Raw genomic sequence first — 57,671 nt, 5'->3', positions numbered from 1 at the left:
CAGTGATCTTGTTGCACTGCGTATAAGTGCAACACTGATATAAAGTAGAACAAATATGAAACTATGGACGCAAACGATTGGCAGAAATTGACTTCTGACGCGGATATATCTCTAAATTCGACTAAAGTATAAAAAATCCCCATTAATAACTTAATTATCAATGGGGATAGGGAAGTGTTTTATAAGCTAACTACTAATAATTAAGCTATTTTAATCAGTTTTGATACTAACTTTTCGATACCTGAAGCCGCTTGAGAGATATTCTCTGCCAACATGTAAGCAGGGGTTGAAAGTATGAGGTGTTTTTCATCAAAAACGATGTCTTCGACAGGGCACGTGGTGTGTTCACCGCCCATTTGATTAAATGCTATTGAGACTGCCTCATCGTTGCCTACCGTTCCTTTCACGCCTTGCTCATAAATCATCGGAATAATGACAGGAGAAATACACAGATAGCCAGCTGGTTTTTTCGCATTAGCAAACGCGCGACAAGCTTGAGCTACGTGTGTGTTAATGGAGCACTCCGCACCCGAAACAGCGAAGTCGGTTAAGTTTTTCGCGGCACCAAACCCACCTGGAAGCAGTAGGGCATCGTATTCATCGACGTTAAGTTTGGCGACATCGTCAATATTTCCGCGTGCAATACGAGCTGATTCGATCAATACGTTACGTGTTTCATCCATTTCGTCACCAGTTAGGTGATTGATGACGTGGAGTTGGTCAATGTTAGGTGCAAAGCAGTGCCAAGTTGCACCTGCCTTCTCGATGGCGTAGAGCGCCAACACTGCTTCGTGGATCTCAGAACCGTCGTAAACGCCTGAACCACTTAAAATGACTGCGACTTTTTTCATGTTTGGATTCCTTTACTCTGAACGTTCCTTAGATTGCTCTTCGCTATCTAGACCATGCGTTTCCGAATGTGTTTTAACGTTTTCACTCTCGTTGTCATCTTCATCATAGTAGCGCACAACAAAGGGTGTAAGCATAACACTAGAGGGCAGAAAATGTTTCATATCGACTCCAACGGCTTAATAGAATGATTTTTATACTGATTTTTATAAAACAGTACGTTGAACCTGATCATTTTTGAGTTAAGCTGACGTTTCCTTTGGCATTCGTGAGTGGTAGGTCACATGAAATCAGTGCAATTTCGTTTCACACTTTATGGTTGTATCGCGATTCTCTCTTGGAGTTGTCTGCTTGGCATCGCGAGGTTGGTTACGGAGAGTTTAGGTCCTGTAGGCGGGGCAGCCATGTTGTACTCTCTTAGCTCTGTTTTCCTTCTTATCGTGGTCGGTATTCCAAAGTTGTCTTACTTTTCTCCCAAGTATCTTGCGCTTGGTGGTGCGATGTTCGTCTGTTATGAAATATTTCTCGCTCTATCTTTGGGATATTCCAACTCGCGCGCGCAGGCAATTGAGGTGTCGATTGTCAATTACCTTTGGCCCGCACTGACGGTTTTATTTGCGGTCCTTGGCAGCAATAAAAAAACAAACTGGTTGCTTTATCCCGCAGTTACGCTGGCGTTTGTTGGGGTTGCTTGGACTGTGAGCGGTGAGAATGGCTTATCCATAACTCAGATCATGTCCAATGTTAGTAGTAACCCTCTGGTGTATTTTATGGCTTTCGCTGGCGCGGTTATATGGGCTTTTTATTGCAACTTAACCCAAAGGCAGCAATCTAAACATAATGCGATTACCCTGTTTTTTATTGCAACAGCTGTTTCGCTTTGGGTCAAATACGCGTTTACGGATGAGCCACCAATGACATTCAGTTGGGAAGCGATGGGGTACTTAGTGGCCTCTGCGGCTTTAATGGCTGGTGGTTATGGTTTATGGAATATCGCGATCGTTGGCGGCAATATGGTTTTTCTCGCCACCTTGTCTTACTTCACACCCATTTTTTCCGCTTTATTTTCTTCCATTATTCTTGGCGTAACTCTGAGCCATAGCTTTTGGCAGGGCGTTGTGATGGTAACGGTGGGCTCGCTGATGTGTTGGTTAGTCACCAAAGAGAAGCGCGAAGCGGCTGGGTAAGTTACCAACGAGATCAGAGAATTTAAGTGAGCAACGAACAGATCTCCCTTGCGAGCTGTATTCGAATACGAAGCAACTAAATCGAAAAAATTAAAAAAGCTCCCGAGATTGGGAGCTTTTTATTGAGTTTTAACGGCTCTTTGGTGGCACTCTAATAAGCGACGTTCAAGTGTAGTTGAAGCTTGAATCTGTGCTTCGACAGTCGCTTGATAAGCTGCTTACGAGTGTGCTCTAGTGTATCAAGCTCCAATGTGTCGTCATCAATATGTACGTCCACATTTACTCGTAGCTCTTGGCCCACCTTCGTTACGCCAGCCAGTTTCAATTGATGCTCAGTCACTTTTTCAATCTCAAGAACATCTTTGCCAACGCTCTGACACAGCTCTTTGCTTGGTGTCATCATTAGTAGTTCACGTAAGGCACCTACTAGCATATCGAACGGTACTTTGAGGAAGTAAAAGCCCATTAAAACCATCATCATGGGATCGGCATATACCGCATACTCAGAGAATGGCGTTAGTGAAACAGCCCAAGCCGAGATAAATCCTACGGTCACCGCCACACTTAGCAGAGTATCCATTTGCCACTGTTTTTTCTCCGCTTCAATCAAGCCTGATGAGAAGCGGCGGCTGCGTTTCGCCATAAACCACCAAGCGTAACCACAGCCGATAACATTCACGATGCCGAATAAGGTCGCAATAGAAGCATCGACCTCGCGACCTCCAGACATCAATGCTGATATCGCAGAGTAGAGAGAGAAGCTTACAACCACTAAAATGACGGCTGCTTTTATCGCAATAACGATTGGTTCTAAGACCGCTTTTCCAAATGGGAATACAGATTTTGAAGGCTTGTTAATATAGTAAGAAGCGGCCAGTGACAATAAAGTTAACAGTAAGCTGACCAAAGAGTAAACACCGTCAAAAACGATGACAATTGAGCCTACAAGCAAGCCAAGTACCATACCACCAGCAGCGAACCCAGATGCCAAAAGGGCTGAAATGGTTAGAATACGGTTTTCGTTTTTGCTTGTCCTGTCACACATAAAAGATGCCTTTGAATTTTAATACCTTACTATTCTTCGCTCATAAGGTAATTTAGGCAACCACAAAGTGACCAGTAACTAATCTAAAAAAATGCGTTTTTATTTATGTTCTTACAAAACAACGACTTACTGTTGTTTTTTGGTGTCAGTAAAATTGACGCTCACTGATAAAATGTTTAGAAGTCAAATAAATACTCGCTCAATTTATCTGCTAACCACGTCATTGCAGGATGCTCAGCATGGCCGTTAGGTGAAAACATACAGTAGTCTTCTTGCGTCAATCCGTATGTGTGTTTGATAACGGCGAGCTTCTGCTGACGAAGGTAATGGCGGATTAATGGTTCTGGAAGCACGCCCCAAGCGTCTTCTTCTAAGATGGTGTTCAGCATGTAGTCAAAACTCGAAAAACCAATATATCGAGTCGAGAAAGGTTGCAGTTCAGGGTTGTCTTTCTCATTTAGGTACACCATTAGTGCTTGCATTTGACTACGTAGATCTTCGTCTGAGACACGGCGCATCTTACTTAGGCGGTGTTCTACACTGCATACTGACATCATACGTATCTTGCCTAACGGGTTGTATACGATACGAGGATCGTCTACTCGCTCATAATCAACGCCGAAAGCAAAATCTACTTGGTGGGTACTGACCAAGTTGGCTAAGTCGCCACTGGATGCCAAGATTAAGTTGAAGGTTGTTGAAGGAAAGCGGTTATTCAATGTATGAGATAATTCTTGCCAGAGATCATCAGGTAAGGAGTCGTCACGTGCTACCCAAACTTCCGCGTTAAACCCTTCCGAGATTTGAGCGCAGGTCTTTCTGACCCGTTGTGCGATGATAAGTAGGTGTTCGCAATCTTTGTAAATGGCTTTCCCAGCTTCAGAGAGGGTGAGCTGGTTGCCAGTTCGGTTAAACAATTCAACGTCGAGATCTTTCTCTAATGCCTTAATCGACATACTGAGTTTGGTGCGATTGCAGTCGAGTTGCCTTGCCGCTTCAGAAACAGAACCACACTCAGCGATGGTGCAGAAGGCTTCTACTTGAGTTAAGTTCATGATTTGACACAACCAATAAATGAATTCAAATAATTTGGGTATTATGCAGATGCGCTCCCAAAGCCATGAAAGATTATCGAAAAAAACGCGAATCCGCCAGATAAGTCTATGGTCTTTTAACGGTTTTGCGGTAATCTATGTGGGTTACAAAAAGTGAACATGGAGGCCACGATGGCACAAGATTGGGACGGCTTAGCAAAAAACTGGGAATCAAATCCAGCAACAGAGCAATTTGCGCAGTCGGTGTTTGAGCAGTTACAACAGCTAACTCAGCTTGATGGCATTAAAGTACTAGATTTTGGATGCGGAACAGGGCAGTTAAGTCAACGATTGTCACCGATGGTTAAAGACATCGTAGCATTAGACGCATCGGAAGCCATGATTGAGGAACTCGATAAAAAAGAGCTCGTCAACGTAGAACCTGTGGTAGATGCACTATCTCGCGGCTTGGTTGCTCAGCACCCTGCGTTTCGTGGACAGTTCGACTTGGTGGTTGCATCATCAGTTTTAGCGTTCGTGGAAGACTTAGACGCGTCATTAACGATCTCGCATTCTCTACTTAACCACGGCGGCTATTTTGTTCATTTTGATTGGATTGCAGAATGTGAACAAGACGGTTTTACCCTTGCGAAGTCTGAGCGTGCACTGAAAGAAGCGGGTTTTACTGAAGTTGAATCGCGACACGTTTTTGACATTACATCTGATGGTAAAACAATGTCGGTATTAATGGGGCTTGGTCGTCGCTAATACCGCTGAATAAAGAACAAAAATTGACAAAAGCGAGCTAACAAGCTCGCTTTTTTCTTATCTGCTGAGGGTATGTGTAACTTCACTTGCTCTAAACAAGTCGTCATGGTGCAGGCAAGGACATACTCGAACAACTAAGTCTTCGGAGGTTATTTTGAGACGACTATCCTGCGTATCTCCTCCAGCACTTCAGGGTTGGCTATTGCGCCTAAATTTTCGACGTTTCGGTTGTTAACAACTTGCTTAACGGCTAACTCGACCAGCTTTCCTGAGCGTGTCTTAGGTATATCGCTTATTGCGTAAATCGCACTAGGTACATGCCTTGGAGAACATGCAGACTTTAGCTGTGCTTTGATGGAAGCGATCATCTCGTCATTGAGCTCTTCCCCTTTGACTAATTGGACAAACAGCCATATTTGTTCGTTGCGATCGACTTCTTTTCCTACTGCGATCGAATCTAGAATACCGTCTATACAGTTCACTTGCTGATAGATTTCGGCCGTGCCGATTCTTACGCCACCGGGATTCAACGTGGTATCACTTCGACCATAAAACACGTATCCCCCAACGCTGGTCTGTTCAACATCATCGCCGTGGTGCCAAATATTGTCGAATTTATCCCAATAAGCGCGATGATATCTCTCACCGGTGTCGTTCCAAAAGCCAGTAGGGAAGTTGGGTAATGGATTGGCACAAACCAACTCACCGCGCTCTCCCATTACGCTATTACCTTGTGGGTTAAAGACTCGGACATCAACCCCTAACCCTGCTGATTGGCACTCTCCCCGATAAACGGGAGAAATAGGGTTGCCCAGAACAAAGCAGCCACAAATGTCTGTTCCGCCAGAAATCGAGGCGAGGTGTACATCTTCTTTAATGTGCTGATAGACATAATCAAACTGTTCTGGATACAGAACAGAGCCCGTTGAGCAAATGGTTTTCAGACTTGGAAATGCATCACTATTCTGCGGAGAAAAAGATGCTTTTTCCAGCGCCTCTAGGTATTTTGCTGAGGTTCCAAACAGCGTCACTTCGGCTCGTTCTGCGAGGTCCCAGAGCACATCATGAGTGGGGTAAACAGGGCTACCATCAAAAATCACCAAACATGCACCGCTCGCGAGTGAAGAAACGTGCCAGTTCCACATCATCCAACCGCAGGTCGTGTAATAAAACACTCGGTCGTTCGGTTGGATATCGCAATGCAGTTGATGCTCTTTCAAGTGATTAAGCACCGTTCCGCCGACGGAATGAACGATGCATTTCGGTTTGCCTGTTGTGCCTGAAGAATAAAGCACAAATAGCGGATCGTTAAAATTCACACGAGTAAAAGTCAACGCTTCGGGGGTGTATTGATTCAGGACATTTTGCCAATCTTGGGTGCAGACATCGCATTCAAAAATGTGTGGTTTAAGGTAGCTAATTTGGCAAACTTGTTTAAGACCATCAAGATGATCCGCAATATGCTGGTTTTTCTCAGACATATCGAAAGTTTTGCCATTGAATGTATAGCCATCACAAGTAAACAGGATTTTGGGTTTCACTTGACCAAAGCGCTCCAAAACGCTTTCGACGCCAAAATCAGGTGAGGTGGAAGTCCAGGTCGCCCCTAAACTGGTGGTTGCTAGCATAGCTATCACCGTTTGAGGTAGGTGAGGTAAATAACCAGCGACGACATCACCTTGCTTAATTCCACATTCTTTCAACCATTGCTGCACACTCGAAACTTCTTCGCACAATTGTTTCCATGTGTAGGTCTGTTTTTCTTCACGTTCATTTTCAAACCAAATCGCGAGATCATCGGGTTGGTGACACGCGTAGGTTAGCAAATTTTCGGCGTAGTTAATTTGCGCGTTTGGGAACCATTTTATATCCCTATTTTCGACGGGTTGCTGCCAGCGACTTTCTGCTCGCTCTTTTATGGTCTCTCCCTGAGTGCCAATGACGTCGCAGAATAGCCAAACTTCCTGCCAAAATTTTTCTACATGATCGAGTGACCATTGATGCAGATCAGCGAAACTTTCAAGGGTATTTCCTTGTCGATTAATGTGTTCAATAAACTGTGTAATGTTGGCTTCTTCGATACGACTTTCGCTCGGTTGCCATACTTTGCTGCTCTCGCGCATAGGTCCCTCTATAACAAAGTGATAACAGGTTTTAGTTTGAGAGGAATACACGATAAAGTCAAACAAGCCAGATATTATATCGTGTCATAAAAATCATGCAGTTACGATGAGTTGTAAACAATATGTTACATCGGGATGATGCTGAGAAAATCGCGCAGGGATTGGAAGCTCTTAAGACTACAGATAGGCTTAATGTAAAGGATTTGTTAATGGAGATGAGCCATGACCCAGTATCGTTCTAAACCCGTAAACCAGGAAGGCAGGGTTGAATGGAGCCGTGAAGAAGACGCCATTTGGCGAGATTTGGTAACACGACAAATGGGTGTGATCCAAAACAGAGCTTGTGAGGCTTATTTACACGGTTTGACGCTGCTTGATTTACCTCAAGACCGCGTTCCTCAGTTACCAGAAATTAATCGTGTCTTGATGGAGACAACAGGTTGGCAAGTGGAGCCCGTTCCCGCGCTTATTGATTTCGACCGATTTTTTAATCTACTCGGTAATAAGCGCTTTCCAGTCGCCACATTCTTGCGTACAAGAGATGAGTTCGATTACTTACAGGAGCCAGATTTCTTCCACGAAATATTTGGTCATTGCGCGATGTTAACCAACCCAGACTTTGCTGCATTTACCGAGCATTATGGTCAACTAGGGCAAGCCGCTACCCCAAAACAAAGAGCCTATCTCGCTCGCCTCTACTGGTTTACCGTAGAGTTTGGCTTGGTGAAAGAAGGGGACAAAACCAAAATTTACGGTGGTGGTATTCTTTCATCTCCTGGCGAAACCCTCTACGCATTAGAGAGTGATGTAGCAATTCGCGACCCATTTGAATTACAAACAGTGCTGAGAACGCCTTATCGTATCGACATCATGCAACCGAAGTACTACGTGATTGATGACTTTTCTCAGCTTTTTAAAATCAGTCAGTTAAATTTATTGAAACAAGCCGATCTAGCGATTGAAGCTGGACTGCTTCCTCCACTTTTTGAACCAAAGGAACCTGCTCATGTTGAATGAACAAAAATGCGAAGCTTGTAGTATCGATGCCATTGCACTAAGCAAAGAAGAACAACAATCTCTGCTGCTGCAATTGTCTGATTGGCAGATCATTGAAAGAGAAGACATACCTCAACTAGAAAAGGTGTATAAATTTAAGAACTTCAAACAAGCATGGGCTTTCAGTAACAAAATCGCGGAACTGGCAGAAGATGAGTTCCACCATCCCTCTATTTTGTTGGAATGGGGTAAGGTTACCGTAACGTGGTGGAGTCACTCTATCAAAGGTCTGCATAAAAACGATTTTATCTGCGCATCAAAGTGTGACTCGCTAGCATCGGCAGAGTAGGACATTACCTCATACAAAAAACGCCCGGCTTATGTCGGGCGTTTTGGTTCTAAATGACTTTTACATTACTTTATAGATTGATTCGGAAGACGGATGTCGTGCCCGATACCTCATTGCCAACGACGATAAAATGACCACCGTTACGGGTAAAGTAATTAATGGACTCTGGACCTAAATCGCCTGCTTTTGGATTGTATGTGTCATTCATGCATTCGCCATCTTCGACTTCTGTACATACTGGCTGATTGTAATCACGGCGGCTTACGTAATGCATAAACTGCGCTTGTTTCGGGTCTGTGATGTCATAAATCATGATACCGCCTTGACGCTCCAAGCCGATAAACGCGTAATGACGACCGTTAATTTGTGCTACTTCAATCGCCTCTGGCTCAATACCTTTATCATCACTTCGGTCATCGCCACTATTATTGTTATCGTTGGTGCTGTTGAAGTTCTTGCCTTCATTCAGCAGCGCGATAGTCGCGAAATCGTCACCACTATCGAAGACCAACTTGCCGTTTTCATCCCAAATCGAAAATGAACGCGCGCCAAATGATTGAACATTCTCTTGTGCAGAAAGCGTTTGTTCCGGCTTAATCACTTTTAAACGCGCGAGTTGTTGTTGTCTTTTAGTGCCTCTGCCAATGGGTGTTCTGCTGCCACTTTCAGCTTCTTACCGCGCACTTCATCAATATGGCTTAAACAGGTTCCTTGCTCAGATGTATATTCATCTGTACCGAGGTAATCGTCTTCATCCCACATGAAGCCAGCTTTGTCGCACAGTTCTTGAGTGGTTTTGAATCCGTACTCACGCCCGTCGCCTTCATTTGCCGATACGATGTAAGTACTCCCATTCACTGAGTAGCTGTCGATAGTGTCAGGCATAAATAAGCCAACCAGTTGTGGGTAGCTTTTCAAGTTCCCAAGGATTTTGTCTTTGTTGGATGCATCGAGTTTAGCGCCCGACCAAGACTTCTCACCCAAGCCAACAATTCGCTCTACTGATTTGCTCTCTGGATTGACGATTGCCATGGCGTTATTTTCTTGTAGCGCGACATAGATTTTGCCGTTATCTGCAAAAGTGAGGTATTCCGGCTCTAGATCTTGTGCGATGGTGGCGTTTGCCCCCGAAATACGCACATTCTTTGGAAGCTCTGCTTTTCGTGAATCATCAAATTCGTTAAAGCCAATTTGTGACACTTCTGCTTGAGTAACACCAAGGCTCAGATCGATCAAAGTGATACTACCTTCAGGGTCAATGCTGTAATCGCTGTTTGGTTCTCCTTCATTAGCGGTTGCGATGTATCGGCCATCTTTCGAGAAGTCAACCATGTCTGGCAATGCGCCTGTTGGAAACGTCATGACTAATGACAAATCGTCGGAGCGGTACAAGCCAACAATACCATTCGCTTGTTTATTACTGTTTTCAATCGCAACAGCTACCAAACCATTGAATACAGCGACACTGTTTGCTGCGCCAATTTCAATGCCCGCTGCTTCGCCAGCGCTGTTGAGATCAATGAATGCGCTTTGCGTTGGTACGCCGTTGTCATCCATAGAAAGTACATCGATACGTTTTGCTTGAGCATTCACCACATAGAGCTTATCTGTACAGGCGTCATAACTCACGATTTCAGCTGCCGATGTATCGAATGGAGCATCAGCAACGGATGTCCCGATAAACGTTAACCCTTGAATTGAAGTTTCCCCAGTAACGGGCGCAGTGGTAGGTTTGCATTGTGTAGCGAATGAAGCCACGGTATCTTCGGGTTGTGATGAACACGCGATGGCAAGTGATGACAATGCGAGTGCACCGATTGCCTTTAAAGGGGTGATCATGATATCTCCTTATCAATCCGATAGGTTGTCAATCAGCATGGGTTTTATGCTGCTGTCCATTTCCGCAACTGGAATGATAGAGCGCTGAATGACGTGTGATTTGGTAAGGCTCTGAATATATGTATGATTGATGACTCTTATATTGGCTTTTTATGAAACTAATGTGTCATCAATATGATGAAGTAGGGATAGAGGAATAATGGAATTAAAATCGTTTTTAGATTTATTGGCAGCGTCACCAGAGCAGGTCGAATTTGAAGCAACGATGGCGGTGATCGAAGATAACTATACGTTTGAGCCAACCGCTTTTGTAAATGGTGAGACACAAAACAATGCAGGCGAGAACAACGGTTCGTGTAAGATCTTCGCTTTCGGTTTGCTAAACAACCTAGACAAAGAAGCGACGCTAGCCTGCTTTGGCCGTTTTTATCGTGAAGATGTATTGCAGTATCCAGAGAACAGCGATCACCAGAATATTCGTAATTTTATGGTGACAGGGTGGGAAGGCATTAAGTTTGAAGCGTCCGCTTTAACCGCTAAATAAACACCAGTCAGAAAACGATGATCAGTAAGCCAGTCGTATTACGCGACTGGCTTTTTTTCTAGACATTTTCGGCACAAACACAGCTGGTTGGCGCTTGGCTTGGGTAAATCACGGGTTTCTATAGTAAAGCACCAGCATGTCTCTTTGCCTGCGGCGATATCACAATGGGCTTGAGTCCCGCACTCAGGACAACTGTGCGTTGAATCTTCTCCTGCGATTTGTTCGATAATCGCATCTCGTTGGAGATCGGTTTTGTCTTTCCATTGGATGATTTCATCCATCGTTCGGTGACAACCAGAGCATATTCCGGCGTTATTTTTACATGCAGCTCGACAAGGTGACTTCATTGCTTTCTCGTTCTCATTTTTTATGCCGCGTACTCTAGCATAAAGCGAGTCAAGGCCGCCAAAAATAAACGTGACTGCGATTTGCTGGTGAGGAGGGAGAACCAGTGTTACCCTTGGACGAGTTACCTTAACTCTCTGTCACTTATGTTAGAAAAAGAAAACCTCATTAAACTCGCTAGAATGCAAATGCCATTTGGGAAATATGCAGGGCGAGTGTTAATCGACCTGCCTGAAGAATACTTACTGTGGTTTGATAAAAAGGGCTGGCCAAGCGGCGAGCTAGGGGATTTGCTCAAGCTATGTTTAGCGCTCAAAATTGAAGGCTTAGATAGTGTCGTGAAGCCTTTGAAGCGTATGTAACTAGCCACAGAAACTCCCACTCTTAATGAAAAGACTTATTATGAATTTTGATATCGATGCACTGAAACATCACCAATTGGTCGAAGATGGTAAACTAGAGGGATGTTACATTCATCAGCCAGCTCAAGGTAGCCAACACAATGACAAAGCTGTTTTGGCAGAGCGCCAAGCGTTGGAAAAGTTGGGATATAAGGTAATACAGCTTAAAGCTAAAGGCGGGACAACAACGTTTGCCGAGGCGATGCAAAAGCTTGCGAAGGAAACTGGTCACCTGCCTAAGGAGTAAGTGAGTGTAACCTGCCACAGCCTTACAAGTTCTCCCACCAGACTATTTTTTCATTCAAAAGAGCCAGACCGTTAGGCTAACTCTTTATGCCCCAAAAAAGAACTGGAATAAATACTCTACAAAATTTGGTTCGTACGTTTTACCCTGCGAAAAGTTATCCGATTGAATGTAACTCAACACTATTGAGCCTTCATTGTGCTTGTTTGATTAGTCAAACTGCCTATTTAATTGGTTAAATCATCATGCAATCTTGTTGGGGATGATAAATCACTGAAAATATTGTTATTATCCTTTTTATTTATCAGTAAAACCGACTCCCATGAGATATGAATCCTCTCCTGTAGCCCCAGAAGAAAGACAAGAAACCACTAGAGAACGAGCAGCACGTCAACGCTGAGAACGTCAGGAAGAGCTGAGATCTACCGCGAGAGATGAGAAACGATGGGCTGAAAATAGAGAGCGCGTTCTTGCTGAACGCAAAGCGGTCCAACAAGCTTACGACCTAACAGAAAAAGAATGGAACGATGATTTACAAAAGCAAGCTAAAGAATATCAGTGGGACACCTCTCAACAAGAGAACGTGAGTATTGCGGTACTGACTGTTGAAGAAGGTAACGAGTATTTAGACTTGCTCATCAAAGACTCGCATGGACAACTTTCGAACGGCAAGGACTACACTGGCGTAGGCATGGGGCTTAAAGGCGCTTATGAGGTCGCTAAAGAGCTTGGCGGTTGGGGGCAACCGCTAAAGCTGTCAATATCAATGGTGTAATGAATATTGTGGTTGAGAACTACAAGCCTAAATATTTAGACCTAGGTATCCGTTGGCAAGAAGCAACACCACAAATGCTTAAAATTGGTCATGCTCTAAATACTGTTCAAGGCAATGTCAGTTTCTTGAAAGGCAACATCTATGTTGAACTTGTGTTTAGTGGTGCGGTTAATGCGGTTGACTACATTCTACATGATGAAAAAACGCTAGGTGAAGTGGTCGGCCAATTTACAGCGGATATATCTAAGGGCATTGCCGCAGGAGTTATCGCTCAAGGAATAACTATTCTGGGAGTCGCAACATTAAGTACGGTACTTGTTGTGCCAACCGCTCTAACACTTGGTATTTTCGCTGTTACTGCGTTTATTGTAGGAAAGGAAATATCTAAACTAGATGACCAATTTAAATTTACGGAACCGATGAAGAATCAAGTAGAGAAAACTATTAATGATTTCTAATGAAAAATTTAACCGAAGACTAAAGATAAAGCGTTGGCTTAAAGTGATGGCTAGTTGGCCTCTTATGGTTTTTATGGTGTGGTTGAGCTACAGCTCAATTAATGAGTTAATTAGCATTAACAACTCAATCGGTATCATTCCTAAAGTAAAACTAGCAGGTTTAGTGAACAATGTTGCTTCTTTTGTAGGCCTTCTAATATTTGGTTTTATAGCGATCATTCCCATAGCTATGCTACACAGGTCAACAGAACTATTACTAAAAGTACCATTTTCGACAAAAACAGGGCTATATTCTATAGCGATAATAGTATTAAGTTCTATTGCCTCTGCCATATGGTTAGATAACAACACGAGAGAAAAAATAAAGCAATATGACTATATTGAATGTACTTCTGAACAAGAACTTACATTAAAATCCTCAAGTCGGACGTATGTTTTAGACCCTAGTTCGTGCGATTAAATCATCTTTCAAGCTCTTGGCACAAGCACCCTGCTAGCGTATGTACATGTCATGCGCTAGCTCTCAATACTTGAAGTTATCCATTAGTTGCTAATATTCTATTTGTCGTAACGCATTTTTGTCCAATTATAAGCTATAGGGTTTTCTCAAGCTGTATTTTGCTTTACAGGAGTCAGAGTGCCTGGCTCCTTTTCCCTTTGCTTGTCGCGAACGCTACCATCTTGGTCGTAGAGTATTGGTTATCGAAACCATTAACTCATGTTAGTGAAAGGAAATTCCTGAACTCTATAGTGCTTCTTTCACCAATCTTCTGTTTGGGCCATTATCTCTAACATCCAGACGCGAAATAGCATAAGATACACGGCCTTTACTAGCACTGAGCCACTCATCGTAATGACAGATAAAACACAGCAAGCGACATTTGCCGATCTTGGCCTGATTCCAACATTAGTCGAGCGACTAGAAGCGTTGGAATACAGCCAACCGACGCCCATTCAATCCCGTTCTATTCCTGATATCCTTGAAGGGAAAGATATTATTGGTGGTGCCAATACGGGGTCTGGTAAAACCGCTGCTTTTTCGCTGCCAATCTTGCAAAAAATTGTTCAGCAAGACGAATCAAACAATCGCCGTGGCAACTTCGTTTCCCACCTGATTTTAGTACCAACTCGTGAGTTGGCATCACAGGTGGCATATAACGTCAAATCTTACTCATACCATCTCAGAGATAAGATCAAAACGGTTGCCGTATTTGGTGGTGTATCGGTGAACCCACAAATGCTGGCGCTTCGTGGTGGCTGTGACATTATTGTTGCAACGCCGGGTCGATTACTTGATCTGGTATCCAGTAACGCGATTAAGTTGGACCAAGTAAAAACGCTTGTTCTTGACGAAGCCGACCGAATGTTGAGCCTCGGATTTACCGAAGAACTCAATAAGATTCTTGCGTTACTACCAGAGAAGAAACAGACGCTGTTATTTTCTGCTACTTTCCCTGATAAAGTCACGACGCTGGCTCAGCAGTTGCTCCGCGACCCTGTTGATGTTCAGTTGCAGAGCGCAGAAGCCAGCACTTTGGTGCAGCGCGTGTTTAGTGTAAATAAAGGTGAGAAGACGGCGGTACTCGCGCACTTAATCAAACAGCATCAGTGGCGACAGACTTTGATTTTTGTGAATGCTAAGAATGCCTGTAACCATTTAGCTCAATAGCTGTCAAAACGCGGTATTACCGCTGAAGTTTTCCATGGTGATAAAGGGCAGGGCGCTCGTACTCGTGTCCTTGACGGTTTTAAGTCTGGCGAGATTCAAGTTCTTATTGCCACTGATATCGCAGCACGCGGCCTTGATATTGAAAAACTTCCAGTGGTGATTAACTTCGATCTTCCGCGTAGCCCTGCTGATTATATGCATCGAATCGGTCGTAGTGGTCGTGCTGGTGAAGTAGGTTTAGGATTATCTCTTATCGATTACGACGACTACCACCATTTCAAAGTGATAGAAAAGAAAAATAAGTTCCAACTTGAACGCGAGCAGGTAGTCGGTTTTGAAGTGGAAGACGATCAGAGTGAAGCCTACTTTTTACCAATGAAGCCGCGAGCGAAGCCGGCAGGTACGGGTAAAAAGAAGAAAAAGCGTAATCAATAGAAAACGTAAACTACATGTGAGTTTACTTACGGGAGTTGTTAGAGAAAAGGAATGCTCACTAGCTTGAGTCTTCGCTTCTAGCCATTCCTTTAAAGAACAATAGAGCCCTGCTGGAGCTACCAGTAGGGCTCTATTGCTTTTCAAGATAGTGTTATTGGCGACGAGCAGGGCGTCCGCGAGGTGAACGCTTTTTAAATGCAGACGCTGCTTTGGCTTGTGACTTAAGAATAGAGTCAACGGTTAGCGGCATTGGCTCTTTAGGTTCAAGGCCATGAGGGAAGGTACGAGCTCTTGGTGGTAAGTTGTATTCTTCTTCGCTCGCGCGTGGCATGCGCTTAAAGCGATAAAGGTAAAAGTTTTCTAATTTTTCTCTCGCCCATTCGGTTTTCTTTAAATACTTCACGCTACTTGCAATCGAAGGCTTAGTGTTAAAGCAATTAAAACGCATTGCTGTATCTAGAATGTCCCAGCCGTAAAAATCCACTAACTCTTGCAACATAGTCTCTAGCTTTAATCCGTGCAGTGGATTGTTCTGTTGCAGCTCGATTCTCTCTTCGTCAGTCATCATTTTTAAGGGCCTTACTCATTAAAGGGCGGAGTTTAACAAAGTATACAATGTAGAGATATCTATAGTTACTTTGCGATGGATGCGAGCACAGTGCTCTCTACCTTGAAAGTATAAATCGGAATTGGCCGCTCTACTTGGCTCTCTGCTCAAAAATGACTCTTAAAAGTTCAAGCGTCCCAGCTCGATGTTAAATTATTGTGTAATAAGTGAGATTTTTGTTGTTCTTTTACTAATGTCTAATATTCCTACCCATAGCAACACATGCTTAATAAGCTCAAAATCAAAATTGGTTCATGCCGCTTTCTTAGTATGGCCTAGAAGTTTGATGTGGGTGTTGTCTCGTATTGGTCGAAGGCCTGTCTACCAAGCGAAACTCTAGTTGACGTAGTTCAACGTTGAAACATAAAAGGATGACTCAATGTCTGACAAAAGTAAGACTTTTTACAGGGATGTGCGCAAAAAACCGCATGAATTTGAAAGCCGAGAAGACTTTCTAAATCATGATTTAACCGTCATGAGTTTCCGTCGCTGGGGAATTCATTTGCCTTCACGTGATTACAGTATTGAAATCGAAGACTGGGTACCGGCATTAGCAGCAACCATTGGTAAAGTGGTTATGGTCACTGCCATGGTTTCCGCTTTTGCTGCTCAGTTTGGTTTATCTCCGGAATTCATCGCAGAAAACGTGCGTTACGAATTACTTATCGCTGGAGCCCTGTTCGTCATACTGTTTTCTGCCATCCTAAACCCGAATGCAAACTTAGCGGGAACCCATGGCCCAATGATACCGCTGATTCCTATGATTGCAGCTGCAGGAGGGCACCCTCTCGCGCTAGGTTTGATGGTGTGTGTTTTTGGGTTAATTCTCGCCTTAACCAAAGGTGGCTCTAAACTCATGACTCTTACTGGTATCGGGGTTCGAGGAGGGTTGTTGATCTACCTTGGTGCCGTTGGGTTGCTCGGGCAAATTAATAAGACGGAAGCGTGGGCTGCAAGTACGGACCAAGGTTACATTTCGTTTGTGGTCATAGGCCTAACCGTTATGGTTTACGCTTACTTAGCCAAGATCAATAAACGTTGGCTCGCTATCCCATTGTGCTCTGCACTCGCGGGTATTGTTGCTTATTTGATGGGCGCTGAGTTTGCTTTTACCACAGAACCGGGCCTACCTAATTTCAGTCCATTCTACTGGTGGGGGGAAGATACAGGCTGGCAGCTAGGCTGGCCAACCCTAGAGCACTTTATTGCCGTGACTCCATTTGCTCTACTGGCAGTCGCTATGTGGTCCCCTGATTATCTCGGCCATCGTGTGTTTCAAGAACTTAACTACCCAAAAGAAGCGAAAGGTGTACTCATGGATGTCGACGACACGATGGTCGGAGCATCTGTTCGTCAGGGGGTTGGTTCACTCTTAGGGGGCGGAAACCTAGCTTCTTCTTGGGGAACGTACATGATTCCTGCCGCAATTGCCAAGCGTCCTATTCCAGGTGGCGCTCTGTTGACGGGTTTCATGTGTATTGCGGCGGCGGTAATTGGCTACCCAATGGATCTAGCAATGTGGGAACCTGTTCTGCGCGTTGCTTTGATTGTGGGTGTATTCTTACCACTCCTTGAAGCGGGTATGCAGATGATCCATAAGCATAAAGATTCACTCAGTGCAGGTATCTGTATTTTTGCCTGTGCATTCGTTAATCCAGTCTTCGGTTGGGCAATCACGATGCTGTTGGATAACCTCGGGCTTATCGGCGACCATGAGCGTGCTAACGAACTATCGCGCAAAGATAAATATCTGATTCCTGGCACTGCGTTTATCGTATGTGCAGGCTCCCTTGCTATTGTTGGTCAGCTTCCAGGCATTCCAGCTCTTATCGGTTAATCGAATTATGCTCTAAAGGTATAGTGAGAGCAGTGAGTAAAGGGACTTGCTTCTTAAAATAGTAGACAAAAACAAAAAGCTACCTAGTACCAGGTAGCTTTTTGCATGTAGGGTTAGGCTACGGAGTTAGGCTATATGAGTGATTCAATGCCGTATTTTGCGCCGTAGTGTTCAACGACAAAATCAATGTCTTTGTCACCACGGCCTGATAAGTTGATCAAAATCGAGCCGGTTTCTCCTTGCTGTGCGAGTTTAATTGCGTAAGCGACAGCGTGTGAGGATTCAATAGCAGGGATTATTCCCTCTTCACGAGACAGCTCAAAGAAGGCATCAATCGCTTCGTCATCACTGATTGAGCCGTAATTGACACGGCCAATGTCTTTTAAGTAACTATGCTGAGGCCCAACCGATGGGTAATCCAAGCCACTTGCTACAGAGTACACTTCCTGAGGTTCGCCTTGCGCATCTTTAAGCATGTAAGACTTAAATCCGTGCATGATACCTGGCTCACCGAGTGTGAGTGTTGCAGCATGCTCGCCAACCTTTTGCAAAGAGCGGCCCGCAGGTTCAACGCCGTGAATGGCGACTTGTTCATCCTCTAAGAAAGCAGTAAATAGCCCCATCGCGTTAGAACCACCTCCAACGCATGCGACGAGATTATTGGGTAACTTGCCGGTCATTTCTTTGAATTGAACTCGTGCTTCGTTACCGATAATTGATTGGAAATCTCGTACCATTTTAGGGAATGGGTGAGGGCCAACGACAGAGCCTATCGCATAAAGTTGTGTATCAGGATCTTTCAGATAAGCTTCGAATGCAGAATCTACCGCTTCTTTGAGGGTTTTGCGCCCATGAGTGGCAGGAATGACATTAGCACCAAGGATTCTCATGCGGACGACATTCGGATGTTCTTTGGCGATATCAACTTCACCCATGTAAATGTCGCATTTCAAGCCAACCAATGCCGCGGCTGTAGCAAGCGCAACACCGTGTTGCCCTGCGCCAGTTTCTGCAATTAGTTTCTTCTTACCCATCTTTTTAGCGAGAATGGCTTCCCCTAAGCAGTGGTTAATTTTATGTGCGCCTGTATGGTTTAAGTCTTCGCGCTTTAGGTAGATGTCTGCTCCGTATTTTTTAGACAAGTTTTCCGCATGGAAGATTGGGCTAGGTCGTCCAACAAAGTGCTTATACAGGCGAGCGAGTTCCGCTTTAAATTCAGGATCTTTGCTGCATTCCTCATAAGCTGCGTTGATGTCATGCATGATTTGTTCAAGCTCAGGTGGAACAAAGCTACCACCGTATTCACCAAAGTATCCTTCTTCGTTGGGCATAGTGAGATCAAACGAGTTTTTCATTATTTACATCCTAGTTAACGAAAGTATTGATACTTTTATACCCAAAATTTAGAAGTGGTTGTGTGATCAGTTGCTTAAATCAGAGTTCGCGATCTAGTGCACTAGTTAAAAAGTACAACTTGTGTAGGGGATAATAGTTGTGATGTAGAATCAGGTGGTTTGAATAGATGCAAAAAAGCCTCGAGAGATCCTAGGCTGTCATAAGAACCTCTCGAGGCAAACAGAATGCTGGAAATACACTCTGCGATGGTGTCTGGAAACAAAAATTAGATTCGTTTCCTTTGTCAGATATTAGGGTTTTAGAATGAGTCGATGTCAGCGAAATGTCACAAGTTAATTGCGGTATTAAAAGCTTATTTTTTATTTTTGATTAATGGATTAGAAAGTAACCTAAAACAGGCTAACCTACCGCGTGTTCCGCGTCTTTTAAGTTGGACATGATCTTTCTTTGTCTCGAATCGGCGTCTTTAACCAACACGTGCACTTTAGCTCCTAAAGTAAACGTGGCGCTCTGGCTGGAAATTTTTTGTTTGACTGCATCAAATTCGAACTCACCATTTTGGAAACTTGATAAAGGAATGAGACCTTCGGTTCGGTTCCTCTAACTCAACAAATACCCCGAAGTGTGTGACTCCACACGCTGTCCCTATGAAGTGTTGTCCGATAAATGGCTTCATGTAATGACATTTCAGTGCTGACTCAACCTCTCAGCTAGGGATTATGTGCTCGTAGTTATTAGAATTTATTGATTGAGCAGATATATTTAATTTCATTTTTTCTCTTATATTCGCCAATCGCTTTTATTTTATAAACTTTATTTTTATGAGCAAAGCATGAGGCGAAGTGATTCAGATATGAATGAGATTAATTTAATTCCAAACTGGAATTGCAAGGTAGGTTGTGTGATTACCTAAAGATGTATACCAAAGTGACTTTATTGAAAGTAATTAATGATGGTGTGGGAGAGGTAAGTGATTTGGGTATATAAACTTAGATAGAGAATAGTAAGGGCAGTAATAAGTGGAAGGGGATTGTGGCACCAACAACATTGATGCCACACAAAGAATTACAGAGCAGTTACTTCAGCTGCTTGTAAACCTTTGTTACCTTGTTCAACAACGAACGATACTTTTTGGCCTTCAGTAAGAGTTTTGAAGCCTTCAGAAACAATAGAACGGAAGTGAACGAATACGTCATCACCGCCATTGTCTTGAGAAATAAAACCAAAACCTTTAGTTTCGTTGAACCATTTTACTGAACCAGTTAATTTATTAGACATAGATACCTCTATATTTGATTGTTTTAAATATTGAATTTTTAGCTAATATCAAGTGCTACTATATGATTTTAGAGATAACTATTTTGTCGCAGGAACGTAAACGAGGAATTCGATGTGGAACTGAGAGAAACTTTGATCTTTAATTACATTAATAGCTCTTTCCGTAAGAGCTGATGTGCAGTATACCGACAAAATTAATAAAGGCTAGCCTTTTCTTTTTTATTTTTTGAGTAAACCAAGCGCATTGCTTTCAAAGCATACGCTTGGTGTATAAGACGGCGTGATGTTATAGGTGGCGTCGAGCGCTTAGTGTTTTCTGGTTGGGCCGTTACGAACGATGTCTTTACCATTGTCATATACGTGCTGCGAAACCCAGCGACCGAGGAGCAATTGGTGCTTTTCTCCTAATACGGCAACAAATGGACGACCATCGGTATTAGAGGTGGCTAGCGCAACGCCAGTGACACCTTCAAGGCCAAGAGCGCCGCTTTCTACTAAATGCAGAAATGCCTCTAACTCTTCAATCGTTTCGATTACATGGTTATCAATATTCATTGTATTCAATCTCTTCGAATTGCATTGCGGTCGCGTACTCTACCTAAGTTAAGCGTGGAAACCAAGCTTCTACGTGCGTCATGTAATGAGAGAACCTTGCCCTGCCACTAATCATCAATAAGTTAGTCTCGATAGTCCGGAACTTGCCTAGATTCAATGAGGCAGAAAACACTCTCTGGTTAGACATGAGTCACATAATGTTGTCTGGTTTATCTCATCAATACTTTTGCTATTGGATGGGGTAAAGGGGAGTGCAATAATTTGTAAAACTCTTTTCCTAAAGGCTGTTATGAAGAAAGTCCTGATTACCGGTTTTGAACCTTTTGGTGGTGACGCCATTAACCCCGCCTTAGAAGCGGTCAAGCAATTAGAGGCTGCGGCCATAAAAGGCGGTGTGATAGTTACTTGCCCAGTCCCCGTAGTTCGATATGACTCGGTGAAAGTCGTTATTGAAGCAATAGAAGCGCACCAGCCAGACTGTGTGATTACTGTAGGGCAAGCGGCCGGGCGTAGCGCGATAACCCCAGAGCGTGTCGCAATTAATGTCGATGATTTTCGTATTCCAGATAACGCTGGTCATCAGCCGATTGATGAACCCGTGGTGGCCGATGGTCCTGATGCTTACTTCTCGACGCTGCCGATAAAGCGTGTTGTTCAAACGCTGCAAAAGCAGGGGATACCTAGCCAGATTTCCAACAGTGCCGGAACATTTGTATGTAACCACCTTTTTTATGGCATCCAACATTATCTAAAAGACAAACCTATTCGTCATGGGTTTGTTCATATCCCATTATTGCCAGAACAAGCAGTAGATGGCAGTCAGCCTTCTATGTCTTTGGACATGATAGTCGAAGGGCTAAGGCTGGTGGCGCAAGTTTGTATTGCCAATGATAGCGATATCCTGGTAAGCGGTGGAACGATTTGCTAGTAAGTGTTTTAAAATCCAGTAAGTGTCTGAAAGATAATAATAAGCTCGTCGTTTGATGTTGTAGTAAATGTTAGCTTTGTCAAATTTCACAAGTAGCGAAAGGAGTAGCATTGAATAGTCAGGTTGGATGTTGTTCAAACTGGCATTCCTCTAGTACAGGAGGTGTTAGGGGCTAACTTTACGAAAGGCGAGTTATTATGAAAAGCAACAAAAGTAAGTCAATCGCACTTATCTCTGTCGTTGTTTTCGCGTTGGCTATTGCTGCGCTTAAATTCGAAAACACGCTCGGAGTTCTTCCCATCGTAGTCGCTATTATCGCGTTTTTTACTTGCGTTATTTATACCGGTAGGTACTTGTCCGATATGAAGCGTTCAGAGTTGATAAGTCAGCCCAAACAAGCTCGAAAAATGTGTGCCAACGCATCACGCAATGATCTTGATGAGTGCGATAAAAAGCGTTGAAGCGAGTCACATTCTCCGTATACTTTGCTGGAGCATTAATGCACTAACGTGTCGGAGATAAGCATGTCAAATCGAGTACCAACCAACATACTGACCGGATTTTTGGGTGTCGGTAAAACGACCACGATTTTAAATCTACTGAAGAACAAACCGGAAAAAGAAAACTGGGCGGTTTTGGTCAATGAATTTGGTGAGATTGGCATCGACGGTGCATTGATGACCGACCAAGGCGCGTTGATTAAAGAAGTGCCGGGTGGTTGTATGTGCTGTACTGCGGGTGTGCCGATGTCGGTAGGTATCACCGCATTATTGCGTCAAAAACCGGACCGTTTATTGATTGAGCCGACAGGCCTTGGTCATCCAAAACAGGTTATCGCGACGCTTACCTCACAGCAGTATGAACCTTACGTTGATCTTAAAGCGACGATTGCCTTGGTTGATCCGCGTAACTTAAGTGATGAAAAGTATCTTTCTAACCAAAACTTCGTGGACCAGTTAGACAGTGCAGATGTGGTTATTGGTAGTAAGGTTGACCTATGTTCCAGCCACGACCTTGATGTGTTTAATGACTGGGTGACGGACCAATCCCCTTCAAAAGTATTCAGTAAGCTTATTCATGATGGTGAGTTACCGATAGAAGTCTTGGATATCGAGCGGGTTTACGGCAGCGCTTCTTCCCATATCGAGTCACATCATCATGACCACGCTCATCAAGAGCCTCAATTCCAGTTGGCGCCTGGTGAAGCCTTTGTGCGCAAAGAGAACAAAGGGCAGGGTTATTTTAGTTGTGGGTGGTTGTTTGGGGCAGAGTATAAGTTTGATTTTGAAAAGCTTTTCTCTATGCTTTCGGACTTGACCGCAGAGCGTGTTAAAGCGGTGGTCAATACGGATCAAGGTTGTTACGCGTTTAATGTTGCCAACCGAGTCGTGTCGGTGAATGAAATCAGCTTAGAAGGCTTTGAATCACGATTAGAAGTGATAGATTCTCAGCTGTTGCCATGGGATGAGCTTGAGCGAATTCTCCTTCAGTTATCTGGCATCAAGCGTTAAATCGAACAAAGGTTAAACGAAAACGGTGAACCACTAATATATCTGTGCTCACCGTTTTTTCTTTTGTAGGATTTCAATGAGAAAAGTGAGATAAATCACTCAAATTCGGGTATAGTGCACGGCTAAATTTTTAAAGCTATTTTTAGTGGTTTGTTTAAGGAATACGCTCAATGTCATTTTCATCTCAAGGTTTTGCGCCAGAAGTGGTTAAAGCACTGGCAGAATGCGGTTATGAAAAGTTAACGCCAATTCAACAGAAGGCGATTCCAATGGCTCGCAAAGGCCATGATATTTTCGCTACAGCACAAACAGGTACTGGTAAAACGGCTGCGTTTTCTCTGCCTATGATTCAGCAGTTCCTAGACAGTAACCGTAGCGCTTCTCGTAAGACTGCTCGCGCACTTATCTTGGCTCCAACTCGCGAGCTTGCTGAACAAATTGCTGACAACATCAAAGCTTACACGAAGTACACGAACCTGTCGGTGGCTGCGATTTTCGGTGGCCGTAAAATGTCTTCTCAAGTAACGGCATTAGAAAACGGTGTAGATATCCTAGTGGCTACACCCGGTCGATTGGAAGAGCACATTGAACAAGGTAATGTCTCGGTCGCACATTTAGAGTTTTTAGTGTTTGATGAAGCAGACCGTATCTTGGACATGGGCTTTATTCACTCAGTACGTAAGATCATGCTAGATGTGGATACTGATCCGCAAATTATGATGTTTTCAGCAACGACTTCGAGCCAACTAAATCTGTTAGCAAAAGATATCCTACGTAAGCCTAAGCGTATTGAAGTTGAGCGAGCGAATACGACAGCACAGACAGTTGCTCACGTGTTATATCCAGTTGATCAAGAGCGAAAAACGGAACTGCTTTCGGAGCTGATTGGTCGTAAGAACTGGAAACAAGTGTTGGTATTTGTGAACTACAAAGAGACCGCAAACGACGTTGTAAAAGAGCTGAAACTTGATGGTATCAAAGCGGTGGTTTGTCATGGTGACCGTGCTCAAAGTGCTCGTCGTCGTGCGTTAGAAGAGTTCAAGTCCGGTAAAGCACGTGTCATGGTGGCTACCGATGTCGCTGCTCGAGGTCTAGATATTGAAGATTTACCTCACGTTGTGAACTATGACATGCCTTTCCTAGCGGAAGATTACGTTCACCGAATTGGTCGTACAGGCCGTGCAGGTAAACAAGGTCATGCCGTTTCATTTGTAAATCGAGATGAAGAGCTCACGGTTGTTCAGGTTGAAAATCTAATCCAGCAACGCATTCGCCGTATTGAGCTTGCAGGCTATGAACCAAAACAGCGTGAATCTTACATTGAAAAGCTGCACTCAAAACCAGCGTTTAAGAATCGTCAAGGTCGTCGTAATAACCCGAACCAGTCGGCAACAGACCAAGGGTCGGCAGAGCGTCGTCTTGCTATGGTGAAGCGCCTGAAAGCGCGTCGTGGCGCAAAGTAAATTACACAGTCTGTGTGAAAAGAGCCCCTCAATTGAGGGGCTTTTTTTGTTTTGTCGTTTCGCGTTAATTTAGGCCAAGCATATTTGGCTCACCACGATAAATAATGCGATCGTTTCCTCGGTGAATACCAAACGTAACAATGACGGGTGGGTTTTCCTCTTCACTTGTAGAGCTATCCCAGTCGTATTTCAGCCAAGGGATGCGATTACCTGAGCCGTCTAAATCCAGGTGGAATTGTATTTGCTCGCGTGCTGAGTCAATTTGGCTTGCAACGATATCGGTCATTCTGCCAATACTCATCGTTCCAACGCCAGAAAGCAGGGCGTTGTTTGCTGGCGCATGAGACCAAATTGGCGTGCTGAAGTAATATTCACCACTCGCCGTTGTTGAGTTGTCATCGAAGTTAGTCGTAAATCGACCGTTTTGCCAAGTTTCTACAGCAAGTGGCACTTTGATCACCATGCCTTGGTTGCCACCTACATCTTGAAAGTTCAAACGACCGAATCGAATGTCTGGTTGTTTTGTGAGCACTTCGCTATCGTCGAAGAAGTTTACCTCATCAACGGCTTTTACTGAGACTAAACCTATTTGGCTGATATCACTATTAGTCTCGGTATTGAATGGACCATCAGGATATTGCTTATCTGTCGTGTTCTTTTTCCAGCATGGGCTATTGTTACAAGTCGCATTGGTCGAGGGCTTCTCTATAACAAACGTTCCAACACTCGCGCTACCCAGTAGTTTCCAGTCTACCTTCTTAGGCTTAGGCGGCAAAAACCGATCGGAGTATGAGCTTAGCTCGCCTAAATCGAAATGTTGTTGAAGGTTAGACGAAAAGTGGACGTAATTCTTCACGTTTTCCTTATTCGCATTGAGTGCGACAACATCGTAAGTGACTTTCTCAAAAGGTTGATTCATGTAAGCAAAAGTTTGGCCATGTGGGTAGTGCCATTCTTGGTCTTGCACTTGAAAATATTTTGGGTAAAAACGACCAACGTAACGATAGCCTTCGTTCACAGTCATACCTAGATATTTACTTTCTAGGTTTGCTTTTACTCTCAAGCTCCCGACTTCTTCCCAATATAATCCATTAAAGACGAATTGATCATTCTTGGCTGAATTATGCGCCTGAGCCAGTGAGTCACTACTTTTTAGCAATTTTGAGGTTTGGTTCGCTGTCTCTGATGGCGTATGTTGCTCACTCGACAAGACAACCGATGCTGCTGGAGCGTCATCAAGCGTAAAATTACGGGTGATAGAAGCATCACAATAGCGTGCTGATTCAACAGATCCACTTGCAGAGCCGTCAGGTTGCCAAATGATTGGTTTCACCGTTAGAGAGAAAAGTTCTCCGGCAGCAAGAAACCCTTCTCCTTGTTCAGAGGTGCCAGAAGGCAAAGCACGTTGGTTGTCACAAATAGCGAGTGTCCATGGTCGCGAGTGCACATTAAATGTCCCTTTCACTTCCACTTTGCCTTCTTCTGGACATTCTTCAAATCCCTCACATTCAAAATGATCGGACAATGTCACTTCAAATATGCCGGACTCGTTCGTGACAAGACCATGTTCAGACAAGCCGTCTTTAAATTCCGCTGAATAGCTAAAGTTTCCTTCACTTCCTCCTAATGGTTGAACCAATGGATGAAAAACCTTAGGCGTACCATTGTAGTTGCTTGCCACTACAGGTTCGCCGGTGGAGGCACAAGCAAGCAATCGCGTATGCACGTTTTCTGGTTTACCTGCAATAACGCGTATTTCATTTAAAGTGGCGCTTTTCGTCTTTGAGTAGGCCTCAAACATAAATGGCGTAAACATAAAGCTAACCGTTTGATGCTTGCTGGTGTCTTCTGCCATAGTGAAAGTCAGCGTGTAGTTAGTACCTAACGCGATGGTATCAATATCGTTCGGGACCACTCGAACAACGAGCTCACCATTGTCGTCAGACATAAATTGGTTTGCTTTTAATGTCTGCTGACCTTTGATCACCTCTAAAGTGAACAAGTCAGGGTGTGATAGGGCTGCACTGACTTCTGCGCTTACAACTTCTCCATTATTGGTTGTCATTGCTGTAAATTGCGGAAGATCGTCGCCGCACATCAGTGCCATGTCGTCCGATGGTGTGACGCTGAGGTCGAAGGCGTTCTCTGATGGAGGCGTAATTTTACATTCAGGGATATAAGAAGGAATAGGGCAAGTTGTTGGTGTTTGATTTGCGTAACTACAATTGGGTTCATCAATGCCGCAATAGTGGTTGAAATTTGAACTTGATTCTAGGGTGGCTGTCACACTACCACAAATAGAAGTATTGGAGTTATTAATTGAAAAATGCATTGCCGAAATAGCTTGCTTATTCGCATATATTTTGGTCGTGCCAAAACCTGTATCTACAGTATGTCCCTGAGATGTCAAAGAACCAAAAACTGTCGTATTATTAAGATTTATCCCCGATAGAGCATTAATGTTGCCCACAACTATTGGTGTATTAGAAAGCGACGATTCCAGTTGATTAATTTCTACTTTTGTTCCTTTTGATTTGATATCACCGCAGAACATACCAGATTCGATGTACACGTCACTTTGAGCAATGATGTTGCCATTAAGGACGTTGTGCTCTCCGTGAAACTCGACAGAACGGCCATTTCCACCAACACCATTGGTTTCTATATCTCCTTCGATTTCACTATCAGTTATTTTTATAGAACCTAAAGCAGAGACATTACCTAGTACGTAGCTATTACCATTAATTTTTAACCAAGTTCCTTTAGCTTTGATGTTTATAGGGCTTTCCTTTGAGCCTATGACATTCTGCCCACGGAGTGTTATGGAACCATGAGCGGTTAAAGACGATGAGCTTTGACTACTATTTATAATTTGATCGCCTTTCGGGAGAACAATATTTGTAGTGCAATCGTAAGTAGAACCCGTTACATGAATGGTTCCGTTTTTACAAAAGGCAACATTAGTGTTTGACTTGATATCTGCTAAGTCATAAGTGGTGGCGTGTGAGGTTAGCGGTAAAAAAAGAACCGCAGTGAAAATACTGCAAAGACGCATCATCAAATGTCCTAATGAGTGGAACAAGATGGCATCAAGCGAGCGTGAGCAAATGCTCACTGAAATTGGAATAGCTGCGGTAATTTTTTGTTTTGAAGCCGCTTAGTTATTGAACTTTGGTTATTTTTTATTTCGTATGTCATACCAAAGTTTAGCGGCCTTATTACAACGTAAGTGTCAGGTTAGTTCAAGAGGCAAGTGTGATGTGTGTCGATTTATATGTGTAACTATTTGTTAGTTAAGGATAATAAGTAAGCATGTTGGTTCAGAATCAGGAAGGAAGCGATCCTGATTCTGAATGTTTATAACGCTATGCAGCGTGAACGATGAGTGGAGCCATCTGATATAACTCTTCTAGTATGGCTTTCGTTTGTCTCGAATAGACCAGGCAATCTCGATCGCCAACGAGCTGAATTGCCCTCACTTTACCTGCAACCAGACATTGCCTAATCGTGCGTAGAACCATTTGGATATCAATTTCTGACGCGCCATCAAGGCTGTTTTTGGTTTTTAGAGATCCAAGGTCGATGCTAATGATTATTTGGTCGCAGTGGTCTAGGTAATTGCCGATCTGTTGCTTAACGTTATTGCGATGACGAAAAGAAAACTCTTTCTCGGTCACCCAATCACAACCTTGATCTTCCGCGTATTCCCACGTTTCCTGCTTCGTCTCTTGCTCACTGACGCCAGCAAAAAACAATCGTACGTTTTGATAGCGAGAAAGAGCAAAATGGAATGCAGAGCCTAAGCGTGGCTCAAGTGTCGGCTTCAAGTTCATGTTATGCCCGATATTTACGACACCCACTTCGTCTCGATAGGATACGACCACAGGTAACATTGACAAGATTGCCTCGGTACAGTTGGTCACTAAAACGGGAATAGAATGACGAGAAAGCGAAAGACTTAACGCTTCCTGAAACTCGCCATTTTCCAGCTTGTCGTGGTTGAAGTGACCAAAGTTTTCAGCGGTTTCATGATCATGTTGTTGGTAAAGCCAATCACTAGCATTTTCCAAACTTTGATCAGCTAATTCAAACGCACCCTTCGACATAGGAGGTAAATACTCGCACACTGTCATAAAAGAAAAAGGGTAATGTTGCGGCTGTTTCACTGTGTGATGGAGTTTATAGCGTTTGAAAAAGCTTAACATGATGAATTACCTTTCTGGTGGTAGTGCCCTTGCCGCTTGCAGTACATGTAAAATAATGCGCTGCTTATCCTTTTCGACTCGGTGGGCCGGAGCCATCACCGAGACTGCGCCAATCAGTTTGCTTCCTTTCATTACCGGTGCGCTTATACCTGAAACACCAGGGTCAATCTCAGAAGTACTGACGGCATATCCGTGTTTACGGATGGTTGTGAGCTCTTTTTCCCACTCGTCGCGTCGGTGATCTTGATTAAAATATCTCAAGATTTTCTCGCATCGACTTTGAGGCATAAAAGCGAGCATCACTTTAGATGAGGCACCGCGCAGCAGAGGTTGACTTTGACCCTGGACGAAGCTGCAACGCAGCGCCTGCATACTTTCTTTCTGTCTGACACAAAGCGCACGATAACCAGCTGGTACCATATAAGCGGCCATTTCCCCGGTTTGTTGTACCAACCTAGCCAGTATGGTTTCGACCATGTCGAGCCCATGTTGCGCGGTCTCATAGCTGTGCATGAGTAATAATGCCGCTGGACCAACGACAAATGTCTTGTCGTGAACGCTTTCTTCGATCAAGTTCCACTCTTTAAGCAGTTTTAAGTGTCGGTAAAGGCTGCTTAAAGGAACGTTCAATTGCTCGCTTAGCGCTTTCGCAGAAACTGGGAACGGACTAACTGCAACTTGCATTAACAACTGCAGTGATTTTTCGTTTACCTGGTTAGCATTAGCTTTGTTTGTCGTCATGAGAGTGTTGTAACGTGTTGTAGGAGTTACGACAAATATAATTCTTAATTACTGAGAAAAGAAAAATAATTTTAATGGGTAATTCTTACATGATGAGAAACAGACCGGTAAAGACTTTCGCAAGTACCGATAGACATAACATGGTGTCGAATTAAAGTCTCAGGTTTGAGGCGCTTGATACTAAATTGGAACAGGAGTGAATAAGACATTGTTTAGTTTGCGGTATTACTCAGCGTTTCGCATACTGAGTTAATCCAAACAAATAATGTTAAAAAACGTGAGTTGCTAGCGGGTATCGGAATCGAGGTACCATCTCAGTAAATCGGTTTTATAAAAGGTTACTTTTATATGCTGAATAAGGCGATTTTTAAAAAAGCCATCATTTTTCTTCTGCCTATTCCCTTGGTTATTGGAGAGGTTTTGTATTTAGCTCGTGAAAGCGTGCAAAACAATCTCAATCATTTATTAGAAAAAAATGTGCAAATTGCAGATGAAATTTTATTCCAAATAGAGACAGAAAACCGCACGGCGTTGCTACACCCTTCACGATGTGAAGAGCTCCAGCAAAGCTTAATGTTTGAACGAGATATTGAAGAAATGCTCATTGTGAAAGAGGGAGTCATTACTTGTTCTTCGAAATTGGGAAGTATCTCTAAACCGTTAGCTGAGCACATCACCTTTCCTAAGGGACAAACGCTAGCGTTTGGTAGTGTTGATAGCTTGTACGATCAGTTCTTGCTTGTGGTAACGGAGGGAGAGCGGGGTTATCAAGCCGTAACGATTATCGATCATGACTACTTTAATGCGACAATAGGGTTTAACAACGATTTACGCCTAAAACGCTCTGCGCTGTTTATCCATGATCAAGTTTCACCTGAAGGAGCATTAAGAGCGGGAAGTAATCCTATCGGTATCAAATCGTCGCAAATGTTTGAGTATGAAGCTTTGAGCGAAGCCAGCGATCTTTTCGTCAAACAGAGAACACTTTCCTATTTTTTGTACTCAATTCCAATTATTTTCGTTATCTACCTTTGCTTGTATGCGTTGAATAAGTTTATTGATCCCCATCGCAATTTGATACTGGATCTTAAAAGAGCGATAAAAAGAGGAGAGTTGACCCTGTATTACCAACCGCAAGTTAACGTTGATACCGGCCAGTTATTCGGGTTTGAAGCGCTTGTGCGATGGGAGCATCAAAGTAAGGGGTTCATTTCTCCGGATGAGTTTGTCCCTGCGGCAGAGCAAAGTGGATTGGTTTTTTTACTTACTGATTTCGTTCTGGATAAAGCGGCAGAGGACTTCAGTAAATTAGGCTTTGATCAGCCTGTCCACCTTGGTATTAACGTGCCGCCTGGTTATTTAGTCGGACCAAACGCGATCAGAAAAATTCAATTGCTCGACAGACAGTTGAGCCGAAACAAAGTCTCATTAGGGGTAGAGATAACGGAGCGTCAGCTCATTGATTCAGAGGCGAGAAAATGCATTGCAGCGCTGCGAGTGCATGGTATTGATGTGCTGATCGATGATTTTGGAACTGGCCAAACCTCGTTAGCATTTCTACAGCACATGCGCATAGATTACTTAAAAATCGATAAGTGCTTTGTCGAAACTATTGGTATTCCTAGCCTTAGTGCTTCTGTCTTAAAAGCGATGGTTCACTTCGCGGAAGAATTACAAGTACAATTGATCGCTGAAGGCGTGGAAACCATAGCGCAAGCTGAACACTTAAAGAAGATGGGAGTGAGATATCATCAGGGATACCTGTACTCCAAACCATTACCTTATGAGCAGCTTGCGCAGCGAAGTCATTATGATTGGTAGACGTTAGCTCTATAACACTGAGCATTTTCATCAAACACAAACTCTAACTCATTTTTGATGCTATCTAAGCGGTCTTCTTGGTAGTGAGACACATACAATAGTTGGCTTAAATTCTCTCTAGCGATGAGCTCAAGTGTGTTCTTAACTAACCGTCTACCCAAAAAATCTAACCCTTGATACGGCTCGTCCAAAATCAATAATGTGGGTTGTTTCACGATGGCTCTTGCAATCAGTAATAGTCGCTGCTGACCGTACTCTAATTGCTTGAATGAGGTTTTTTTGTACTGGCTCATATGTAAGATATCGAGCCACTCGTTTGCAATATTCATCTCTTTGCGAGTTGGCTGGTTATACAACCCAATCGAATCGTAAAATCCTGACAAAATGACTTCTAATGCGCTGCAATTGACTCGATATTGGAGGTGTAGCGCTGAAGACACCATACCGATATGCTGCTTAATTTCCCAGATTGTCTCGCCAGTACCACGCTTTTTACCAAAAATATCAATGTCATTGCTGTAGCATTGCGGATGATCGCCAAAGATCAATCCAAGTAAGGTACTCTTTCCACAACCATTTGGACCTTTGACCTGCCAATGTTGGCCCTTGTCTATGCGCCAGTTCAAGCCAGTAAAAATCTTCTTATCGGTGTATTCAACAGCCCCATTCTTTAGTTCAAATATTGGGTTGTTGAATGGTGTCGAGTGCTGATGCTGACGTATCAAGCTCATCATTTCTTCACTCTGTTGCTTTGACTGAGATTTAATTTGTCCAATGATTGGATGATTATCCCAACTGGACTTATCCATTGTACTATCAAGCTTTCCTGCACTGAAAAGCGCGATGCTATTGATCCACTCAGGCATGTCAGATTCGCGAGAGAAGGTTATGAGTAGTTGCACATTTTGAGAAAGCGAGTGTAAATAGCGAGCGAGAGCAGCTCGGTGCGCAATATCTAAGCCAGTAAATGGATTATCGAGTAATACTAAGTCAGGTTGTGTGGCTAAAGCTCGGGCGAGCATTACTCTTCTGGTTTCTCCGGTAGATAGAACACGGAAGCCACTATCTCTAAGATGACTTAGGTCGAGATCATTAACTAGCTGTTCAGCTAAGTTAGTGTCTTGGCTCTGTTCTAGGATTAATGAATAAACAGTGCTTCCTTGGTCGATACGATCAAGAAAATCCGTATCATCTTTTTCTAATTCTCTTTCCAGTAATCGCTGTTGCTCTGATAACGAGACTTGCGCAACGGACAGCCCATTTAGCTCAATTTCCCCACTATTTGGTGACATTTCATCACAAATAAGGTCTCCAAGCAGAGAGCCAATATCTCCATCTGCGCTGAATATCCCCCAAGACTGCTGAGTGTTAATTTTCCAATCGTCAATAAACAAGTGTGTCGTGTTTCTCTTAGCTGCAAGCTGACGAAAGTGAATAGTCATTGTGTTTGTCTTCCTTGTTTTCGCTTTAGTGGATTACTTATAACAATTTACGAACTCAGTACGGAAGCGCTTTTGTGTATTAATTTTGAACAGTGCTCAGTCTTGTGCATATTAACGAAGCCTTGTATTAGAGGATAAAAATGCGACTAGAGTCATTAAGTAACAAGTAAACTTGTCAATAATTTTGTTTTATTTTTGAATCAACCTATCATTATGCGTGTATATGTTATGCTGATAAATTCATATTTGCCGTTTGTTAATTAATCAATGTAAGGACACATGTTTATGAGTGAAACGGAATACGATTACCCCTCGAGTTACAGCCTAGTTTCCATTACCGATACCTCCAGTTACATCAAATATGCCAGTGAAAACTTTAATGAAGTAGCGGGGTTTGATGAAGGGGAGCTTATCGGTAAACCCCACAATGTTGTGCGTCATCCAGATATGCCAAAACAGGCTTTTAAAGATTTATGGACTCACCTGAAAACTGGCAAACACTGGATGGGAATGGTCAAAAATCGACGTAAAAACGGTGGCTATTATTGGGTTGACGCGTTTGCTTCTCCTATAAAATCTAATGGTGAAGTTGTGGAATACCAATCAGTGAGATTTAAACCTGAGCGTATACACATCCAGCGAGCGGAAAAAGCGTATTCGAAGCTTCGAAATAATCGTAAGCCGTGGAAAATGTATCTTCCTCGTACACGTTTGTGGATGAGATCGGCCTTCTTCCTTTTAATTTCAAACCTTCTTGGCTTACTCATTCTACAAATGAATCAATCACCAGTGATAGCGTTTGGCGTTGTTGCGTTACTTTCCGTTTTCTCTATTTATGTATTAACCAGACCAGTTGAGAAGCTCGCTAAAGAGGCTAGGCAAGACTTCAACAATCCACTCATGGAATATATTTATTGCGGAAGAATCAACGATCTGGCTGAGATTGAGCTGGGTATGAAGATGCGTAAGCAATTTGCAAATGCGCTATTGGGGCGCGTTGGCGTGTCTGTAAAAGACTCTTGCGAAGAAACGCGCGCAAGTGCTAACAGTGCTGCGACAAATAGCCAGCAAGTGACGGAGAACTTAAGCGCACAGAAAGTGGAGATTGACTCGGTCGCAACAGCGGTCAACGAGATGCAAGCCTCTTCATCTGAGATATCAAATAATGCTCAAGCGACCGCCGAGGCTACGTTAGAAGCGCAAAATACGATGATAGACAGCCGTAGCGTTATCGATAATGTTAACCAATCGGTTTTAGAGTTGGTGGGTGAGCTCGGCGAAATATCTAAAGTGGTCATACGTTTGAACCAACAAACCGAGCAAATTGGAACCGTTGTTGAAGTCATCAATGGTATTGCCGAACAAACTAATTTATTAGCGTTGAACGCTGCAATTGAAGCCGCGAGGGCAGGCGAACAAGGCAGAGGATTTGCCGTTGTAGCAGATGAAGTGAGAACCTTAGCTAAAAGAACTCAGGAATCGACAACAGAGATTAAATCGGCCATTGAAGGGATTCAAAATGGGAGCAAATCAGCGGTTTCTGCGTTAGAGAAAGGTAACGAAATGTCGACCGGAACGGTAACATTGTTAGGTACTGCTTTGGATAGCATTCAACAATTGGAATCCCTTGTTCAGGACGTCGTCGAACGAAACCAACAAATTGCGGTCGCGATAGAAGAGCAGGTTTATGTAACGGATGAAATAAATGAAAACATCCAGTCGCTTAATTTAAAGTACAGTGAATCGTATGAACTGATGACTGAAACGAATCATATGAACACCAAAGTGCAAAATTGCACCAATGACCTGTCTGAAATGATTAAGAAGTTTGCTTAAACTTTAGAAAATCGGAGTTAAAAGCCCGCTAAACATTAGCGGGCTTTTAACTGGAATATAGTGAAGTGCCGGATTCGTTTACGAGAGAGGATTTCTAAATCTCGTTTTTGTAAGAGCTAAAACGACGAGAGCTCGCAATAAATGCGAGCTCTCTAAATAAGTGGCGGAGAGATAGGGATTTGAACCCTATCGCTTGCTAAAAATCTTTCGCAAACCCTTGTATATAAAAGAGTTTTCGACAACTAGTCATACAAATCAATTACAAGTGTCTAAGTCAGTTGACTTAAGATCAAGACTACAGATAACTTATAGAAAGTCAATGTGGTAATATTCTATTTTCTGAGTAATACACATAAATGGACAAAAGTTTGTCAGTGCTTTCCCTAAATTAGCATTTAGCGGATAATCTGAGGTATTGTAAATACCTCTTATCTATTGGCCAAATCAACTCATCCACTACAGTTTGAGTTAATCCGTCATGTGGCGGAGATCTTATACGTCGTACTGTTTCTTAGCTATGAAGACTTCCGACGAAACTGTTTTTGGATGATAACCCTGTCCCTTAGGTTGCACGATAAACTGCAATGAGTCCGACAAAGCTACAGGATTCTCTTCATAATCGTCACCAATGTACATTTGGTCTGAGAAAGGGGATATTGCATAAGCAAGATGTTCGACAAGTGTATCTCGATTAGAGAACTCACTTTCTTCTAAATTGATCATCTGCGCAATGATTGCACTATCGATGAAAGTGCCACTTAGCCAGTTAGATGTCGAAGCATAACCTGCACACCAACGTAAATTATTGGCAGCGGTGAAGACTTCGATTAACTCAGTATTCCCCCCGACGAAACATGAACCGAACATAACCCCTGTTATGTTGTACTGTTTTGATTTCATGCCAATAGCGAAAAGAATATCCTCTAACTTCATATTACCTATTTTCTTCTTGTACCCATGAGCTGCAATATAGACAATAGTGTTAGAAAACCTGACTTTACAAAGACATTCTAAGGCATATTCAAAGCTCTTTTTGTCATAAAAATCAGCATGGTAAACTTCTGTATCCCCTGCTAATTTTGCAACACCTTCAATAAAAGGCACAACACTTGAACGGTTAGAGTCACTATCATCCAATTCCCATGGACTTTCCAGCACCAGTATTCCCCGATTGGCACTATGTCTTGCCATCTTTAGTTCCTTTTAAAAAATTTTGGTATTCATTAAAGTTAAATTTGTAGCCATCATCTGAGCAAATCGTAAGGTAAGCTCAAAGCTTGAAAAATAGGCTTTGAGCTTCTTAGCTATTCGCAGCGTCAATATTGAAGATTTTTTTCCTAATTATCAATATTATAACACCAAAATCGCTAGGTAGGCCGTTCACTTTTAAGTTATTAACCAGATTGCCATACAGTGTCATTTCCCAAGTGATGATTGACCGAATTACGATCATGACGACTGGACGCAAGGGGGGAGTTTAGGACCTCATATGGAGTTATCGAGTTCACACACACGAAATGTGATAATATTGACATTATCAACAATACCATAACTTCAGATCGGCCCCTGCGAATTGCTAATAAAGAGAAAGCAATTCGTGATCTAAAAAAAGTTGGAAGAAACACACTGAATTGTGACGAATCAGGATTAAGCAGATACGGGCACTCCCAAAAACTGCACAAATCATTTCTGGAGAGACGGTAAACAGTCCTTTGTAATTGTCGGGGTGACATATAATCACTCAGTCTGTCTTAGAACATAACCATCATATCAAGCACCAAATTACACCAAGAATATTACCGACCGTCTATATCTTTACAGGTTACGGTAATCAATACCTTCACTTGTTCCAAAGCACTATCAAGGCAATATTGAGTTGAAAAAACATGGTTATCTATCAACGACTCTATCTGCTTTGAGAGCCCTAAAAGTTTACGAAGAATTTTATCGAGGGTTAATGCATTGGTTTGCCAATCACTCTGGATACGGCTATTGGCTATTAATAAATCTATCCTTAAAAGATAAATTTGAAGCTCTAAGAGAATGTTCTGCTCTCCAACCTTTTTCGATATTAACTTCGCATCTTCTAGGCATTTGTGAAGATTACTGGTATTGATCACGATAGGTATTTGAGGGGTTAACAACACAAACCTCCTTGGAGGATGAGTGGCTACTATCGAGTAACCACACACCTGCGCCAGTCTTATTTAGATTTGAAAACTAGTCCATTTCTAGCCAGTTCGAAGTCTAGATACTCCCAAAAAGTGAAGTTCGTTAAGCAGATTTCATCATTCTGTCCGATACCTAGAAGAGATTTATCACCTGTTTCTTCATACTCTTCTTCAACTTCATCTGTTGCTTCCCTTAAAGCCTCTTCCACAAGCTTTTCCTGAATATCTTCGTCCGACCAACCTAAGAACTTTGCAGTTAGGTTTGATCTAAGTGGATAGTAATCGTAAATCTCTCCCAGTTGCGGCTCATATCCCTGCTGTATTGCTTTGATGCTTTGCTCCAGCCCATACAGGTAACTAGCCTCATCCCACTTAAATAGTTGATCTTCATCCACCGCAAATACAAGCCAATAATCAGGGTTAATGGCTACCTGCCAGCCTAGATAATTAAACTCTCTGATAATGGAAAAGCGGTCATCATGAGATAAAGGTATGCCCGTTATCTTCTGGATGAGACCTTCACGAACTTTGAACCTATTTTGACCTGCTTCAGCATCTGAACAGTGTTTTTTAGAACACAAAAGAATCAGCTTCGCCACATGCTCATAATTGATATGATTATTTTTAACTCTTCTTTTAATAGGCATAGTTAGTTTCATCCTGTTGTTTAACTAATAAAGTAGTATGTGCTAACAACTAGCTAAACTCGCTTATACCTAAAACTAAGAAAGAAATCTCACGATTTTGCCCGATACTCAAGTCATCAAGCCAGTAAGTAACTCTTTTGTGACGTTTACAGAATGACCTGCTCCCTTGTGGTCTTGACCAAAAACGTATTGATTCACCAAGAGTTTGAGGACTTCCATCGTCACCATTGGCAAAAGGGATATTCAAATCAAATGGAAAAAGAGCATTATGAAAGCCAGTGATAATGTCTTGTTTAGAGTTCAACTTACCCTCGTTAATATACCCTTCAGTGAACTCTTTGATTATTGCAGTTTCTAGTAGTACTGCCCACCGATGTAAAGTATTTGTATGTTCTCTTCCATGTCTAGGTGATTTAACGCATACCCCAAGGAGTTATTATCGTAATATTCACATGAATAAATATTACGCTGTAATTTCTTAGCATTTTTGTTCACATACTGCTTTATCCCTGTAAAAAACGGAGTCCACTCGCTTGATCTCTGTTGTTTTTGAAAGAAAACCAAGGCGCTTCGGCTACTAGTAACGCGACATCTCTTTTCAATTTAAATACCTCTTAATCAAAATTTCTGGTGGCTTATTTACTCTTACTTGTCATTGTTAACCTCGTTAGTGGATTGGGGTGACGATGAAATCCTATAAGTTGGTATTACCTGCATCTATGGCTAGTCACATTACCTATTCTAGGGAAAACTGTGAGTTTTCTCTGATACTGAGTAAATAATTTAATCCGAAATGGGGCAAATTTGAGTTGCGCTGCCCTACTAGTGCTTGTGCACTGTGAAGGGGCTGGACAAAACGGGTTTGATGATTTGCTAAGTTAGCATTTGGAGCATTAACTGTGTCCAATTGCAAAATAGTATTCAACGTGACTAGATTATAAAAACTGGGATGCATCACGTTCCAAATTGGCATTTATTGATTATTTCTCCAATACAGACTTGATTGCGACCATTTTCTTTTGCTGTATACAAAGCCTTGTCAGCTAGTTTGAAAACCTCATCAGCACTATTAGCTTGAGATAAACTTGAACAGCCAATTGATACCGAAATGTGTGTGTGTGAAGTTACTTCCAAGATAGGACTTAAATTTTTTTCACATACTTTCTTTCTAAGCTTCTCCGCTATCTGGGCAGCTTCATGTAGTTCGCACTGCAATAACACTACAACAAACTCCTCACCACCGTAGCGATATACAGAATCTGTATTACGTATATTAGCCTTTAAGGTCTGAGCAACCGTTTTAAGCACGTTATCACCAACTAAATGCCCATATGTGTCATTAAATGTCTTAAAATGATCGACATCTATCAATAAAACTGAAATTTCCTTTTTTTGTTCTGGACGTTTGTTTACGAGAAGGCTCATATCTTTATCTAAGGCCATTCTATTATTTACACTCGTTAGCCTGTCCGTAATGGCGCTGACAGAAAGCTCTTCTTCTAATGTTCTCCGTTGCTTGTCATACCGCTCATATGACACCGCACTTACTAACATAATGAGAATGAAACAAAAACATACTGAAACGACATATAGAGCAATCGCCTTTTCTTGTTCTTGTATATGAGTGATGGTGTACCCACCAACTAAGAACATCCCCCCACCTACAATCAATTGCCAACGAACAATACGGGCACCAAAAGTAGGAGCAAGCAATGCGTGTACAATGCCTTTGTTAGACTCTAAGCATATGGTTGAAATACTCAGCACCATTCCTAATACAGTCGTTGTTGGTGACATTTGGCCATGAAAATTATCAACGTTATAAAGGTATCCGACCGCCGATAGTAGTGGTAAAAAAATGGAGAAAATTGCTATCACTTGTGTGAGGTAGCAAAACCGTTTCTTTAACATGAAAACCAATGCAATGAAGATGGAGCTAAGCATATATGTGGTGTTACTACCCATTTTCATGGGTGAAGGCACGTTTAGTAAGTGGGAAAAAGTATTATTCAGGCTAAGTACTTCATCGATAATGTTATTTCCCGTCAACTCTTGCTGAAGGCGTGTAACCAAACAAACACCAGCAAATACTAATAGAAATCCAGCCCATTTAGTCAATGTTCTTATTAAAATACCAGTAAGTGATAACACTAGGAGTATTATAGTGGTCAAGGGATGAGTCGCGGGGCCATTGGCGACAGGACGATAAATCCATTCCACCTCAAGAAAGTAAGAAAGGATAAGTAGAGAACAAAACAGCAATACACAACCGTACCCAATAATACTGAGCTTCAACGCTTTGCTAATTAGATTCTGTTTTTTGGACTGCATGTTTAGTCGCTCGTTGAATGAAAGCTGTATTTTAAGTAACTTAGTCCCGAATTCAACTGCGAAGTGCGACACTCGCTAATATCAAGCAGCCAATACCATTTCTTTAAATACAATTGCTGGCTGCTTGAAGTCTAAACATTTTCTCGGTCGATAATTTATCCGCAATAGAGCGAATTCAATATCGCTGTGGCTTTGTTGCTTAATTCGGTGAGAAGATATGGTAGCCCCATGCTGATCACTTCTTAAACAACATACCGAGTTTCAGGCATACCAAACCCTGTAAGCTTGTTCAGCGCTTTGATCATAGCGTAAGTCTCGCCAACCTGAGCATTGTAATTTCTTAGACTTAATTTCCCACCTAGCAACTGTTTTACTCGGTACATTGCGGTCTCTGACAGAGAGCGCTTATGATAGCCATACCTCTTTTTCCACTTCTTGTTGGAGCCGTAAAGCTTCTGGCAACCTACCGCTAAGTTACGAGGATGCCCTTGTTCCCAGAAGGCTGCTCCTTCTCTTGGCGGGATGAGCGGAACCGCTCGCTTGATCCGTATGGCATCATGGCAATTCCTTGTGTCATAAGTGCCATCGCCTGATATCTCAATGATTTTACGACGTGTCTGCTTGAGTAAGTTGGGGAGCACTGATCCGCACCAGCAGTTTTGGACACCGAGTTAAGTGAGTACAATCACTAACGAGGTGAAGCATGACAAGCAAGAAAAAACGTATTATCCATTCTCCTGAATTTAAAGCAGAAGCACTGAAGCTAGCAGATAAAGTGGGAGTCGCTGCGGCAGCGAGGCAACTCTCGTTACACGAATCTCAGATCTACGGTTGGCGTAAGGCCGCGAAGAAAGACACCAGTACCAGTCAGCGGGAAAAAGATCTAGCCGCTGAAGTCGCCAAGCTTAAAAGGCAATTGGCTGAGCAAGCTGAAGAGCTAGATATAGTAAAAAAGGCCGCCACCTACTTCGTATATGGAATCCACGGGTTTTACAAGATAAAAATGTGCAATGGATAAGATGCGGTCGTATATTCGGTTTCTTATTGAAGGAGCTACCTTCTAACCTTTGATGTGTACGCACCTACTGTCCTTGTCGCGAAAGAAGCTTTTAAAAGCATTGCGAAGTAGTCAGGGTCTCAGTAGGCTGGTCTAACCATTGAACATCATTATTTGTAATCTGTTAATTCATATAGCTAAATAGATAATGGCTTTGGCTGATAAGCCGTTTCATAGTGGAGCATTGCCCAAGCTGTCCTGACCGTCTTGTTTGCCAAAGCGATACAGGCTCTTTTGAACCCAACCCTATCGACCAACTTGATAAGCCATGCCTGCTTCTGGTTTTTTGGCGATTCGGGCAATCGGTAAATATATGCCATGGCACCAAGGTATAGCATTGAACGGAGATCTTTGACACCGCCAAATTTATCTATGCCCAGCATTGTTACTTTACCGCCTGAACTGTATTGTTTCGGTGTTAGCCCAACAAACGCTGAAGCTTGCCGTCCATTGGTAAATTGCGTTCCGTTACCTAAAGTAGCGTAGAGCATGGAAGCTGTTGTTTCACCGACACCTTCCAGTGCCATGAGTCTTTTGCAAGGTTCTATCTGATGAGTTGTCGAGTTCATGGATTTCTGGAGCTTGCTCAGTTCATCTTTCAGGTTAAGGTATTGCTGCCATAGCATCGACAAGGTTGTGACCAAGCTTGCTGGCAAAACATCACTTTCATAGAGTGTTGAAGTGACCAATTCAGCCAGCCCTTTAGTACCTTTGGCTTTGACGATACCGTACTCGTTAATAATGCCTCGGATGTGCAGCCCCAATGACACTATGGTTTTTGATAGAAACTGACGATTTGCTTCAAGAGACATCAAGGTTTGTTGCTCCATTGATTTGGGCTTGCTGTATTTTATTCCTATCTGGAGCGCCGCATTAGCGATGGCAAGAGCATCATTGGCATCAGTTTTATGGCCATCAACATATGCCTTTACCTTTTTCGGATTGATTATCCGTACTTCGTGTCCGAAAGACTCAGCGTATCTGCCCCAGTAGTGGCAACTAGCGCAGCCTTCTAGAGCAACAAGAGATGGCTTGGATTTAGCGAGTAACTACTTAAGTTTCTGCCTGCTTACTGCTTTGTTACTGAGCAGTTCTCCTTGGCGGCTAATATGGCAAACCTGTAACACGTTTTTTGCTAAATCTATACCGATGACGTTCGTTCTTAGCATGATGACACCTCGTTTTCATGTTCCTGCCTATGCTTAAGTTTTGCAGAGAATGAGTGGATTCCATACATCGCGAAAAATCTAAAGTAGATTGCTACGAATTTATGCTCGAACACCTGCTGTGCTTCAATGTTGTCCGTATGGCTAAGGTGTTCGGGGTATCTCGAAGTGGGTTTTATTACTGGATTAAGCACCGCCACAAGGCTATCCAGCGCGAGGCAAGTCGCCAAGAGCTTGATATCAAGGTCAAGGAGGCGTTTGACAGCAGCAAAGGCCGAGATGGTGCGAGGCGCATTCAAAAAGAACTGGCTGAGAACGGTAATAGTCATAATGTTAAAACCATTGCAGCCAGCATGAAGCGTCAGGATTTGACTCCGAAAGCCGCACGCAAGTTTAAGTGTACAACAGACAGCAAGCATAAATGCCTGTTGCTCCGAACCTGCTGGCTCAGGACTTCAACGCAGCGGCTCCGAATCAAAAGTGGGCGGGTGACATCACCTACGTTGCCACAAGCGAAGGTTGGCTGTACTTGGCGGTAATTATTGATCTTTACTCAAGACAAGTAGTCGGCTGGTCTATGGATACCAGAATGACTGCTACGCTGGTCTGCGATGCGCTATCAATGGCCTTGTTCCGTCGCGGATTCCCTGAGCAAGTTATCGTTCACAGTGATCGAGGTAGCCAGTATTGCTCAAAAGACTATCGAGACCTCATGACCGCTTATAATCTAAAGCAAAGTATGAGTAGAAAAGGAAACTGCTGGGACAACGCTTGTGTTGAGAGCTTCTTCCATTCAATGAAAGTTGAAGCGATCCAATATGAGCCGATCATGACGCGAGACGAGATGCGCCAAGCGATCTTCGAATACATAGAGGTTGATTATAATCGGACGAGAAGGCACAGTGCTCTCGGGTATCTAAGCCCAGTTAACTTTGAACAACAAAATGTCGCTTAATGGAGTGTCCAGTCTGGCTGGAGCAGATCAGGCTTTATTGTATTGCTTCCAGTTAGTTGTTTTGTAACGAGGTTTAGGCATGAGGCTACGACGATTGATGGGTATAGCCGATCAGATCGTAGATTTTTGATTTAGTTCCACCGATTTAAGCAACAAAGCCGTATCCCTTTTCAAATGTCTAGTAGTCTTTTATTAACAATCAACTTATTATAGCCATCTTTTATTAAAAATTAACTTATTATAGTCAATTCAGTAAATCCTTGACCAATGAAGTAGAAAATGATGATCACACTCAAGAGGAAGAAAGTATGCTAGGACTGTTTGTTGGCCAAATTGTTTTATTCTCACTTTTTCCACTATATTGCACGCGCCTAGATACTGGTATACGCCGAACCTCTTTTTATATTTGCATCTCTCTTTACCTGTTGATCGGCGGCTTTTTCGGCAACGTCTATTCCCTACCTATAACTGAAACCATAAATATTTCTGGGGGCAACCTTTGCTATGGCGCATTAATGATGACATCAATATTATGTGTATTGGTGGAGCGTGATGTTTTTATTCTACGTAACCTCATCCGATTGGTGATTTTTGTCGATCTATTTAAGGTCTTGTTTGCAGGATTAGCGGAATATACGCTAAAACAAGATGTCATAAACCCGCACAGTATTCCTGCGGAATTTTTCCACATATCTACGTCGTTTATTATCTTAGGTGGCGTATTGATTATTACGGAACTGGCTTTGCTTTTCTTTTTGTTTGAGAAACTCAAAAACTTGAAGTTACCAATGTTTGCTTCCGCGTTAGTTTATCTTTTAGGGTTTATCTGCATGTTAGTCGCAGACGGGATCGCTTTTCCATTGATAGCCTTTGGTGTAAGTGAGCCAGTCGTAAATATCGTGATCGGTGGGCTTTCAGGTAAAGTGCTGATGGCCTCAGCCTTTAGCGTACCACTCGCATTGTACATATTGGTTAAGCGTCGTGAATTTACCCAATATCTTCAAGGTGAACCTTTGGATTGGAAACTGATGTTTCGTTCGCGTCGTGATTTGATGAAGGAAATAGAGGACAAAGAGTATGGCTTAAAGCAGGCTGAAACCGTGTTTGAACACAGCAATGATGGATTAGCGGTAATCGATGATCAGGGAATCGTTCTTCGCTGTAATTCTGCTTTTGCTCAATTCACCGGTAAATCCGTTCAATCGATAACCTCAACATCGAAAACGTTAACATCGCTTCTTAATTTAGAACCGTCATTTATGATGTCGTTAGATGAATCATCGAGTGAGCAAAAAGCCGAGATTGAATTTCAAGGACATCACGGATTGTTAACAGTTACAAATGTTGAAAAGATAAAGGGTCGCAGTGCGTTAAAGATCGTCTCGCTTACTAATATCGATGATCTCATCGTAGCACAAGACCAGCTTCATTATTTGGCAAATCATGATATCTTGACAGGGCTACCAAATCGCCGAGTATTGGATGATACACTCAGTCATGAAGATCTTATACACAGCGCACTCATCATATTTGATGTGGACCATTTTAAAGACATCAATGATAGTTACGGCCATGCCAGTGGTGACGCTTTGCTTAACAAAATCGCACAAATGCTTCCTAAGGCGAGTGGTGAACAGTTTGGTCAGGATGGCTATGTTGTGGCACGCACTGGAGGCGATGAGTTTGCTTTATTAATTAAGAGTGCTGATTTATCTGCGTGTGAAGCGCTGTGTCAGAAAGTACAGAAATTGATGACGCGTCCATATTATTTAGGCAACGATATTCATGTTTACTCCTCTTTGAGTATGGGGATTGCACTGCAACAGAATGTTGACCTCGAAGACCTTTTTCAAAGTGCAGATGCCGCGATGTATGTGGCGAAACATGCCAAACGTGGAAGCTATCAGTTCTATGAGCAGTCGTTTACTGATGCGAGCCAACGGACGTTGATATTGAGTAATCGCCTAAGAGAAGCACTCGAAAAGCATGTACTCGAAGTCTATTACCAACCACAAGTTCATGCGGGAACAGGTAATATGGTTGGTTTAGAAGCATTGGTACGCTGGAATGATGGTGGAAACTGGGTTTCGCCAGCCGAATTTATTCCTGTTGCCGAGCGTTCCGGCCTTATCGACCAACTAGGAATGTATGTGCTTGAAACCGCGTGCCGTGATGCGCAAATTTGGTTCGCAAAAACAGGCGTGGAAACACTGAAACTATCAGTGAATGTTTCTGCACATCAGCTACGTTTTGAGCAGTTATATGAACAAGTGACCTCAGTGTTAAATAAAACGGGATTTCCAGCAAAAGCATTGCAGTTAGAACTGACAGAATCTGCATTCCTAGAACGTGAACAAGAGGTGATACCGCAGCTTGAGAAGATTCGTGATTTAGGGGTGAGTTTGGCGATTGATGATTTTGGTACAGGTTACTCATCACTGTCTTATTTGCATACTCTGCCGATTTCAACTCTCAAAATTGACCGTTCTTTTATTAGCCGTTTGCCTACCGACACAACTCAGCAGCAGCTTTGCCGAACGGTTATTCAATTAGCAGCGAATTTGCAGCTTAGCGTGGTTGTTGAAGGTATCGAAACAGCTGAACAGCGTGATTTTGTGGTGGCAGAAGGGTGCCAAGTCATTCAAGGCTATTTCTATTCTAAACCAGTGAGTTGTTCGGAAATTACCAATAAACTTCTCAGTTAGCACTTAAAGGGGCATCTTTGACTTCATATTAGAAATGGCAGCGTACCTATGTGATCGCTGCCATTTTAGTATGAGGGGTCTGAAGCCCAATGGAACGAAAACGTACGCTAAGCTTCTTACCCCGCTGAACGCTCACTTGCCAACTTTTTAGCAACCCGTATTACTGTACGACCTGAAACATTGGTAAGTTTGGCGGTATCACTGATACTCAGCTTGTTGACTACTCGTAGCTGATAGATTTTTTCGTGTAGTTCTGAATCGGCTTGCCGCCCTCTGTATTTCCCTTCCTCTTTGGCTTTCTTTATTCCTTCAGCCTGACGGCGGCGGCGATCTTGGTAATCTTTTCTCGCGATAGCAGCTAGCATATCCATCATCATGCTATTTATAGATTTGATCATGGGGTTTTGCGCCCATTTCAGCGAAAAGTCCAATGTGAGCCCTCAGCCTTTTATTTATAAGGGCTGAGGGCTACGGCATATTTTCTTTCTTAGCCCTATAAAATACGAACATATGACAAAATCGCTTGGTGTTCACAAGATTTCTGAACCATTTTTGAGAAGGTTTTGGACAGAAATCAGCTAGAGCATCTACTTAAATTAGCAATTCATAAATTACTTTTTGTATGGCAAAGTGAGTTTGGGAGAGCTAGCGCTTCGGTTAAGATAGCGCTAGCTAAAAGGATTGCCTCAAGATTAGGCTTTGGCTTGATGCGCACAACGAGCGTTACGTTAAATATTCGCTATTAACGATACTCCCATGCATGCATAATATCTCCAAATCAACTATAAGGACTTAAAGTGAAAAAACTGATTTTACTAGCACTCTTAAGTGCAAGTGCAAGTGCAAGTGCAAACGAGGTAGACCATTTTTATGTCGGCGGCAATTTACTTGTAGGTCACAATACTGAGTTAGATGCTGGTATTGCAACTATTGATGAAAGCAACGACTTAGGTGGAGGTGTGTATGCTGGTTATAATTTTGCAGTTCACCCTAATGTAGATTTAGGTGTGGAGTTAGAATACCAACATTTTGGTGAAGCTGAATTTAATGAAGATGCCAGTGTTAAAGGTGATGCCTTTTATATTAACGCACGCCCTAAGTTTATAGATAAAGGTAATAAATTATATAGCGCACTCATTCTTGGCGTTGGTTCATTAAAGGGCGAAGCCAACGTCTTCGGTATATCTGAATCAGAATCCAAGTTCTCTTATCAAGCAGGATTGGAAGTAGGTTACATGCTTGACAATGTAGACCTTGCTATCGGCTACAGATACAGGTCTGCTGAATTTGATGGTGTAGATATCAACATTCAAGGTGTGACAGTTGGTATGAGATATAACTTCTAGTAGCTTGCTACGAATGAGCTATCACAACCAAAAAGCTTCCCATTCGGGAGGCTTTTTTAAGTGCAGGTTATTCCTACTATGGTAAATCCGTAAGTTAGCTATCAAAAATCAGGCTTCCTGTTACCTAGAAAGCGTTAGCAACGGTTTTAATAAGAAATCTATACCTAACGTTTTGAAAGTTTGTGACACTTTGAACTTGATTTACAGGGCAAAAGTCAGCGAGTGCGCTTGAAACAAGAACAGCACAATGATGCCCATTTTTCGTACTAGTTATACTTGGTCAAAATTCAACCAGTAACAATCCTGTTCTTTTTGACGAAACAAACTTTGGGGCATAAATGAGTTAGAGCCGAAGGACGGCTCTGTGCCAATTGCAGACATTAGCAACGCCTGAGCTCAGGTGCATTTGAGACAACGCCTGCTTTTGCGTTAGCAAAAAAGTGGGTGGCGGATCAAATGTCATCTGCAGAGACTTTTTAGGCAGCGTTCACCGTATTCTAGGAACGAGCGTTTACGAGGCACGTGCCGAACTGGCCTTTATGACTTTTGTAAACAACAAAAAAATATTTGGATCAAACTTCGTGTCCACTTCATGCTTCAAGATATTCATAGTTTCAAGGTGCGATTTAGCCATGCGGTATGGCCTGCTAGTCGTCAGTGCATCATACGCATCAATGATCGAAAGTATTCGACTACTCAGGGGAATATCGGCACCAGCCAGTCCGTCCGGGTATCCGCTTCCATCAAATGCTTCATGATGATGTCTGACAATAGACGCGACCTCGTCTCTGTTTGTCAGGAATGTCTCACTAATTATTCTCTCACCGATAACCGAGTGAGCCTTTATCTCTTCCCTTTCATCAGGTGTGAGCTTTCCAGGCTTCGAGAGAACAGTATCACGAACTCCAATCTTACCCACGTCGTGTAATTGACTGGCAATACGCAAGTCATCTAATGAGGGGGCACTCAAATCGGCCGCACGCCCCACTTCCAACGCAAGCGCACAGACGCGGTCACAATGGCGTCTAGTATACGCATCGCGCGCGCACAATGCCGTAATGAGTGATGGGTAAGCATTTTCTTGATCTGGTGCGAGGGCAAAAGCCATTGAATATCTCTCCTTGTTCAGCAACGCGTAACAATTTAATAGTGCGCTCATCACGCATATTTTTGCTGACTTCAAGCTCATCTATCCACATTCCAACAAATAACCGAGGGTATTTCAAGATTTTAAATAAATTTAAATGTAGGATATACGCGTTGCTCGTTTGCTTGACTATATGAATAAACGACACAACTTTATCTATTAATTAGCCCAAAATTTAGCCATCCTCAATGACCGGTTATCGCTCTTTTGAGGCATTCGCCTCAACACGTTTTTGTCGAGTAGACGACACTTGTTACCAAGTGCCGCCCCTCTAAGAACCGTACGTGCAACTTTCACTGCATACGGCTCAAGCCTCCACTAAGGCATCATTGATACCCAGCAACTTATAACGCAGTCGGGACAGGCTCTTTCCAAGAGTTACGAGCTAGCCTTTTAGATTTTCTCTTCACCAGATATTCTTGGTATTGAGGGTCAAAAGGGGTCGCAGCACTCCTAATTTTTACGTGTCTTTCGATAGGCACTTTCGCTATTTGGAACAGATTGAAGTGACAGTCCATGTTCATGATTTTCTGCCAACCGTGAAATTGCCACTGGCCTTTACGATTGAGAAAATACTTGTGCACAACCCAGTCTTTGGACTTGGTTGGATGACGTCTAACTGCCCAGTGCCATAACGCTTGGAATAGTTTATGGCCGACATACCCGAATACTTGTTTAGCAACACAGTGGCGATAGTAATTCGCCCATCCCCTAAGTTTCGGATTTATCAACTTGATAAGATCGTTAACAGGGATGGTTGCGTGCTTTTTAATAACTTCACGTAGATTTCTAAGGAATAACAGCGTATTGGATTTGCTCGGTTTAATGAGCAATTTCCCTTTGTACTTCCTGTGATTGAAACCCAGAAAGTCAAAGCCATCATCAATATGAGTGACCTTCGTTTTTTCTTCGGAGAGGGTTAACCCTCTTTCTGCCAAAAAGCCAGCAATCAACGGTTTGATATCGTTCACTAGCACTTCCTTTGAAGAGCAGGTGACCACAAAATCATCCGCATAACCGATAAAGTTGGCCCTAGCACCCATTTTCAGAGCTGTAGATTTTATTTGTTGCTCTATTCCCGCGAGAGTCATTAGCATCAAGGTTGGAGATATTATTCCACCTTGAGGTGTACCTTCTTCGGTATCGTAGAACAGCCCCTTATCTACATAGCCAGATTTTAACCATTGCTCTAACATTCGTTTATCTACAATGATATTGTCCATCAGCCATTTATGCCCGATTTTGTCGAAGCAAGCCTTAATATCTCCCTCAAGAACCCATTTCGCGGATTGCTTTAGAGCTAAACATTTGAAGCACTGACTGACAGCGTCAGCCGTGCTGCGATTTGGTCTAAAACCATAGCTATTGAGGTCGGCAAACGTTTCGGACACAGGCTCTAATGCAAGAAGGTGGAGGGCTTGTTGCGCTCTATCAATCATGCATGGAATACCCAGTGGCCTGAGCTTACCGTTCTTTTTGGGAATATAGATACGTTTGAGTGGTTTTGCGGAGTAAGCCTTGCGACTCAGTTGATCGACTGCTTTCATACGGCGTGCATCTGTGTTCCAGATGACACCGTCTATTCCAGGCGTTTTACTGCCTTTATTCTGAGAGACTCGCTTAACCGCGAGAAGCTTGGCTGAGCGAGAATGAGTCAAGAGCCACTGTAAAGACTTCACCTTACCGTATTTCTTTTCTCTAGTTGCTTTTGCGATACGCATTTGAAGCTTCAATACGTGTACTTCAACGGATTTCCAGTCGATGGACTGCCATTGATCGCCGTCAGAAGATGCACTAATCTCTTTCGAGATCACCATTTGCTTTTCTCCTTGAATAAAGTTCTTCAAATTCTCTCGCAATGGAAGACCAGTCGGAAGTGGGCTCACTTTCGTGATCAGACATAAGTCTGTATCTGCATCATTACAATGTAGCTTTCGCTTTTTCCGACCTCCTATACCTGCACCACTATCGGCCACAAAGGCTTTCCCAAAGGGAGTGATACAGGCTTACCCTGTTCCGTATGTTGCGTAAAATGTCGGGTTAGATGCCCACTATAGTGCGGAGAGTGCAGTGACCACGAAAAAGTACTGTCCAACCTCTGTCCAACTCTCATTGCCTTTTGGCTACAGCGTAATAACCACTTCCGCTGCTTCATCATATAACGCACCTTGAATGGATTCACATATGTTCATCATACTGACTACCTAGCACTTACCCGAATTGTGGTTTTCAGGAGGAACGTCCTCTCACGATTCTTTTCCCACTCAGCCCAACTGCCAAGTTTCGTTACATTGTCCGAGCCGCTGCTTTATTCAGGCTCGTAGGTTCATCTGGTGATACAGACGGTTCACTCATAAAGCGGTGAACAACGCTTCATACGACTTCAGGTCGCACGGACAGAAATGGTTTAGAGTATTTACTTAAATTAGCAAAGGACGAATAACTTCTGGTATGGAAACTCAGTGTCCCATCTAACAGGAGCAATTTAGTTAATAGAAATGCAGCTTCATCGCGACGCTCTATATGTATTGGCTTAACAAAGGTGCTGCCAGCTTCAATGCAATACCACACATGATGCATGAAATCGCAGAATCTAAAATTCGCCATGTTCTTGGCTTACTAAAAAGTGGGATCAACTTGTTAGCCAAATACACTAATCCATAAAACCAGCCCCCTGATGCGATCAGTGCCCCTATAACAAACAATAGTTTTTCATCAGGTTCCATTTGAGCAGTCACGCCCCCGAGTATCACCACCGTATCCAGATATACATGTGGATTTAAAAAAGTGATAGCCATCGCCATTAAAACGACTTTTAACCAACTCTGGGCAATGTCCGAATTTTCCAACTCTAGGTGACTTGAACCTTTCCAAGCTGATTTTGCAGATTGGTAGCCATACCAGAAAGCTTGGATTGGGCGATTGCGCAGCACGCTTCGACATTGAACCTGAAATCGCACGTGGTGCCGACTCAGTATCGTGATTTGTTGGACGATGCGTTGGCTCAAATTGGCTATCGTCTGCGTGTAGACACACTGGTGCACCCTGCTGAATTGACGCCGGGCGCGACCATGACGGTTCAGGCCTTGCTTGTGAACGAAGGGAACGCGCCACCGTATCAGCACCATTATCTGGCGTATCGATTGGTGAATGAGGACGAAGAAACCGCGTTTTTCAACGTCTCAACCGCAGATGTCATGCGTTGGCTGCCGGGTGAACACGCGACCTCCAGCAGTTTCACTTTGCCTGAAACGATCCCCACCGGCCATTACTACCTTGAGTTGGCCTTGGTCGATCGCCATGCTGAGGCAGAAGTGAATCTGGCCAATGAAGGGTTGCAGGCGTCGGGCTGGTATCGCTTATCTGACGTGACCATTCGTTAGGTCGACAGCCTTCGCCATGCTGTGGTGCGATAGACAGCAGCAAACGAAAAGCGAAAGTGACAGAAGAAAAGCGGGCAATGCCCGCTTTTTTGTACGTTGAGCGTTGAAACGACTTTCTTTGAAGACGCCTTTTTGGGGTTGGAAGACTAAGCCAGTGCTTGCGCCAGCAAGCTGACCGGGTGAATGGTTTCCAGCGCGGTGTTCTCTTCGATTTGCCATTTACAGGTTTCGCAGTCGGTGATCGCAAAATCTGCATCGGAGGCTTTGATCGAGTCAAACAGGTGCGAGCCGATTTTCATCGACACGTCATAGTTCTCTTCTTTAAAGCCATAGGTGCCCGCCAAACCGCAGCATTCGCTATCGAGGACAATCAGTTCTAGGCCCGGAATCATGCGCAGTAACTCAATGGTAAACATCACGTTGCCACTGCGTTCCAAGTGACAAGGCGTGTGATAAACCACTTTGAGGTTGACCGGTTTCATTTTCGGCGCATTGCCATTCATAAACTCTTTCAGCAGGAAGCGCGTGACGTATTCAATGTCGTTGGACACTTGGCTGTTGTCGACGCCGAGCACATGCGGGTATTCCTGTTGCAGCGTGAACGAGCAAGTTGAGGAGGTTGAAATCACTTTGGTGTGATATTCATTGACCGCAGTTTCCATGTTCTTCACGTTCAGCAATGCGTTTTTACGCGCTTTGTCATGAAAACCGTTGGCAATCAAAGGCACGCCGCAGCATTTCTCGTTGTTCAGCAAGCGCACGCCAATATTCATCGCATTCAACACCTTCACCAGATCTTTGCCCAATTGTGGGTGGTTGTAGTTGACGTAGCAGCCATGAAAGTAGGTGACTTGGCGCTGATACAGCGGCTGGCTGGTGCAATTTTGTTTAAACCAGCGACGGAACGTGCCGTGCGAGTATTTCGGCAACGCTTTGTGGTCATGCACGCCGATGGTTTTGTGCATGATTTTTTTCACCAATGGCATCGATGTGGCGAAGTTCACCACTGGTGCAAATGGCGTGGCCAGTGAGCCGAACAGGTCGGTGTGGCTCAGCACGTAGTCACGCATCAGTTTCGGATTGAGCGGTTTCTTGCCATGTTTACCCCGCGCGACGGCGATGATGTCGCCGATTTTCACCCCAGAAGGACACGCGGTTTCGCAGCGTTTGCAGTTGGTGCAGTATTTAAGCGCTTCGTCGTAATATTCCGGGTTTTTAATGCGCAGGCGCTCGCCATCCGGCCCGCACTGTTTCGGGCCTGGGTAATCTGGGTTGGCTTTTGCCACGGGGCAGTACACCGTGCAGACGGTGCATTTAATACATTGGTCAAAGCTGGTATTCAGAGGAGCAGCTTTTGAAAATGGCGCGTTCATGCGAGCACCTCCTGATCGAATGGGTTAGGGTGAGACGCTGACAATTGAGGTTCTAGGCATTGCATGATGGCGTGGTAGGCGGTGCCAATCGCGACGCCGCCACCGCACCCTTCAAACACGGGATCGTATCCCGACAACATGGAGCCGCAGCAGTACAAGTTTTTAATGGTGACGCCGCTGCGCTGTGGGTTCAATTGCGCGTTGGTTTCGACACCGAATGCCATAAAAGGGTGTGAACGGTCGGCAAAGAAGGCCGGATTGCGCCAATCAACGCGTGCTGGTTTATGCGTCACTTGCAAGCCAAAGATCGGTTCTTGGATGGCGTGTTGCTCGGCATGCAACCCTTGGCTGAAATAGCTGCCGGTTGCCATGATGTAGTTGTCAGCGCTGATGGCCATGTCGCGCAGGTTTTGCGTTTGCAGGCTAACCAGACGCTCGCCGTCAAACGTGCCGTTGACCACTTTGTCGCCTTTGAGGTGAATGCCACCCAGCAGCAGGAAGGTGCGACTGAGCGCCTCTTCAATGCGAATACCCAGCAGCGATGGTGGCATGGTCGGCACTTCGTGAAATTGCAGTTGCGTGGTGTCGCGTAGCTTCGTTAGCAGCGTTAGGCCATCGCCGTTGCCCATGATCGCGGGCATGATCACCAAGTCGTTGCGATTGGCTGCACGCATCAAACCATCGCATAGCGCGGTCCACGCGGCATCGTGTTTTAGCAAACGTGCAATGTCGATTGAGCGCAGCTCATTTGGGTTGCGGCGGTATCCGTCAAACCCCGGAATCGACAGGGTGACCGTGTGAATCGGCACACCTTGAAAATCGGGATGCTGGTGAAGGTTATCTTTCAGCATTTGTGGCTGAAAATCGCGATAGCCATCGATCGAAACCACCACAATACGCTCAAACGAAACTTCTTGGCGGTGTTGGTAAACAAATGGCTGCGATAGCCAAGTCGCTTTGAGTGTGCCAAGCGGCGTGATGCGCCCGTGATTGGCCAAATCATCTTGATGCGATAGCGGCACGTTCGCGGTGGCGAGCGTTTGACGAAACCATTCCAGCCCTTTTTGCAGCGTGCTACGACCCACCGTGTTGTACGGATGGGACGGCGCTTGTTGCTGTAATGCGTCGAGGGCATCAAACGGGTGGGTGACCGCGCTGCCATCTGGTAATTTCGCCAGCACATCAATGGAGCCGGAAGAGAAATGTAACGCGCTTTGACCCTGATTGATGAGCACGGTTTTTTTGCCAGCTTGCAGGCTGCGAATTGCAGCGGTATAACCCGCAATGCCCCCGCCGATCACGGCCACATCATAATGCATCATAATTCCGCCTCCTGTTTTTGTTGTTCTGCTTGAGGGTGTTCTGATTGAGCGGGCTGGGGCAGGTCGCTGGCACCGAGTAATCCTTCGTAAATCCAATAGCTGAATTCCGCTTCGCGCAGCGCATCACCCCAGAAAATGGGTTTGATGCCTTTCCAGCGCTCTTCTAGAAAATCGACCAACAATTCACTCGATTGACAGCCATCGACCTGACCATATTCGGAAAACAGGCTGGCCGCACGGTAGATGCACAGTTCGCCCTGACAAGGGCCCATGCCTAAGCGAGTGCGGCGGCGCAGATCGACCAAGTTGTTGACGTCGAGCTGTTTAATCGCGTATTCAATTTCGCCCGCAGTGACCATTTCACATTCACAAATAATCGCTTGGCTCTTGGCATCGTCAGACAAGAATTGCGTGGCGCGTTCACCATGGCGATAAATGGCGGATTCATACACCGGTTTGGCGATGCTGGCGGTTTTCTTGATGGCTTTTGGCGTTTCGTTTGACCCCGGCAGTGGGCGCGTGTGGGTTTCGCACGCCTGAGTGTTGCCCAGTTTCTTCGCCACTAAGTCGGTCGCCCATTCCGCCATTAAGCGGTAGGTCATCAGTTTGCCGCCGGTAATGGTGGTGAGGCCTTTGAGGCCGTCGCGCTCTTGGTGATCGAGCAAAACGATGCCGCGGCTGATATTCCGGCCACTGCCATCGTCATCTACCGAAACCAAAGGACGTACCCCCGCGTAGGCACGCAGTACGCGCGTATTGGCCATGATCGGCGCAAGTTTCGCGCCTTCTGCCAACAGCACATCCACGTCACGTTCGGTGACGTGCAAGTTGTCGATCTGGTCGTAATCAATGTGTTCGGACGTGGTGCCGATAAGTGAAATGGTGTCGCCGGGCACCAGAATGTCGGCATCGGAAGGTTTACGGCAACGGTTGATCACCAAGTTATTGATGCGGTAATCGAGGATCAACAGCGAGCCTTTGGCAGGGAACATCTTGATGTTGAGGTCGGCATATTCGCAGATATGTTGTCCCCAAATACCCGCGGCGTTGATCACTTCTTTGGCAAAGATTTCAAACTGTTGGTTGGTGCCCAATTGCAAACAGCGTACACCGAGTATGGTATCGCCTTGGCGAATCAAACTGGTGACGATGGTGCGGTTGAACATGCGCGCGCCGTGCTCTTTGGCATCAAGGACGTTCGAGGCACATAAACGGAACGGATCCAGCGTGCCGTCGGGCACTTTCACCGCACCGATCAGCGCCGGGTTCACGTTCGGTTCGAGCGCGAGTGCTTCTTTTGGCGTTAAACGGGTCGCTTCGATACCGGCATTGCCGCAAGCCTGAATAAAGGTGTCTTGAAAGCTGAGTTCGTCTTCAGGCAGGGTAATGAATAGGCCGTCAGTCGCTTCCACACAATGGCGAGCGATGCGTTTGAGCGTTTGGTTTTCTTGAATGCATTCTTTGGCCGATTCTGCATCAGTGACGGCATAGCGCGCACCAGAGTGCAGCAAGCCGTGGTTACGACCCGTGGTGCCGGAGGCGATGTCATTTTTCTCTAACAGAATGCACGCGATGCCTCGCAATGCGCAGTCTCGCATGATGCCTGTGCCGGTCGCGCCGCCGCCAATGATGACAACGTCGGTTTCCATTCGTTGATAAGCCGTCATGACCTTTACCTTATGCAACTTTAATAAACTTACAACTAGTATGTTTTTTTTTATCATTTACGTTCGATATATTGCTCACAAAAGCGCGAACGAGCGTTAAATTGATAGTTTTGGTGATTGTTTCGTGTGGGTGTGGAGAAATTAACCAACAATGTTGCTGGTATTTAACAGGGTTAGGCACATATTTGTTACATGTAAATCGATAAAAACAGGAATAAATTCGCTAACGAGCTGGTCTGATGTGCAAGCGGAGTCAAGAACGTTGTTGGTAAATGAAAACGTATGATGCCTTGTTTAATAAGCAATTGCTCAGTTTATTAGGGTTTTCTTGATTAGAAAATGGCGCGATAAAAACTAACCCTACTGATGAAATGATCAAAATGATGCGCCAATTAACAAAAAACGAGTTTGACATTAACAAACTTGTGCTCGAACGCTCATAAATTTCCTTGTTCGATTTTCGAGAGTGCTCTTCTGTGTCAGATTTGCCCACACAAAGTTTGTGTACATAACTATAAACAGGGGTGTGAAGCCCAACGGTACGGTTTCGTACGTTAAGCATTAAATCAAACAGTTAGAACGGTATGACGCTTAGGTATACTTATAAGTCACACGTAAAAATTGACACGAAAAGTAGATTTGTCATAACCTATTTGTCACACTTGTTTAGATCATAATCTAAATGTCACTTTGAGGGGCTTATGTACATCTTTGGATACTTAAGAGCATCAACCTCTGATCAGAATGCAAAACGTGCTCAAGGTGCTTTACAGGAGTTTGCACAGCAAAAGGGCTTTCGAATAGCAGGTTGGTATATTGAGAATGAATCGGGAGCCTCATTACAAAGACCTGAATTACTCCGATTACTTGATGATGCTGCAATTGGTGATGCGATCATAATAGAGCAAATTGATCGTCTTTCTCGACTTGATGAAGAAAGTTGGTTCAAATTAAAAGAAATGCTGAACCAAAAGGAACTTAAGGTAATCAGTATCGATTTACCAACTAGCCATATCGCTTTTGCGCCACACATTCCCGACGAGTTCACTCGTTCGATGATCAGGGCTATTAATGGGATGATGATGGATATGCTCGCTGCAATTGCACGAAAAGATTACTAAGATCGACGGCGGCGGCAAGCTGAAGGGATCATGAAGGCTCGAGAAGAGGGAAAATATCGAGGAAGACAAGCAGATCTCCAGCTTCATGAAAAAATCTATCAGTTAAGAGTTATCAATGGGTTAAGTATCAGTGATACCGCTAAATTGACGAATGTGTCCACTAGAACGGTAATTCGGGTGGCTAAGAAGTTAGCAAGTGAGCGTTCATTGGGATAAGAAGCTTAACGTTTCTGTTCCTTATGGGCTCTAGTCCCCTAAACAAGAAATGCCCCATTCGGTGTTAAAGTAATTACTCAGTGGCAAACCAGTTCCACTGAAATTACATTACTTTGGTTAATGGTTACCAGCAAGCTAATAACAAACTGCGCTGCGCCGATGCGCATAACCTCCAAAAAGTGTTCAATAAACGATGTTTTGAACGAGTTATTTCTGCCTGCATGGTTAAGCTAGTTTGTTTGTAGTTTCTTCTCACTTGTGGACATTTCGAGTTAGAGATTGTAGTCGCCAACACCTTCAGTAAAATTACATTTTCGGTAAAGCTTGAGCTATAACCAACAGAATCGGCTTTGTTGCGTAATTCGGACAGAAAACCAAGTCGTCCGAAATTGAATAATTATTAAACAATATACTGAGTTTCAG

43 protein-coding genes and 12 pseudogenes are annotated in these 57,671 nt (G+C 43.7%); 24 read left to right on the top strand and 31 right to left on the bottom strand.

The features are described 5' to 3' along the window. Positions 1–200: 200 nt before the first annotated feature. Together elbB and R7040_RS14695 are read right to left on the bottom strand one after the other, a co-directional pair. Positions 201–851: an isoprenoid biosynthesis glyoxalase ElbB gene (gene elbB / locus R7040_RS14700; protein ID WP_318081377.1), complete on the bottom strand. Its 651-nt coding sequence runs from the start codon at positions 849–851 to the stop codon at positions 201–203. A 12-nt stretch (positions 852–863) separates the two neighbouring features. Further along, the gene (locus tag R7040_RS14695; RefSeq protein WP_017634379.1) at positions 864–1,013 is read right to left on the bottom strand and encodes a hypothetical protein; all 150 of its coding nucleotides are present in this window, start codon (positions 1,011–1,013) and stop codon (positions 864–866) included. Between the two features lie 120 nt (positions 1,014–1,133). Between R7040_RS14695 and yddG the strand changes: the two genes are divergently transcribed. After that, positions 1,134–2,036 carry an aromatic amino acid DMT transporter YddG gene (yddG, locus tag R7040_RS14690; RefSeq protein ID WP_005389394.1) on the top strand — a complete coding sequence of 301 codons (903 nt, stop codon included), beginning with the start codon at positions 1,134–1,136 and terminating at the stop codon, positions 2,034–2,036. 151 nt (positions 2,037–2,187) lie between these two features. On the opposite strand, the gene R7040_RS14685 is transcribed toward yddG, so the two are convergent. Then, positions 2,188–3,081 (bottom strand): cation diffusion facilitator family transporter, encoded by an 894-nt coding sequence (locus R7040_RS14685; protein WP_005389400.1) that lies wholly within the window; start codon positions 3,079–3,081, stop codon positions 2,188–2,190. Positions 3,082–3,257: 176 nt separating this feature from the next. After that, complete coding sequence (locus tag R7040_RS14680) at positions 3,258–4,136, bottom strand: LysR family transcriptional regulator (RefSeq protein WP_053307827.1); 879 nt, start codon at positions 4,134–4,136, stop codon at positions 3,258–3,260. 171 nt (positions 4,137–4,307) lie between these two features. Between R7040_RS14680 and R7040_RS14675 the strand changes: the two genes are divergently transcribed. Further along, positions 4,308–4,883 (top strand): class I SAM-dependent DNA methyltransferase, encoded by a 576-nt coding sequence (locus tag R7040_RS14675; RefSeq protein ID WP_054728907.1) that lies wholly within the window; start codon positions 4,308–4,310, stop codon positions 4,881–4,883. 149 nt (positions 4,884–5,032) lie between these two features. Here R7040_RS14675 and R7040_RS14670 read toward each other — a convergent pair whose 3' ends face one another. Further along, positions 5,033–7,006 (bottom strand): acetoacetate--CoA ligase, encoded by a 1,974-nt coding sequence (locus R7040_RS14670; RefSeq protein ID WP_064354603.1) that lies wholly within the window; start codon positions 7,004–7,006, stop codon positions 5,033–5,035. 222 nt (positions 7,007–7,228) lie between these two features. Here R7040_RS14670 and phhA point away from each other — a divergent pair, with 222 nt between their 5' ends. Both phhA and R7040_RS14660 read left to right on the top strand, forming a co-directional pair. Continuing rightward, complete coding sequence (phhA, locus tag R7040_RS14665) at positions 7,229–8,023, top strand: phenylalanine 4-monooxygenase (protein ID WP_053350625.1); 795 nt, start codon at positions 7,229–7,231, stop codon at positions 8,021–8,023. After that, positions 8,013–8,351 (top strand): 4a-hydroxytetrahydrobiopterin dehydratase, encoded by a 339-nt coding sequence (locus R7040_RS14660; protein ID WP_053303750.1) that lies wholly within the window; start codon positions 8,013–8,015, stop codon positions 8,349–8,351. The genes phhA and R7040_RS14660 overlap by 11 nt, the downstream gene beginning before the upstream one ends. 70 nt (positions 8,352–8,421) lie before the next feature. Here R7040_RS14660 and R7040_RS14655 read toward each other — a convergent pair. After that, positions 8,422–10,190: pseudogene (locus tag R7040_RS14655) on the bottom strand (choice-of-anchor I family protein). A 199-nt stretch (positions 10,191–10,389) separates the two neighbouring features. Between R7040_RS14655 and R7040_RS14650 the strand changes: the two are divergent. After that, positions 10,390–10,734, top strand: coding sequence for a HopJ type III effector protein (locus R7040_RS14650; protein ID WP_017634382.1), 345 nt, complete (start codon positions 10,390–10,392; stop codon positions 10,732–10,734). Positions 10,735–10,772: 38 nt separating this feature from the next. On the opposite strand, the gene R7040_RS14645 is transcribed toward R7040_RS14650, so the two are convergent. Next, on the bottom strand, positions 10,773–11,081 hold the full coding sequence (locus R7040_RS14645; RefSeq protein WP_080276966.1) for a cysteine-rich CWC family protein: 309 nt from the start codon (positions 11,079–11,081) through the stop codon (positions 10,773–10,775). Positions 11,082–11,225: 144 nt separating this feature from the next. Between R7040_RS14645 and R7040_RS14640 the strand changes: the two genes are divergently transcribed. The 5 genes and pseudogenes from R7040_RS14640 (at position 11,226) to R7040_RS14620 (ending at position 15,061) form a co-directional block, all read left to right on the top strand. Beyond that, a complete protein-coding gene (locus R7040_RS14640) occupies positions 11,226–11,441 on the top strand; it encodes a DUF3820 family protein (protein ID WP_005375557.1) in 216 nt (71 codons plus the stop codon). A gap of 40 nt (positions 11,442–11,481) precedes the next feature. Beyond that, positions 11,482–11,727: a hypothetical protein gene (locus R7040_RS14635; protein WP_033906842.1), complete on the top strand. Its 246-nt coding sequence runs from the start codon at positions 11,482–11,484 to the stop codon at positions 11,725–11,727. 319 nt (positions 11,728–12,046) lie between these two features. Further along, positions 12,047–12,957: pseudogene (locus R7040_RS14630) on the top strand (cell envelope integrity protein TolA). Next, a complete protein-coding gene (locus R7040_RS14625; RefSeq protein ID WP_017821094.1) occupies positions 12,947–13,417 on the top strand; it encodes a hypothetical protein in 471 nt (156 codons plus the stop codon). The pseudogene R7040_RS14630 and the gene R7040_RS14625 overlap by 11 nt, the downstream one beginning before the upstream one ends. Before the next feature lie 393 nt (positions 13,418–13,810). Beyond that, positions 13,811–15,061 (top strand): annotated as a pseudogene (locus R7040_RS14620) (DEAD/DEAH box helicase). Positions 15,062–15,212: 151 nt separating this feature from the next. On the opposite strand, the gene R7040_RS14615 reads toward R7040_RS14620, so the two are convergent. Beyond that, on the bottom strand, positions 15,213–15,629 hold the full coding sequence (locus R7040_RS14615) for a VF530 family DNA-binding protein (RefSeq protein ID WP_005375544.1): 417 nt from the start codon (positions 15,627–15,629) through the stop codon (positions 15,213–15,215). A 418-nt stretch (positions 15,630–16,047) separates the two neighbouring features. Here R7040_RS14615 and R7040_RS14610 point away from each other — a divergent pair, with 418 nt between their 5' ends. After that, complete coding sequence (locus R7040_RS14610) at positions 16,048–17,505, top strand: DUF3360 domain-containing protein (protein ID WP_053303744.1); 1,458 nt, start codon at positions 16,048–16,050, stop codon at positions 17,503–17,505. A gap of 131 nt (positions 17,506–17,636) precedes the next feature. Here R7040_RS14610 and trpB read toward each other — a convergent pair whose 3' ends face one another. The 4 genes and pseudogenes from trpB to R7040_RS14590 form a co-directional block, all read right to left on the bottom strand. Next, the gene (trpB, locus tag R7040_RS14605) at positions 17,637–18,860 is read right to left on the bottom strand and encodes a tryptophan synthase subunit beta (RefSeq protein WP_005375643.1); all 1,224 of its coding nucleotides are present in this window, start codon (positions 18,858–18,860) and stop codon (positions 17,637–17,639) included. Positions 18,861–19,260: 400 nt separating this feature from the next. After that, positions 19,261–19,567, bottom strand: a pseudogene (locus R7040_RS14600) (S1 RNA-binding domain-containing protein); the annotation flags it as partial. Between the two features lie 359 nt (positions 19,568–19,926). After that, positions 19,927–20,139: a cold-shock protein gene (locus R7040_RS14595; protein WP_005375644.1), complete on the bottom strand. Its 213-nt coding sequence runs from the start codon at positions 20,137–20,139 to the stop codon at positions 19,927–19,929. Positions 20,140–20,445: 306 nt separating this feature from the next. Beyond that, on the bottom strand, positions 20,446–20,694 hold the full coding sequence (locus tag R7040_RS14590) for a hypothetical protein (protein WP_005375646.1): 249 nt from the start codon (positions 20,692–20,694) through the stop codon (positions 20,446–20,448). Between the two features lie 289 nt (positions 20,695–20,983). Between R7040_RS14590 and pcp the strand changes: the two genes are divergently transcribed. The 4 genes from pcp (at position 20,984) to R7040_RS14570 (ending at position 24,596) form a co-directional block, all read left to right on the top strand. Further along, positions 20,984–21,622: a pyroglutamyl-peptidase I gene (pcp, locus tag R7040_RS14585; protein WP_064354607.1), complete on the top strand. Its 639-nt coding sequence runs from the start codon at positions 20,984–20,986 to the stop codon at positions 21,620–21,622. A gap of 197 nt (positions 21,623–21,819) precedes the next feature. Next, entirely contained in the window at positions 21,820–22,083 is a 264-nt protein-coding gene (locus tag R7040_RS14580; protein WP_064354608.1) for a hypothetical protein, read from the top strand. 63 nt (positions 22,084–22,146) lie between these two features. Beyond that, entirely contained in the window at positions 22,147–23,133 is a 987-nt protein-coding gene (locus R7040_RS14575; RefSeq protein ID WP_064354609.1) for a CobW family GTP-binding protein, read from the top strand. Positions 23,134–23,303: 170 nt separating this feature from the next. Beyond that, on the top strand, positions 23,304–24,596 hold the full coding sequence (locus R7040_RS14570; RefSeq protein ID WP_064354610.1) for a DEAD/DEAH box helicase: 1,293 nt from the start codon (positions 23,304–23,306) through the stop codon (positions 24,594–24,596). Between the two features lie 64 nt (positions 24,597–24,660). Here the strand turns inward: R7040_RS14570 and R7040_RS14565 are convergent, their stop codons facing one another. The 3 genes from R7040_RS14565 to R7040_RS14555 form a co-directional block, all read right to left on the bottom strand. Further along, positions 24,661–27,651, bottom strand: coding sequence for a DUF6701 domain-containing protein (locus R7040_RS14565; protein WP_409234163.1), 2,991 nt, complete (start codon positions 27,649–27,651; stop codon positions 24,661–24,663). Between the two features lie 310 nt (positions 27,652–27,961). Continuing rightward, a complete protein-coding gene (locus R7040_RS14560; RefSeq protein WP_033907142.1) occupies positions 27,962–28,801 on the bottom strand; it encodes an arginase in 840 nt (279 codons plus the stop codon). Positions 28,802–28,807: 6 nt separating this feature from the next. Beyond that, positions 28,808–29,542: an IclR family transcriptional regulator gene (locus R7040_RS14555; protein WP_053307814.1), complete on the bottom strand. Its 735-nt coding sequence runs from the start codon at positions 29,540–29,542 to the stop codon at positions 28,808–28,810. 348 nt (positions 29,543–29,890) lie between these two features. On the opposite strand from R7040_RS14555, the gene R7040_RS14550 reads away from it, so the two are divergent. Continuing rightward, the gene (locus tag R7040_RS14550) at positions 29,891–31,363 is read left to right on the top strand and encodes an EAL domain-containing protein (RefSeq protein WP_017635755.1); all 1,473 of its coding nucleotides are present in this window, start codon (positions 29,891–29,893) and stop codon (positions 31,361–31,363) included. Here the strand turns inward: R7040_RS14550 and modF are convergent. Next, positions 31,351–32,805, bottom strand: a complete 1,455-nt coding sequence (gene modF / locus R7040_RS14545; protein WP_258495915.1) for a molybdate ABC transporter ATP-binding protein ModF — start codon at positions 32,803–32,805, stop codon at positions 31,351–31,353. The two genes, R7040_RS14550 and modF, sit on opposite strands and share 13 nt — an antisense overlap. A gap of 285 nt (positions 32,806–33,090) precedes the next feature. On the opposite strand from modF, the gene R7040_RS14540 reads away from it, so the two are divergent. After that, on the top strand, positions 33,091–34,641 hold the full coding sequence (locus R7040_RS14540) for a PAS domain-containing methyl-accepting chemotaxis protein (protein WP_017635753.1): 1,551 nt from the start codon (positions 33,091–33,093) through the stop codon (positions 34,639–34,641). 492 nt (positions 34,642–35,133) lie between these two features. Here the strand turns inward: R7040_RS14540 and R7040_RS14535 are convergent, their stop codons facing one another. Next, on the bottom strand, positions 35,134–35,832 hold the full coding sequence (locus R7040_RS14535; protein WP_025612718.1) for a hypothetical protein: 699 nt from the start codon (positions 35,830–35,832) through the stop codon (positions 35,134–35,136). A gap of 218 nt (positions 35,833–36,050) precedes the next feature. Between R7040_RS14535 and R7040_RS14530 the strand changes: the two are divergent. After that, positions 36,051–36,345 (top strand): annotated as a pseudogene (locus R7040_RS14530) (hypothetical protein); the annotation flags it as partial. Between the two features lie 92 nt (positions 36,346–36,437). On the opposite strand, the gene R7040_RS14525 reads toward R7040_RS14530, so the two are convergent. From R7040_RS14525 to R7040_RS14500, 6 genes and pseudogenes are all read right to left on the bottom strand, one after another. Next, positions 36,438–36,785 (bottom strand): hypothetical protein, encoded by a 348-nt coding sequence (locus R7040_RS14525; RefSeq protein ID WP_169637214.1) that lies wholly within the window; start codon positions 36,783–36,785, stop codon positions 36,438–36,440. Positions 36,786–36,844: 59 nt separating this feature from the next. Further along, positions 36,845–37,459, bottom strand: coding sequence for a hypothetical protein (locus R7040_RS14520; protein WP_025612720.1), 615 nt, complete (start codon positions 37,457–37,459; stop codon positions 36,845–36,847). A 49-nt stretch (positions 37,460–37,508) separates the two neighbouring features. Continuing rightward, on the bottom strand, positions 37,509–37,763 hold the full coding sequence (locus R7040_RS14515) for a hypothetical protein (RefSeq protein WP_318096893.1): 255 nt from the start codon (positions 37,761–37,763) through the stop codon (positions 37,509–37,511). A 650-nt stretch (positions 37,764–38,413) separates the two neighbouring features. Then, complete coding sequence (locus tag R7040_RS14510) at positions 38,414–39,790, bottom strand: GGDEF domain-containing protein (protein ID WP_318096892.1); 1,377 nt, start codon at positions 39,788–39,790, stop codon at positions 38,414–38,416. Between the two features lie 81 nt (positions 39,791–39,871). Further along, positions 39,872–39,970, bottom strand: a pseudogene (locus R7040_RS14505) (IS30 family transposase); the annotation flags it as partial. A 62-nt stretch (positions 39,971–40,032) separates the two neighbouring features. Further along, positions 40,033–40,434, bottom strand: a pseudogene (locus R7040_RS14500) (IS5 family transposase); the annotation flags it as partial. A gap of 59 nt (positions 40,435–40,493) precedes the next feature. Here R7040_RS14500 and R7040_RS14495 point away from each other — a divergent pair. Beyond that, positions 40,494–40,762, top strand: a pseudogene (locus tag R7040_RS14495) (transposase); the annotation flags it as partial. 222 nt (positions 40,763–40,984) lie between these two features. Here R7040_RS14495 and R7040_RS14490 read toward each other — a convergent pair. After that, positions 40,985–42,016: pseudogene (locus R7040_RS14490) on the bottom strand (IS110 family transposase). 68 nt (positions 42,017–42,084) lie between these two features. On the opposite strand from R7040_RS14490, the pseudogene R7040_RS14485 reads away from it, so the two are divergent. Both R7040_RS14485 and R7040_RS14480 read left to right on the top strand, forming a co-directional pair. Further along, positions 42,085–42,968: pseudogene (locus tag R7040_RS14485) on the top strand (IS3 family transposase); the annotation flags it as partial. 308 nt (positions 42,969–43,276) lie between these two features. Then, positions 43,277–45,673 carry a putative bifunctional diguanylate cyclase/phosphodiesterase gene (locus R7040_RS14480; protein ID WP_411978182.1) on the top strand — a complete coding sequence of 799 codons (2,397 nt, stop codon included), beginning with the start codon at positions 43,277–43,279 and terminating at the stop codon, positions 45,671–45,673. Between the two features lie 116 nt (positions 45,674–45,789). Here the strand turns inward: R7040_RS14480 and R7040_RS14475 are convergent. After that, positions 45,790–46,071, bottom strand: a pseudogene (locus tag R7040_RS14475) (recombinase family protein); the annotation flags it as partial. A gap of 399 nt (positions 46,072–46,470) precedes the next feature. Between R7040_RS14475 and R7040_RS14470 the strand changes: the two are divergent. Further along, positions 46,471–47,019: an outer membrane protein gene (locus R7040_RS14470; RefSeq protein WP_025594094.1), complete on the top strand. Its 549-nt coding sequence runs from the start codon at positions 46,471–46,473 to the stop codon at positions 47,017–47,019. Positions 47,020–47,530: 511 nt separating this feature from the next. Here the strand turns inward: R7040_RS14470 and R7040_RS14465 are convergent. From R7040_RS14465 to R7040_RS14455, 3 genes are all read right to left on the bottom strand, one after another. Next, positions 47,531–48,202: an HD-GYP domain-containing protein gene (locus R7040_RS14465; RefSeq protein WP_318058315.1), complete on the bottom strand. Its 672-nt coding sequence runs from the start codon at positions 48,200–48,202 to the stop codon at positions 47,531–47,533. Positions 48,203–48,510: 308 nt separating this feature from the next. Beyond that, entirely contained in the window at positions 48,511–49,983 is a 1,473-nt protein-coding gene (ltrA, locus tag R7040_RS14460; RefSeq protein WP_031848075.1) for a group II intron reverse transcriptase/maturase, read from the bottom strand. Positions 49,984–50,685: 702 nt separating this feature from the next. Beyond that, the gene (locus tag R7040_RS14455) at positions 50,686–51,099 is read right to left on the bottom strand and encodes a LysE/ArgO family amino acid transporter (protein WP_025589760.1); all 414 of its coding nucleotides are present in this window, start codon (positions 51,097–51,099) and stop codon (positions 50,686–50,688) included. On the opposite strand from R7040_RS14455, the gene R7040_RS14450 reads away from it, so the two are divergent. Further along, the gene (locus R7040_RS14450) at positions 51,076–51,549 is read left to right on the top strand and encodes a DUF4832 domain-containing protein (protein ID WP_025594143.1); all 474 of its coding nucleotides are present in this window, start codon (positions 51,076–51,078) and stop codon (positions 51,547–51,549) included. The genes R7040_RS14455 and R7040_RS14450 overlap by 24 nt on opposite strands. A 146-nt stretch (positions 51,550–51,695) precedes the next feature. Here R7040_RS14450 and glpC read toward each other — a convergent pair whose 3' ends face one another. Genes glpC through glpA form a run of 3 tightly spaced genes read right to left on the bottom strand, consistent with a single transcriptional unit; the run spans position 51,696 to position 55,911 of the window. Then, entirely contained in the window at positions 51,696–52,922 is a 1,227-nt protein-coding gene (gene glpC / locus R7040_RS14445; RefSeq protein ID WP_004726856.1) for an anaerobic glycerol-3-phosphate dehydrogenase subunit GlpC, read from the bottom strand. After that, positions 52,919–54,244 carry a glycerol-3-phosphate dehydrogenase subunit GlpB gene (gene glpB / locus R7040_RS14440; protein WP_014257458.1) on the bottom strand — a complete coding sequence of 442 codons (1,326 nt, stop codon included), beginning with the start codon at positions 54,242–54,244 and terminating at the stop codon, positions 52,919–52,921. The genes glpC and glpB overlap by 4 nt, the downstream gene beginning before the upstream one ends. Further along, entirely contained in the window at positions 54,241–55,911 is a 1,671-nt protein-coding gene (gene glpA, locus R7040_RS14435; protein WP_031847523.1) for an anaerobic glycerol-3-phosphate dehydrogenase subunit A, read from the bottom strand. Before glpA ends, glpB begins: the two co-directional genes overlap by 4 nt. A 701-nt stretch (positions 55,912–56,612) precedes the next feature. Here glpA and R7040_RS14430 point away from each other — a divergent pair. After that, a pseudogene (locus R7040_RS14430) lies at positions 56,613–57,248 on the top strand (recombinase family protein). The last annotated feature ends 423 nt before the right edge of the window (positions 57,249–57,671 follow it).

It is taken from the genome of Vibrio sp. 1069, from assembly GCF_033340555.1.
Note: the sequence above shows the minus strand (reverse complement) of the source record. Positions and strands in the feature narration are given on the sequence as shown.

Bases quoted from the DNA above. Each gene is read 5' to 3' on its own strand.
- glpB (WP_014257458.1), bottom strand. From the start codon at position 54,244: ATGATGCATTATGATGTGGCCGTGATCGGCGGGGGCATTGCGGGTTAT.
- R7040_RS14535 (WP_025612718.1), bottom strand. From the start codon at position 35,832: ATGGCAAGACATAGTGCCAATCGGGGAATACTGGTGCTGGAAAGTCCA.
- ltrA (WP_031848075.1), bottom strand. From the start codon at position 49,983: ATGGTGATCTCGAAAGAGATTAGTGCATCTTCTGACGGCGATCAATGG.
- R7040_RS14610 (WP_053303744.1), top strand. From the start codon at position 16,048: ATGTCTGACAAAAGTAAGACTTTTTACAGGGATGTGCGCAAAAAACCG.
- R7040_RS14540 (WP_017635753.1), top strand. From the start codon at position 33,091: ATGAGTGAAACGGAATACGATTACCCCTCGAGTTACAGCCTAGTTTCC.
- R7040_RS14650 (WP_017634382.1), top strand. From the start codon at position 10,390: ATGGAATTAAAATCGTTTTTAGATTTATTGGCAGCGTCACCAGAGCAG.
- R7040_RS14565 (WP_409234163.1), bottom strand. From the start codon at position 27,651: ATGCGTCTTTGCAGTATTTTCACTGCGGTTCTTTTTTTACCGCTAACC.
- R7040_RS14635 (WP_033906842.1), top strand. From the start codon at position 11,482: ATGAATTTTGATATCGATGCACTGAAACATCACCAATTGGTCGAAGAT.
- R7040_RS14555 (WP_053307814.1), bottom strand. From the start codon at position 29,542: ATGACGACAAACAAAGCTAATGCTAACCAGGTAAACGAAAAATCACTG.
- R7040_RS14570 (WP_064354610.1), top strand. From the start codon at position 23,304: ATGTCATTTTCATCTCAAGGTTTTGCGCCAGAAGTGGTTAAAGCACTG.
- R7040_RS14685 (WP_005389400.1), bottom strand. From the start codon at position 3,081: ATGTGTGACAGGACAAGCAAAAACGAAAACCGTATTCTAACCATTTCA.
- R7040_RS14520 (WP_025612720.1), bottom strand. From the start codon at position 37,459: ATGCCTATTAAAAGAAGAGTTAAAAATAATCATATCAATTATGAGCAT.
- pcp (WP_064354607.1), top strand. From the start codon at position 20,984: ATGAAGAAAGTCCTGATTACCGGTTTTGAACCTTTTGGTGGTGACGCC.
- R7040_RS14625 (WP_017821094.1), top strand. From the start codon at position 12,947: ATGATTTCTAATGAAAAATTTAACCGAAGACTAAAGATAAAGCGTTGG.
- glpC (WP_004726856.1), bottom strand. From the start codon at position 52,922: ATGAACGCGCCATTTTCAAAAGCTGCTCCTCTGAATACCAGCTTTGAC.
- R7040_RS14680 (WP_053307827.1), bottom strand. From the start codon at position 4,136: ATGAACTTAACTCAAGTAGAAGCCTTCTGCACCATCGCTGAGTGTGGT.
- R7040_RS14660 (WP_053303750.1), top strand. From the start codon at position 8,013: ATGTTGAATGAACAAAAATGCGAAGCTTGTAGTATCGATGCCATTGCA.
- R7040_RS14480 (WP_411978182.1), top strand. From the start codon at position 43,277: ATGCTAGGACTGTTTGTTGGCCAAATTGTTTTATTCTCACTTTTTCCA.
- R7040_RS14510 (WP_318096892.1), bottom strand. From the start codon at position 39,790: ATGCAGTCCAAAAAACAGAATCTAATTAGCAAAGCGTTGAAGCTCAGT.
- R7040_RS14640 (WP_005375557.1), top strand. From the start codon at position 11,226: ATGTTAGAAAAAGAAAACCTCATTAAACTCGCTAGAATGCAAATGCCA.
- trpB (WP_005375643.1), bottom strand. From the start codon at position 18,860: ATGAAAAACTCGTTTGATCTCACTATGCCCAACGAAGAAGGATACTTT.
- yddG (WP_005389394.1), top strand. From the start codon at position 1,134: ATGAAATCAGTGCAATTTCGTTTCACACTTTATGGTTGTATCGCGATT.
- R7040_RS14615 (WP_005375544.1), bottom strand. From the start codon at position 15,629: ATGATGACTGACGAAGAGAGAATCGAGCTGCAACAGAACAATCCACTG.
- R7040_RS14645 (WP_080276966.1), bottom strand. From the start codon at position 11,081: ATGAAGTCACCTTGTCGAGCTGCATGTAAAAATAACGCCGGAATATGC.
- modF (WP_258495915.1), bottom strand. From the start codon at position 32,805: ATGACTATTCACTTTCGTCAGCTTGCAGCTAAGAGAAACACGACACAC.
- elbB (WP_318081377.1), bottom strand. From the start codon at position 851: ATGAAAAAAGTCGCAGTCATTTTAAGTGGTTCAGGCGTTTACGACGGT.
- R7040_RS14590 (WP_005375646.1), bottom strand. From the start codon at position 20,694: ATGAATATTGATAACCATGTAATCGAAACGATTGAAGAGTTAGAGGCA.
- R7040_RS14695 (WP_017634379.1), bottom strand. From the start codon at position 1,013: ATGAAACATTTTCTGCCCTCTAGTGTTATGCTTACACCCTTTGTTGTG.
- R7040_RS14575 (WP_064354609.1), top strand. From the start codon at position 22,147: ATGTCAAATCGAGTACCAACCAACATACTGACCGGATTTTTGGGTGTC.
- R7040_RS14550 (WP_017635755.1), top strand. From the start codon at position 29,891: ATGCTGAATAAGGCGATTTTTAAAAAAGCCATCATTTTTCTTCTGCCT.
- R7040_RS14595 (WP_005375644.1), bottom strand. From the start codon at position 20,139: ATGTCTAATAAATTAACTGGTTCAGTAAAATGGTTCAACGAAACTAAA.
- R7040_RS14675 (WP_054728907.1), top strand. From the start codon at position 4,308: ATGGCACAAGATTGGGACGGCTTAGCAAAAAACTGGGAATCAAATCCA.
- R7040_RS14560 (WP_033907142.1), bottom strand. From the start codon at position 28,801: ATGTTAAGCTTTTTCAAACGCTATAAACTCCATCACACAGTGAAACAG.
- R7040_RS14670 (WP_064354603.1), bottom strand. From the start codon at position 7,006: ATGCGCGAGAGCAGCAAAGTATGGCAACCGAGCGAAAGTCGTATCGAA.
- glpA (WP_031847523.1), bottom strand. From the start codon at position 55,911: ATGACGGCTTATCAACGAATGGAAACCGACGTTGTCATCATTGGCGGC.
- phhA (WP_053350625.1), top strand. From the start codon at position 7,229: ATGACCCAGTATCGTTCTAAACCCGTAAACCAGGAAGGCAGGGTTGAA.
- R7040_RS14580 (WP_064354608.1), top strand. From the start codon at position 21,820: ATGAAAAGCAACAAAAGTAAGTCAATCGCACTTATCTCTGTCGTTGTT.